The organism is Polaromonas sp. P1_A2 (assembly GCF_056406895.1).
The window spans coordinates 1,336,393-1,390,712 of the sequence record NZ_JBFTZI010000001.1 but is presented as its reverse complement, the minus strand read 5'-3'; the positions used below and the strand labels follow the sequence as shown (position 1 = coordinate 1,390,712).

Sequence of the window (54,320 nt, the reverse complement as noted above, 5' to 3'; positions counted from 1 at the left end):
GCCGTTGCTAGCGAAACTGTTGCCCAGCGAATGCTGGTAGTCACTGTTGACCGAGGGGATCGGCAGCCAAACCTTGGTCACGCCTTGCGGTTTGAGGATGTCCACGCGCGTGGTCACGTCAAAAGTGCGCCAGGCGCCGCTTTGGGGCGCGAATTGGCGGCGGCTGGGGGCGGCAGCCGTCTGGGCAAAGTTGAGGGATGGCAAGGCGGCGGCCATGGCGGCGGCTGCGCCGCTTTTCAGAAAGGCTCGGCGTACGGTGGTCATAAAGGATCTCCGGGTGGGGTGAGGGTGACGTGCACCGCGGCAGGTAAAGATGCTGCGGGATGTCAGGCTGCGATTATCGCCGCTGCCTTGCGGCGGACATGCTCAAGGCTTGAGCAGCCCGTCAATCAGCTTCGCAGCCGCAGGCCCGGTCCAGTCGACTTCGCCCTTGACGCGCAGGCGCGGCCGGCCGGCCGTGTCCATCATCAGGGTTGTCGGGAAGACCTTGACGCCCCAGCCCCGAGCCGCCTTGCCATCCACGTCCAGCAACACCGGTAGCGTCACGCCCGTGGTCTTGGCAAACTGCAGGGCACGCGCGGGCGGCTCCTTGAAGTTGATGGCCAGCACCAGCAGTTTCTCGGGCCCGTAAAAATCAGCCACCTGCTGCAGCGTGGGCATCTCGGCACGGCAGGGTTCGCACCAGCTGGCCCAGAAATTCAGCAGCACGGCCCGGCCGCGCAGGTCGGCGGCTTGCCAGGTCTTGCCGGTGGTGTCGACCAGCGCGAAAGCGGACACCGGGCCGGCCCAGGGGCTGACTTCATACGCAGGGCCGGTCAAGCCCTGCGGCCTCGCCGGAAACACGGCGGCACCGGCGCTGATGGCAAGCGCCTGTTGCAGAAGATGGCGACGAGAAAAGGGCGGAATCGTCATGGGCCTGGCATTGGTAGGATGGGGCTAGGGTAACCGAGCCCAGGGATGCCTGCATCCATGCGGGCGCCTTCAAAAATCAATCACGGGAAGCTTCATGAACATCGATATCCGGGAAGCGCAAGCTGGCGACGCTGCGCTGATCCACAACTTCATCGTCGAACTGGCCATTTATGAAAAAGCGGAGCATGAGGTCATTGCGAGCGCCGCGGACATTGAGCGCAGCCTGTTTGAGCCAGGCACACCCGCCCGCGCCCTGATTTGCGAGATAGACGGCCAGCCCGTGGGTTATGCGGTGTACTTCCTGAGCTACTCCACCTGGCTGGGCCGCAAGGGCATGTACCTGGAGGATTTATACGTATCGCCCCAACACCGGGGCAGCGGCGCCGGCAAGCGGCTGCTCCGCCACCTGGCCCGGCTGGCTTTTGACAGCGGCTGCGGGCGCTTCGAATGGAGTGTGCTGGACTGGAACGAGCCGGCCATCCAGTTTTACCAGTCGCTGGGGGCCAAACCGCAGGCCGAATGGGTGCGCTACCGCATGGCCGGCGACACCCTGAGGCAGTTTGCGCAGGGGACCGAGCCCACAAGCCAGGCCCTGCCAACGCCATAAGCCGCCCGCGCGGGCATGAGGGCGCTGCTCAGCAGTGCCGGCTCTTTGTAAGAGTTCTTTTGTAAGAAATGACAACCTGGGGCGACCAAATGCCACAGGGGGTCAGCGCGCGCTGCAAAAGACAGCACGTCGTTCAATCCGCCTGGCGGCGCGAACCCTATATAGGACAGCATTTGGCCGGCGCCGCTTGCACCCAAAGCGATTCAGTCCTACAAACACTCTTTTCGAACGGCTTTTAAATCTATAACCAAATAACCGTAGCCAAGGCGAATCTTGAACCTACCACTCAACATCTCGGCCCTCTCGCTCCAGCTGCCTCCTGCGTCCCCGCAATTCATTGACCTCTACCGTCCGGACAGCGACGCGCAGGCCATGCATGCAACGGTGCAAGAGCTGACGGAAGCACTGCTGGCCCCGGCGGCCGCCGTGTCGCCCAAATTCTTTTACAACGCGCTGGGCTCCAAGCTCTTCGAGGCCATCACCGGCCTGGACGAGTACTACCCCACGCGCACCGAAGCCGGCATCTTCGAGGCGGCGAGAACGCACATCGCCGCCACGCTGGCCGAGGCGGGCATCCACCAACCCTGCCTGATCGACCTGGGCGCGGGCAACTGTGCCAAGGCCATGGCCTTGATACCGCACCTGCAGCCGCGCCAGTACGTGCCGGTCGACATCTCGGTCGATTTTTTGCGCGATGCGGCGGAGCAGGTGCAAAACAACTTTCCTGCGCTCGACATCGTCGGCCTGGGCATGGATTTTTCGGCCGGGCTGGCCCTGCCGGGCGAAGTCCAGGCGCATGAGCGGGTGTTTTTCTACCCGGGCTCCAGCCTGGGCAATTTCCACCCCGGCCAGGCCTTGCAGTTCCTGGAGCACATCGCCGACCCGGAACAGGGCAAGGCGCGCGGCCTGCTGCTGGGCATAGACCTGGTCAAGGACACGGCGCGCCTGGAGGCCGCTTACGACGACGCGCTGGGCGTGACCGGCGCCTTCAACAAAAACCTGCTGCTCAATATCAACGACTTGCTGGGCTCGGACTTTGACCTGCGGCAATGGCGCCATGTGGCGCTGTTCAATGCCAGGGAGTCGCGCATCGAGATGCACCTGGAAGCCACCAGTGAGCTGACGGTGCGCTGGCCCGGCCATGAGCGCAGCTTCCAGGCCGGCGAGCGCATTCACACCGAATGCTCCTACAAGTACACGGTCCCGGGCATGACGGCCTTGCTGCGGCAGGCCGGCTTCAAGCACATCGAATACTGGACCGATCCCAACAGCTGGTTCGCGGTATTCTGGGCCGCGGTGTAAACAAAGCAGTTCGCCAAAAGAAAAAGGCCGGTTCCCCTCGGGGAAACCGGCCTTTTGTTTTCTGAAGCGCTTTTGAAAGCGGGAGCGCGTCAGGCGCGCTCGCCCACCCAGCCCTGCACCGACTTCAGCGCATCGCCCAACTTGGAGGCATCGGTGCCGCCGGCCATGGCCATGTCGGCCTTGCCGCCGCCCTTGCCGCCGACTTGCTGGGCCACAAAGTTCACCAGTTCGCCGGCCTTGACCTTGCCCACGCTGTCGGCCGTCACGCCCGCGGCGATCTGCACCTTGTCGCCGTCGACCGCGGCCAGCACGATGACGGCTGTCTTGAGCTTGTCCTTGAGCTTGTCCATGGTGTCGCGCAGCGTCTTGGCGTCGGCGCCTTCGAGTTTCGCGGCCAGCACTTTCAGGCCCTTGACGTCCACCGCCTGCGTGAGCAGCTCATCGCCTTGCGAAGAAGCCAGCTTGCCCTTGAGCGCGGCGATCTCTTTTTCCAGCGTCTTGACCTGGTCCAGCACCTGGCCGATGCGGCCCTGCAGTTCCGTCGGGCTGGCCTTGAGCGAGCCGGCCGCGGCCTGCACCGTGGATTCCAGCGACTGCAAATAGGCCAGCGCGTTTTCGCCGGTGACGGCTTCCACGCGCCGCACGCCGGCGGCCACACCGCTTTCGGCGACGATCTTGAACAGGCCTATGTCGCCGGTGCGCGCCACGTGGGTGCCGCCGCAGAGTTCCTTGCTTGAGCCTATGGTCAGCACGCGCACGCGCTCGCCGTATTTCTCGCCGAACAGCATCATGGCGCCGCTTTTTTGCGCGGCCTCCATGTCCATCACGCTGGCGTCGGTCGCCACGTTGGAGAGGATTTCGGCATTGACGCGGGCTTCGATCTCGCGGATCTGCGCGTCGGTCACCGGCGCGCCGTGCGCGAAGTCAAAGCGGGTGCGCTCGGCGTTCACCAGGCTGCCCTTTTGCTGCACATGCTCGCCCAGGACTTCGCGCAGGGCCTTGTGCATCAAGTGGGTGGCGCTGTGGTTGCGCACGGTGGCGGCGCGCACGGCGGTGTTGACTTGCGCCTTCACCGTATCGCCGACCTTGAGTGTGCCCTCTTCCTGCGTGCCGTGGTGGCCGAACACATCGGCGCGGATTTTCTGCGTGTCGTCCACCGCGAAGCCGGCGCCGGCCGCGGTGATGCGGCCCTGGTCGCCGACCTGGCCGCCGCTTTCGGCGTAAAAAGGCGTGGTGTCCAGCACGACCACACCGCTTTGCCCGGCATTGAGGGCCTGCACGGCCACGCCGTCGGCATAAAGCGCCACCACTTTTGCGGGCTCTTCGAGCAGCTCGTAGCCGGTAAAGGTATTGCCGCTGCCGGTGTATTCGAGCGCGCGGTCCATCTTGAACTTGCCGGCGGCGCGCGCCTGGTTCTTTTGCTTGTCCATCGCGGCCTTGAAGCCGGCCTCGTCAACCTCGACGCCGCGCTCGCGGCAGACGTCAGCCGACAAGTCCAGCGGGAAGCCGTAGGTGTCGTGCAGCTTGAAGGCCACCTCGCCCGGCAGCACCTTGGCGCCGCCGGCCAGCGCCGTGTCCAGGATGGTCATGCCGATTTCCAGCGTTTCAAAGAAGCGCTCTTCCTCGGCCTTGAGCACGGCGGTAATGCGGGCTTCGTCGGTCCTGAGCTTGGGATAGGCGTCGCCCATCAGTTTGGCGAGGTCAGCCACCAGCTTGTGGAAGAAAGGCGCCTTCTTGCCCAGCTTGTAGCCATGGCGGATCGCGCGGCGGATGATGCGGCGCTGCACATAACCGCGGCCCTCGTTGGAAGGGTTGACGCCGTCGGACACCAGAAACGCGGTGGCGCGGATGTGGTCGGCGATCACGCGCAGCGACTTGTTGCCCAGGTCCTTCTCGCCGGTTTCGCGGCTAGCGGCCTTGATCAGCGCCTCGAAGATGTCGATCTCGTAATTGCTGTGCACATGCTGCAGGATGGCGGCCAGGCGCTCCAGGCCCATGCCGGTGTCCACGCAGGGCGCGGGCAGCTTGGTGACGCTGCCGTCGGCCGCCATGTCGAACTGCATGAACACGTTGTTCCAGATTTCGATGAAGCGGTCGCCGTCTTCATCGGGACTGCCGGGCGGGCCGCCGGGAATGTGGTCGCCGTGGTCGTAAAAGATTTCGCTGCACGGGCCGCAGGGGCCGGTGTCGGCCATCATCCAGAAGTTGTCGGACTTGTAGCGGCCGCCCTTGTTGTCGCCGATGCGGATCACGCGCTCGGGCGGCAGGCCGATTTCCTTGGTCCAGATGTCGTAAGCCTCATCGTCTTCTTGATACACCGTGGCCATCAGGCGCTCGGGCGGCAGCTTGTAGACCTCGGTCAGCAGCTCCCAGGCCCACTTGAGCGACTCGCGCTTGAAGTAGTCGCCAAAGCTCCAGTTGCCCAGCATCTCGAAGAAGGTGTGGTGGCGCGCGGTGTAGCCCACGTTTTCCAGGTCGTTGTGCTTGCCGCCGGCGCGCAGGCAGGCCTGGACGGACACGGCGCGCACATAGGGACGCTTGTCGGTGCCCAGGAACACATCCTTGAACTGCACCATGCCGGAGTTGGTGAACATCAGCGTCGGGTCGTTGCCCGGCACCAGCGAGCTGGAGGGCACCACGGTGTGCCCCTTGGACGCGAAGAAATCGAGGAAGGTCTTGCGGATGTCGGCGACGGTGAAGGTGGGCTGGCTCATCTTGGATTTTGTGGTCTGGCCAAGGTGGCCGGCCGCCGGCGACCTCAGGTCGTACCCACTGCGTCGAACCCACCTAAGCGCTTGATTTACTTGAACATTCGATTATAGGCGTGGACCCCTTCGGCAGCCCCGGCGCCAGGCCAAGCCCCGCGCAGGGCCGGCGCATCAAGGCGGTGCCCGGCGCACCGCCCCGGCGCCAAGGCGCCAGCCGCACCGCATGGCGGCCCCAAAACCAGGCATCCAGCCCTCCTTTACCGCCAAATCCGCTGGCACGCAAGCTGCTTAATACCCTATAAAGATAATTTAAATATCTTCTTAATATATTTACATCCAAGCCCTTTTTCATCCCCCATCCTCAGGAGCACTCCCTTGAACAACCCCCGCTGGCAAGGCATTTTTCCCGCCGTCACCACCAAATTCCACGCCGACGAAAGCATTGACGCCGAAGGCACGGCCCGGCACATCGACTTCCAGATCCGCAACGGCATCCACGGCCTGGTGACCTGCGGCTCACTGGGCGAGGCCAGCACGCTGTCGCTGGAGGAAAAGCTCCAGGTCGCCAAGATCGCCCTGGACGCCAGCAAAGGCCGCATCCCGGTGCTGGCCAATGTGTCGGAAACCAGCACCCGCGAGGCGCTGCGCTACATCGCCGGCGCCAACCAGCTCGGCGTGGACGGCTTTATGGTCATGCCCTCGGTGATTTACGTGGCCGACGCGCGCGAAGCCATGCTCAATGTGCGCACCATGGCCGAGGCCGCGCGCAAGCCGGTCATGATCTACAACAACCCGGTCGCCTACCGGGTGGACTTGAAGCCCGAGCACATGGCCGAGCTGGCCGACTGCGAATGGCTGGTCGCCATCAAAGAGAGCACCGACAACATCCGCCGCATCACCGACCTGCGCAACACGGTGGGCGAGCGCTACCAGCTCTTCCTGGGCGTGGACGACCTGGCCTACGAAGGCCTGGCGCTGGGCTGCGACGGCCTGCTGGCCGGTGTGGGCTGCGCCTTCCCGCGCGAGACCGTGGCGCTGTACGACCTCATGAAGGCCGGCAAATTCGCCGAGGCGCTCAAGCTCTACCAGTGGATGACGCCCATGCTGCACCTGGACGTCTCCACCAAGCTGGTGCAAAACCTCAAGCTCATCGACGCCCTGGTCGGCGTGGGCACCGAGCACATGCGCCGCCCGCGCCTGCCGCTGGTAGGCGCCGAGCGCGAATTCGTCGAAGCCATCGTCAAAAAAGCCCTGGCCACGCGGCCGGCGCAGTACCAGTCCGCCCCGTAAATTTTTCCAACCCCGCAACCAGCACCGAGGAGACACCCATGACACATCGCAACAGCATCGTTTCATTGATCGGCATCGCAGCCATCGCGCTGGCCTCAGCGGCACAGGCCCAGGAACAGGTCGTGGCCATCGGCCACACCGGCCCGCTTTCGGGGCCGAACGCGTTCGCCGGCAAGGACAACGAAAACGGCGTGCGCCTGGCGGTCGAAGAACTCAATGCCAAAAAAATGGTGGTGGGTGGCAAGACACTCAAGTTCGAACTGCAGTCGGAGGACGACCAGTGCGACGCCAAGGCCGGCGTGGCCGCAGCCCAAAAACTCGTCGACAGCAAAGTGAAGTACATCATGGGCCCCTATTGCTCGGGCGTTGCGATTCCCGCATCACGGGTATACAGCGAAGGTGGCGCCATGATGTCGACCGTGGGCACCAACCCCAAGGTCACCCAGGGCGGCTACAAAAACCTGTTCCGGATCATTGCCAGCGACACACAGATCGGCTCCAGCATGGCGGTGTATGCCGCCAAGGTCCTGAAGGTCAGCAAGGTCGGCGTGATTGACGACCGCACGGCGTTCGGCCAGGGCGTTGCGGAAGAATTCGTCAAGGAAGCCAAAAAGCAGGGCCTCACCGTGGTCGGGCAGGAGTTCACGACCGACAAGGCCGTGGATTTCCTTGCCATCCTGACCAACCTCAAGGCGCAGAAACCGGAAGCCATCTTCTTCGGCGGCTACGCACCGCAGGCCGCGCCCATGGTGCGCCAGATGAAACAGCTGGGCCTGTCCGCCAAGCTGCTGGGCGGCGACACGCTCTGCAGCCCCGAAATGGGCAAGCTCGGCGGCGAAGCGGTTAACGACACGGTTTTTTGCGCGCAAGGCGGCTCCATGCTGGAAAAGGCCGCAGGTGGACCGGCCTTCAAGGCCAAATACAAAAAGCGCTTCAACCTCGATACGGACGCCTACGGCGCTTCCTTCTATGACCAGACGATGCTGATCGGCGAGGCCATGCGCAAGGCCGACTCCATCGACGTGGCCAAGGTCGGCGCCGAAATCTACAAGGGCAGCTACAAGGGCGTCGCCGGCACCTACACCTATGACGACAAGGGCAACATGACGCAGGCGCCCATCACGGTATTCACGTTCAGGAATGCCCAGCCCACGGCGCTGGCGAGCTACTGAACACGGTCCGCACCACCGGGACACGGCCATGACGGGCAATGCCATGAGCGACGCAAGGTCCGACAGCCTGCCTCCTCTCAGCCGCCATCCCTGGGGTGAGGGCCTGTGGCCGGCCGCGCAGATGCGCTGTGCCACGCCCGCCCTCGATCCCACGCCGAATGCCGTCCGGCGGTTTGCCAAAACCGCACAGCCATGAAAACACCAGGCACCGTGACGATCCACGTCAACGGCCGGCCACTGTCGGTCAAGACGGGAACGTCCGTGGCCGCGGCGCTGCGCATCGCCGACGCCGCGTGCATGGGCGTGGCACGCCGCTCCGTGCACGGCGAAGCCCGCGCGCCGTTCTGCGGCATGGGCATCTGCCAGGAATGCCGCGTCGACATCGATGGCCGGCGCCGCCTGGCCTGCCAGACCCTGTGCAGCGACGGCCTGCGCGTGGACACCGGACTTCAAGCGGAAGGACAGAATCCATGAACGCTGCTGGCAAGCCCCCACCCCCTGCACCCCCGTGCGAGCTGCTGATCGTCGGCGCGGGCCCGGCCGGCATGGCGGCCGCGCTGGCCGCCGCGCCCAGCGGCGCCCGCATCACGCTGCTGGACGACAACCCGGTCCTGGGCGGCCAGATCTGGCGCGATGGCCCCGGCGCCCATCTGACGCCGCAGGCGCTGCGCATGCGCGAGGCGCTGGCGCGTTGCGCCAATGTGCGCCTGCTCTGCGGCACGCGCGTGGTCAGCCTGGCTGGCAGCGGCGCGCTGCTGCTGGAAGACGCCAAACAAGGCTGGGTTCAGCCGTATGACAAATTGATCCTGTGCACGGGCGCGCGCGAGCTGCTGCTGCCTTTCCCCGGCTGGACGCTGCCCGGCGTCACGGGCGCCGGCGGTTTGCAGGCCCTGGTCAAGGCCGGCCTGCCGGTGGAGGGTGAACGCATCGTGATCGCCGGCAGCGGCCCGCTGCTGCTGGTGGCCGCCGACACGGCGCGGCGCGCCGGCGCCAAAGTGGTCCGCATCGCCGAGCAGGCCGGCCTGCCGGCCGTCGCGGGTTTTGCGGCGCAGTTGCTGCGCTGGCCCGGCAAGGCGACCCAAGCCCTGGGCCTGGCCAGCGCGCGCTACCGCACCGGCACCCGCGTGGTCTCGGCGCAAGGCGAGGGCCGCGTGCAGTCCGCGCGCCTGCTGCATGCCGGCCACGAAACCCAGATTCCCTGTGATCGCGTGGCTTGCGGTTTCGGCCTGGTGCCCAACACCGAGCTGGGCCAGTTGCTGGGCTGCGCGCTGGCGCCGGCCGGCGGCGGCGCGCAGGCCCTGGCCGTTGACGGCCTGCAGGCGACCAGCGTGGCCGGTGTCTACGCGGCCGGCGAATGCACAGGCGTGGGCGGCAGTGAGCGCGCGCTCGCGCAGGGCCGCATCGCCGGGTTGGCCGCCATCGGGGACAGCGCCGCCGCGCAGCGCCACCACGCGGAACGCGCGCACTGGCAAGCCTTTGCCGGACAGCTGCAGCGGCACTTCGCGCTGGCGCCCTCGCTCAAGACCCTGGCGCGGCCCGAGACCCTGGTCTGCCGCTGCGAAGACGTGACGCAGGCCGCGCTGGCCGGCTGCGGCGGCTGGACGGAAGCCAAGCTGCACACGCGCTGCGGCATGGGCGCCTGCCAGGGCCGCGTCTGCGGCGCGGCGGCGAATTTTTTATTCGGCTGGACGCCGCCCGCGCCCAGGCCGCCGCTGTCGCCCGCGCGCATCGCCACGCTGGCAAGTCCCCACACCCCTGACTGAAAGCACCCACCCACCACCATGCCACAGGACATCATTCTCGAAACACAGGGGCTGACCAAGGAGTTCCGCGGTTTTGTCGCCGTGCGCAACGTCGCCCTGCGCGTGCGGCGCGGCAGCATACACGCGCTGATAGGCCCCAACGGCGCCGGCAAGACCACGGTCTTCAACCTGCTGACCAAGTTCCACACGCCGACCGAAGGAAAAATCCTCTTCAACAGCGCCGACATCACGCAGGAAAAACCCGCGCAGACCGCGCGCCGCGGCATCGTGCGCTCCTTCCAGATCTCGGCCGTGTTCCCGCAGCTCACGGTGCTGGAGAACGTCAAGATCGCGCTGCAGCGCAAGCTGGGAGTGGAATACCACTTCTGGCAGTCGATCGCGGCCATGCGCAAGCTCGACGAGCCGGCCATGGCCCTGCTCGAGCAGGTGGGCCTGGCGCGTTTTGCCGCGCTGCTCGCCGGCGACCTGCCCTACGGCCGCAAGCGCACGCTGGAAATCGCCACCACGCTGGCGCTGGACCCGGAACTGCTGCTGCTCGACGAGCCCACGCAGGGCATGGGCCATGAGGACGTGGACCGCATCAAACAACTGATCAAGCAGGTCTCCGCGCAGCGCACCGTGCTGATGGTGGAGCACAACATGAAGGTGGTGGCCGACATCAGCGACACCATCACCGTGCTGCAGCGCGGCGAGGTGCTGGCCGAGGGCCCTTATGCCGAGGTCTCGGCCAACCCGGCCGTGCGTGAAGCCTATATGGGAGTCGAAGAAGATGCCTGAACCCCTCCACCCCACCGGCGAGGCCATGCTCACCATCCGCGACCTGCACGCCTGGTACGGCGAATCGCATGTGCTGCAGGGCATCAACCTGGACGTCAAGGCCGGCGAATGCATCACCCTGCTGGGCCGCAACGGCGCGGGCCGCACCTCCACGCTGCGCGCCATCCTCGGGCTGGTCGGCAAGCGCACCGGCTCGATACGCGTGGCGGGCAAGGAAACCATCGGCCTGCCGCCGCACCGCATCGCCCGCCTGGGCCTCGGTTACTGCCCCGAGGAGCGCGGGATCTATGCCTCGCTGACCGCCGAGGAAAACCTGTTGCTCTTGCCCAAGGTCGGCGAAGGCGGCATGTCGCTGGAGCAGATCTACGCCATGTTTCCAAACCTCAAAGAGCGCGCCAACAGCCCCGGCACGCGGCTGTCGGGCGGCGAGCAGCAGATGCTCGCGATGGCGCGCATCCTGCGCACCGGCGCCCAGCTGCTGCTGCTCGACGAGATCACCGAAGGCCTGGCGCCCGTGATCGTGCAAAAGCTCGGCCAGGTGATACGCGAACTCAAGGCGCGCGGCTTCACCATCGTGCTGGTGGAGCAGAACTTCCGTTTCGCCAAACACCTGGCGGACCGCCACTACGTGATCGAGCACGGACAGGTCGTCGAAGTCATGGCGCAGCGCGAGGTCGAATCCCGGCAAAGCCGGCTTGACGAACTGCTTGGCATCTGAGTTTTTCACCCCGCCCCTCCCCTTCCCTTTGCTTTTTTCCTTAACCCATGGAGCCCTTTATGCAATTTCGCAAACTCTCCGTCTGCCTGGCGGCCTGCGCGGCCCTTTCGTCTTTCTCCGTCCACGCCCAGGTCAGCGATGACGTCGTGAAGATAGGCGTGCTCAACGACCTCTCGGGCATTTATTCCGACCTGTCCGGCCAGGGCTCGGTCACGGCGGCGCGCATGGCCATCGAGGAGATGGGCGGCAAGGTGCTGGGCAAGCCGGTCGAGCTGGTCTTCGCCGACCACCAGAACAAGCCCGACGTGGCGGCCAACCTGGCGCGCGGCTGGTTCGACCAGGGCAAGGTCGACATGGTGACGGACTTCCCCACCACCTCCACCGCGCTGGCCGTGATGGAAATCGCCCGGCAGAAAAACCGCGTGGTCATGCCCTCCTCGGGCCTGGCCACCGCCATCCTCGGCGAAAAATGCACGCCGCTGACCGCGCAGTGGACCACCAACACCTACGCGCTGGCGGCCGGCACGGCGCGCGCGCTGGTCAAGGAAGGCAAGAAGACCTGGTACTTCGTCACCGCCGACTACACCTTCGGCCATTCGCTCGAAAAAGACGCGACCGAGGTCATCAAGGCCGACGGCGGCAGCGTGGTCGGCAGCTCGCGCCACCCCTTCCCCGGCAACGATTTTTCGTCCTTCCTGCTCAAGGCCCAGGCCTCCAAGGCCGACGTCATCGCGCTGGCTAATGCCGGCAACGACACGGTCAACGCCATCAAGCAGGCCAATGAATACGGCATCACACGCAAGCAGGTGGTCGCGCCGCTGCTGACCTATATCTCCGACGTGCACAGCATAGGCCTGGACAAGGCGCAGGGCATGTATTTGAGCGAAGCCTTTTACTGGGACTACGACGAGCGCTCGCGCGCCTGGTCCCGGAAGTTCTTCGAGATACAAAAACGCATGCCTACCGCCGCCCAGGCCGGCGTCTACTCGGCCACGCTGAACTACCTCAAGGCCGTGCAGGCCGCCGGCACCGACGAGGCCAAGGCCGTCATGGCGCAGCTGCGCAAGATGACCATCGACGACGCGGTGATCCGCAAGGGCAAGCTGCGCGAGGACGGCGCGCTGGTGCACGACATGCTGCTGCTGCAGGTCAAGACGCCGGCCGAGTCCAAGGCGCCGTGGGACTACTACAAGGTCAAGTCCGTGCTCAAGGGCGCCGACGTGTTCCCGCCCATCAACCCCGCCTGCCAGGCCGGCAAGTAACTCCATCCCGCGCGCGGCGGCATGCCAGGGGGCGGCCGCCGCGCCACCGACGAAACACACATCATGTTTGACATCCCGATGCAGTCCCTGCTGGCCCAGTTGCTGGTGGGCCTGATCAACGGCTGCTTCTACGCCATGCTGAGCATGGGCCTGGCGATCATCTTCGGCCTGCTCAACATCATCAACTTCGCGCACGGCGCGCAGTTCATGGTGGCCGCCTTCCTGGCCTGGATGGGTTTTTCGCAGCTGCCGCTGCTGCTGGGCCCGGAGTTCAAGATCAACTTCTGGGCGGCGCTGGTGCTGGCGCCCATCATCGTCGGCGGCCTGGGGGTGCTGCTTGAAAAAACCCTGCTCAAGCGGCTCTACCACCTGGACCACCTTTACGGCCTGCTGCTGACCTTCGGCGTCTCGCTGGTGCTCGAAGGCGTGTTCCGCCACTTCTACGGCATCTCGGGCGCCAGCTATGACCCGCCCGCGCTGCTGCAGGGCGGCGTCGACCTGGGTTTTATGTACCTGCCGCTGTACCGCGGCTTCGTGGTGGTGGCCTCGATACTGATCTGCGGCTGCACCTGGTTCCTGTTCGAGAAAACCCGGCTGGGCGCCCTGCTGCGCGCCGGCACCGAGAACCCCAAGCTGCTGCAGGCCTTCGGCGTCAACATCCCGCTGATGATCACGCTGACCTACGGCTTCGGCGTGGGCCTGGCCGGCATCGCCGGCGTGCTGGCCACACCCATCATGCAGGTCAACCCGCTGATGGGCGCCAACCTGCTCAACATCGTGTTCGCTGTGGTGGTGATAGGCGGGCTGGGCTCCATCCTGGGCGCCGTGGTCAGCGGCCTGGCCCTGGGCCTGCTCGAGGGCCTCACCAAGGTGTTTTACCCCGAGGCCTCCACCGTGGTGGTGTTCGTCATCATGGCGGTGGTGCTGCTCACGCGCCCCGCCGGCCTGTTCGGCAAGGAGCACTGAAGCCATGAAATCCCTGCTCACCCACATCCCCATGCCCGTGCGCATCCTGCTGGCGCTGCTGCTGCCCGCGCTGCTGGTGCCGGCCTTCCCCGAAATCGCCTACCCGGTCTTTATCATGAAGGTGCTGTGCTACGCGCTGTTCGCGCTGGCCTTCAACCTGCTGATCGGTTTCACCGGGCTGGTGTCCTTCGGCCACGCGGCCTTCTTCGGCTGGGCCGGCTACACCACGGGCATCCTGATGATCCGCTTCGGCGCGGCCGGCTTTCCCGTCGAGCTGGCCATCCTGGCGGGCATGGCCGTGGCCACCGCCATAGGCTGGCTGATAGGCACGCTGGCGATACGCCGCACCGGCATCTACTTCGCCATGATCACCCTGGCACTCTCGCAGGTGGCCTACTTCCTGGCGGTGCAAATCCCCTGGACCGGCGGCGAGGACGGCATGCAGGGCATACCGCGCGGCAAGCTGCTGGGCCTGGTCGACCTCTCGGTGGACAACAACATGTACTACTTCACGCTGGCGGTGTTCGTGGCGGCCTTCCTGGCCATACACCGCATCGTGCATTCGCCCTTCGGCCAGGCGCTCAAGGCGCTGCGCGACAACGCGCCGCGCGCCGTCTCGCTGGGCTACGACACCGACCGCTGCAAGCTTTACGCCTTCATGCTGTCGGCCGCGCTGGCCGGGCTGGCCGGCTCGCTCAAGGCGCTGGTGCTGCAGCTGTCGGCGCTCAACGACGTGATGCTGAGCACCTCGACCGAAGTGCTGCTGATGACGCTGCTCGGAGGGCTAGGCACCAGCTGGGGGCCCGTGGTAGGCTCCACACTGGTGGTCAGCCTGCAGAACCACCTCGCCGCCCTGGGCGGCGTGGTAACCGTGCTCATAGGCCTGACCTTCATCGTCTGTGTATCGTTCTTCCGGCGCGGCCTGGTCGGCGAATGGCAGGCCCTGCTGCAACGCCGAGATGCCCAACAACACCATGTCCCTGTCCACGACCGCACCGCCAACAGCCCCTAAACGCCGGGCCGCCGACGTCGCCTATGACGCGATCGAAGCCATGATCGCCACCTTGCAGCTGCAACCCGGCGCGCCCGTGGTCGAGGCCGACCTGGCCCAGCGCACCCAGCTGGGCCGCACCCCGGTGCGCGAGGCGCTGCTGCGCATGGTCTCCATAGGCCTGATCGTGCAGCAGCCCCGGCGCGGCCTGCTGGTCTCCAACATCGACCTGGCCGACCACCTGGACGTGATCCTCACGCGGCGTGTGCTCGAGGGCGTGATCGCCGCGTGTTCGGCGCGCCGCGCCACAGCGGCCCAGCGCAAGGCCATCGTCGGCTGCGCGGCCAAGATGGTCAAGGCCGCCGAGCGCGCCAACCTCGAGGCCTATATGGCGGCCGACCACGAGCTGGACCTAGTCAACCACGAGGCCTGCCGCAACAGCTCGGCCGTCAAGAGCGTGGTGCCGCTGATCGTGCAATGCCGCCGCTTCTGGTACGCCTACCAGCACGAGGGCGAGATCGCCGAAGGCGCGCGCTTTCACATGGAGCTGGCCCAGGGCATCGCCACGGGCGACGAGGCCGCCGCGGTGCTGGGCGCCAACAAGCTCATGGACTATCTTGAGGGCTTTGCCCGCCGCGTCATCGAGATCTGACGGCCCCCGGCCGCCAGGCGGCTACCGGCCGGCTACTGGGCGGCTTGCTGGCCCAGCTCGATGCGCTGGGCCAAAAAGCGCCATATGCGCTCGTCGTCGCTGAAGGCCACGTTAAAGCGCAGCCACCCCGTGGGATGGGGCTCCAGCAGGAACAGCTGCCCCGGCCCGAGCATGATGCCCTCGGGCGTCGCCTCCTTGGACAGCACGGCGCCGTCCGGAAGGTCCGGATGCCGGGCCCACAGGTACATGCCGGCCCCCGGCTCATGGAACAGCTCGAATCCCAGGCTGGTTAGATTCTTTTCGGTCTTGCGATGCGCCAGGGCCAGCTTTTCCCGAAGCGACTTGAGGTGCTTGCGCCAGCGGCCGTCGGTGACCACCCCGAAGGTCAGCCGCTCGGCGATGTCCGAGGACGTCAGCCCGGAAATCATCTTGAGCTGGGCCAGGTCCTCGATCAGGTCGCCCCGCGCCAGCAGGTAGCCCACGCGCAGATTCGGGGAAATGGTTTTGGAAAAGCTGCCGATGTACACCACGCGCCGCAGCTGGTCCAGGCTGGCCAGCGTGGAGCGCGAGGTCGGGTCCATGTCGGCGTAGATATCGTTTTCCACCAGCGTGAAATCATGCGCCTCGGCCAGCTGCAGCAGGCGGTGCAGATGGGCCGCCGAGGCGATCGAGCAGGTCGGGCTCTGCAGGCGGGGCTGCGTGAAAAAGGCCTTGGGCTTGTGCTCGGCCAGCAGCGCCTCCAGCGCGGCGAGGTCGTAGCCTGTGGGGGTGCGCGGCACGCCCACCAGATGGACCCCCAGGAAACGCAGCATGAACATCAGGTTGGGATAACCCGGGTTGTCCACCAGCACGGTGTCACCTGGTTTGAGGAGTTGCCGGGCCACCAGGTCCAGCGCCTGGCTGGAGCCCTGCGTCAGCAGCACCTGGCTCACCTCAACCGGTATCTGGTTTTCCGCCAGGGCCTCCGCGATGACCATGCGCAGCGCCATATGCCCATGGGGCAGGCCGTAACCCTCCAGGGAAGAGCCGTCCACCGACAGCTGCCGCATGCTGCGGCGCAGCGCGTCCCCGAACAGGAAATCGTGGGGCAGCCAGCCGCAGCCGGGTTTCATCGGCAGGTTGCGGTTTTCGAATATCTGCTTGAGGTACCAGCGCGCGTCGAATTTCGGCTGCGGGGGCTGCGCATAGGGCGTGCCCGATGCCCCCTCGTCACCCCGGCGCTTGACGAAAAACCCGGCATTGGCCCGGGAAACAAGCCATCCCTGGGCTACCAGGCGGTCGTAGGCCTCCACCACCGTGAAGACGCTGACGCCATGCATGGCGGCAAAACCGCGGATGGAAGGCAGCTTGACCCCCGGTTTCAACGCCTGCCCGGCAATCATGCCGCGCAGGCCGTCAACGATCTGGCTCACCAGGGGCGTCTGTAGTTCCGGGCGCAGTGTGAGCATCAAAAAACCAAAAAAGGCAGATTGTGCATCGCAATCCTCATGCACCGGGTTGGGGAATCCATGTACAGGATTCTAGACCCGCACAGTGTGCTGGAAAGCACGCAAAGCTGTACATGGACTGGGCTGGCGCCGAATTTTAAAGTCCACCCCGTTCCCTACTTAAACCTTGAAACCACCTTCATCATGCAGCCAAACCAGACTACCACCAACGCCGCCCTGATGGCGCGCCGCCAAGCCGCCGTGACGCGCGGCGTCGGCCAGGCACACGAGATTTTTGCCAGCCGGGCGAAAAACGCCGAACTGTGGGACGTGGAAGGCCGCCGCTACATCGACTTCGCCGGCGGCATCGCCGTGCTCAACACCGGCCACCTGCATCCCGAAGTCATCGCCGCGGTCAAGGCCCAGCTCGACCTCTACACGCACACCTGCTTCCAGGTCGTCGCCTATGAGCCCTATGTCGAACTGGCGGAAAAGCTCAATGCCCTGGCGCCCGGCAACTTCGCCAAAAAAACCTTGCTGCTGAGCACCGGCGCCGAGGCGGTCGAGAACGCGGTCAAGGTGGCGCGGGCCTACACCAAGCGCCCCGGCGTCGTCGCCTTCACCGGCGGCTACCACGGCCGCACCAACATGACATTGGGCATGACCGGCAAGGTGGCGCCTTACAAGCTGGGCTTTGGCCCCTTCCCCGGCGAAGTCTTCCACGCCGAATTCCCCAACGCCCTGCACGGCGTGAGCATCGACCAGGCGCTGCATTCGGTGGAGCAGATCCTCAAGAACGACGTCGAACCCGAGCGCGTGGCGGCCTTCATCATTGAACCGGTGCAGGGCGAAGGCGGTTTTTACGTCGCCCCGCCCGAATTCATCAGCCGCCTGAAGGCGCTGGCCGACCGCTACGGCATCCTGCTGATCGCCGATGAGGTCCAGACCGGCGCGGGACGCACAGGCACCTGGTTCGCCAGCGAACAGTGGCCGGTGGCCCCCGACCTGATCGCCATCGCCAAATCGATGGCCGGCGGTTTCCCCATCTCGGGCCTGGTTGGCCGCGCCGAGGTGATGGATGCCCCCGGCCCCGGCGGCCTGGGTGGCACCTATGCCGGCAGCCCCGTAGGTTGCGCCGCGGCGCTTGCCGTGCTCAAGGCCTTTCAGGAAGAAAAGCTGCTGGATCGCAGCAAAACTCTGGGCGCCCACCTGGTCAAAGGCCTGCGCGCCATCGCCGAAACGGAAAAGTCCATAGGCGACGTGCGCGGGCTGGGCGCCATGATCGCCATAGAGCTCTTCGAAAACGGGGACCTCGCCCGCCCTGACGCGGCACTGACCAAGCGCGTGGTGGCCGAGGCCGCCCGGCGCGGGCTGATATTGCTCTCTTGCGGCACCTACGGTAATGTGATCCGCATTCTCGTTCCCCTCACGGCGCCCGACGCGCTGCTCGACGAAGGCCTGAAAATCCTGGCCGACAGCTTCGCCGCAACGCGTTGATCTCCGTGACCAGCTCAGGAAAAACGATGACTGATCACGATGTCCTCGTACGCTTTGCAGGCGTGCAGAAAACCTATGACGGCGAGCAGCTTGTCGTGCAGCAGCTTGACCTCGACATCCATCGCGGGGAGTTCCTGAGCCTGCTGGGCCCTTCGGGCTCCGGGAAAACCACGACCTTGATGATGCTTGCCGGCTTCGAGTCCCCCACGGCCGGCGAGATTTTCCTGGGCGGCGCGCAGATCACGGGTACCCCGCCGCACAAGCGCAACTTCGGCATGGTGTTCCAGAATTACGCCCTCTTCCCGCACCTCACCGTGGGACAGAACGTGGCCTACCCGCTCACGGTGCGCAAGGTCTCCAAGGCCGACCAGGCAAGCCGCGTGCAGCGCGCGCTCGACATGGTCCGCCTGTCGGGCATGTCCGACCGCCTGCCCGGCCAGCTTTCCGGCGGCCAGCAGCAACGCGTGGCCCTGGCGCGCGCACTGGTGTTCGAGCCCCAGCTCGTGCTGATGGACGAGCCCCTGGGCGCACTCGACAAGCAGCTGCGCGAGCACATGCAGATCGAGCTCAAAGAACTGCACAAGCAGCTGGGCGTGACCTTTGTCTACGTCACCCACGACCAGGGCGAAGCGCTGACCATGAGCGACCGCGTGGCGGTGTTCAACGATGGTGTGATCCAGCAACTGGCCCCTGTGGAGGCGCTGTACGAGACGCCCTCCAACCGTTTTGTCGCCGGCTTCGTCGGTGACAGCACGGTACTCAAGGGCAAAGCCGGCACCGCCGGCATCGAATTGCCGGACGGCCGCGTCCTGGGCGGCATCAACGTCAACCAGGCGCCTGCCGGTGCGCAGGTTGAGGCCTACATCCGGCCCGAGCGCATCGTGCTGCACCGCCAGCCCCTGCCCGCGCTGGCGAACGTGCTCGCCGCGCGCGTCGCGCGGGTCATCTATTTCGGTGACCACCTGCGCCTGCTCTGCGACCTTGGCGAAGGCCAGGCGGAAGCCACGGTGAAGCTGCCCCTGATCGCGCTGGACGGCCTGGCGTCGCCGCAGCCCGGGGAGGCCGTTCACCTGGAATTCCCCGCGGCATTCACGCGGATTTACGGCACCTGACCGCGCCCGCACCACACTTTTTGCCTTTCTTTTTCACGCGTTTCTTTCATCAACCACCGAGGACTCACCCCATGACTACCCTGAAGAAAAACATCATCGCCATCACGGCGGCTTCTTGCCTGGCCCTGCCAGCCCTGGCGCAGCAGCAGATCACCGTCATCAACTTCGGCGGCGCCAACGCCAACGCGCAAAAGAAGGCGTATTACGAGCCTTACGAAAAGACGGGCACCAAAGTCATCGCCGGCGAATACAACGGCGAGCAGGCCAAGATCAAGGCCATGGTCGAGACCAAGAAGGTCACCTGGGACGTGGTCGAGGTCGAGTCGCCCGACGTGCAGCGTGGCTGCGACGAAGGCCTGTTCGAAAAGATCGACTTCAGCAAGATCGGCGCCAAGGCGGACTTCCTTCCCGCCGCCGTGCACGACTGCGGCGTCGGCGTTTTTGTCTGGTCCACCGTCATGGCCTGGAACGCCGACAAGGTCAAGTCCGCCCCCACCAGCTGGGCTGATTTCTGGGACACCAAAAAGATTCCCGGCAAGCGCGGCATGCGCAAGGGCGCACGCTACAACCTGGAGTTCGCACTGATGGCCGACGGCGTCAAGCCGGCCGATGTCTACAAGGTCCTGGCCACCAAGGATGGCGCGGATCGCGCATTCCGCAAGCTGACCGAACTCAAGCCCAGCATCCAGTGGTGGGAAGCCGGCGCCCAGCCCGCGCAATTCCTGGTGGCCGGTGACGTCGCCCTGAGCACGGTCTACAACGGCCGCATCGACGCCGCCAACCGCGAAGGCCGCAACCTGAAGATCTACTGGCCCGGTGGCATTTACGACCTGGACTACTGGGTCATCCCCAAAGGCGCACCGAACAAGGACGCCTCGATGAAATTCATCGCCTTCGCCAGCCAGCCCGCCACGCAAGCCGTGTACGCGCAGAACATCGCCTACGGCCCGGTCAATACCAAGGCTCTGGCCAAGCTGGACAAAAAGGTGCTGGACGACCTGCCGACCTCGCAGGCCAACGCCAAAGAAGCCATCCAGATGAACGTCGGCTTCTGGGCCGACCAGGGCGAAGCGCTGGAAAAACGTTTCGCCGCCTGGGCCACGCAGTAAAACCCGGAGCAAGCCAGCATGACCAGTTCCACCAGCAAAGCAGCCCTGACGGGCGAAGACGCCCGCGCGCTGCGCCAGGCGCTGTCGCGGGCCGAGGCGCGGCGCAAATGGCGCGCCTTCGCCCTGACAGTGCCCCTGCTGGTGTTTCTTCTGCTGACCTTGCTCATTCCTATCGCGGCGCTGCTTCAGCGCGCCGTTGAAAACCCGGAGGTGGCGACAGCGCTGCCCCGGACGGTGAAAAGCCTTGAGGGCTGGAACCCCGAGGCGCCACCGGCCGCCGCAAGCTATGCGGCGCTGGTGCAAGACCTGGGCCACCTTTCAGACAGCTCCGATGCCGGTGCGCTTGCGCGAAGGCTCAACTCTGAAGTGCCCGGCGCTCGCTCCTTGGTCATGGGCGCGTTTCGCGCCTTGCCCATCACAGGTTCAGCCGAGGAAATCCGGGACAGGCTGCTTCAGCTCGATCCGCGCTGGGCAGACCCGCCCTTCTGGCAAGCGATCGCCAAAAACGGTTCCCGCTGGACGCCCGACTACCTGCTGGCATCGGTGGACCTGCGGCGGGGCAGCCAGGGCGATATCGAGCGCATGCCGCCCGAGCTGCGCGCCTTCGGCCCCATCCTGCTTCGCACCTTCCAGATCAGTTTTATCGTCACGCTCTTCTGCCTGGCGCTGGGCTACCCCCTGGCCTGGTGGCTGGCTTCGCTTCCGGCGCGCAAGGCGAACCTGCTGATGATCCTGGTGCTGGTGCCCTTCTGGACTTCCATCCTGGTCCGGGTAGCTGCCTGGATCGTGCTGCTGCAGTCCGAGGGCCTGGTCAATCGCGGGCTGATGGGCATGGGCCTCATAGACAGCCCGCTGCCGCTGCTGTTCAACCGCGCCGGCGTGGTGATCGCCATGGTGCACATCCTGCTGCCCTTCATGATCCTGCCGCTGTACAGCGTGATGAAAAACGTGCCGCCGACCTACGTGCGCGCCGCCGTTTCACTGGGCAGCGCGCCCCTGGCCGCATTCTTTCGCGTCTACGTGCCGCAAACCTACCCGGGCATCAGCGCCGGGGCATTGCTGGTGTTCATCCTGTCCATCGGCTACTACGTGACCCCTGCCCTGCTGGGCGGTGCGGACGACCAGATGCTGAGCTACTACATCGCGCGGTACACCAATGTGCAGGTCAACTGGGGCATGGCCTGCGCGCTGGGCGCGCTGCTGCTGACCGCCACCATGGTTCTTTACGGCGTCTACCGGCGCATCGGCAAGGCCGAGCTCAGCATGGGTTGATGCCTTTTCACGACGCAACCTTCAGCTCCGTCCCGCATCTTTTCGTACCTCTTCGCACCTTTATCCACCATGCCCAAAATCATCACCGGCCCCGCCTTCCCGCGCTATGCCACCACGGCCGACAAAGCCGGCTGGTGGCTGGTGCGCGCGGCTTGCGTGGCCATACTGGCTTTTTTGCTGGCGCCTATCCTGGTCGTGGTGCCGCTGTCGTTTTCCGACAGTTCCTTCCTGGCCTATCCCATCCCGGGCTGGTCCCTGAAGTGGTACCGCAACCTGATGGATTCACCCGAATGGGCCCGCGCCGCGAAAAACAGCTTCATCGTGGCGCCCGCCGCCACGCTGATCGCCACCACGCTCGGCACGATGGCCGCAGTGGGCCTGTCGCGCACGCACTTTCGCTTCAAGAGCCTGCTCATGGGCATCCTCATCGCGCCCATGGTGGTGCCCATTGTGGTGGTGGGGGTGGCAACCTATCTCTACTTCGCGCCGCTCGGCCTGGCCGACAGCTACCTGGGCCTGATCGCCGTGCACGCGGCGCTGGGCACGCCTTTCGTGCTCACCACCGTGCTGGCAACGCTTGCGGGTTTCAACCACAACCTGGTCAGGGCATCACTGAGCCTTGGCGAAACGCCCTTGCGAACCTTCTTCAGGATCACACTGCCGGTCATCGCTCCGGGCGTGATCTCCGGCGCGCTGTTCGCATTTGCCACCTCTTTTGACGAAGTGGTGGTCACGCTGTTCCTGGCCGGCACGGACCAGGCTACCCTGCCCCGCCAGATGTTTAACGGCATCCGGGAAAACATCTCCCCAACGATCGCGGCGGTGGCCACCTTGCTGATCATTTTCACGACCACCCTCCTGTTGCTGCTGGAGTGGCTGCGCGGGCGGCGCCGCTGACCGCACTGCGGCCTCTTCTTCATTAAAGGATAAGCATGCAGCAACACAACACCCGGGCCGAGGTCATCGGCAACCTGCCCGCCGCAGTCGAGCGATATTTCCAACTCATGTACGACTGCGACGTCGCGCAGTTCGACAACGTCTTTCATCCCACGGCGCAACTCCACGGCTTCACGGATGATGCGCTGGTGGTATGGCCCACCTCGGCCTACCGGGAGATTCTGGCGACCCGCATCTCTCCGATGAATTCAGGCGCGCCGCGGGAGCAGGAAATCCTGCTGATCGACGTGGTGTCGAGCCGGCAGGCCATGGTCAAGGTGCGAGTGCGCATCAACCAGAAAGTGTTTGTCGACCACCTGGGCTACCTTCGCACCGATGAGGGCTGGCGCATCACCTCCAAGGCCTTCTACCTGGAGGGCAGCGCACCATGACGCTCCAAGCCACCGCACTCATGCATGTCGACGATGAGCGGGTCGTCGTGACCGAATGGCGCTTTGCGCCGGGCGCCGAGACGGGCCATCACGTCCACACCCGTCCCTACGTGGTGGTACCACTGACGAACGGCACCCTGGGCATAGGCGGGTCAGACGTCACCCTGTGCGCGGGACAAGCGTATGCGCGGCCCGCGGGCGTGGCGCACAACGTCATCAACACAGGCACGAACGAATTCCGGTTTGTGGAAATCGAATTGAAAGGCATGCTCCCATGAAAGCGCATCATCTATCCATGCTTGTTGCAGTCTTCAGCCTGGTGCTGCCGGCACAAGCCCAGACCCCCGCTCAAACGCCGGCGCAAGGACTGACCGTCGCCAACTTCGGCGGGGCCAACGGCAAGGCGCAGGACGCGGCCTTCATCCAGCCTTTCAAGGCGGCCTACAAAACCGAAGCCAGAGGGGTTGAATATCCCGGCGACCTCCCGGCCATTCGCAACATGGTCAAGGAACGCAAGAACGAGTGGGACGTGGCCGAAGTGGAATCCGCCGACCTGAAAGCAGGATGCGATGCCGGCCTGTTCGAACGCATGGACCGCGGCACCATTCCGCACGCCGGCATGCTGCTGCCGGGCACGGTGCAGGAGTGCGGCGTCGGCGCTTTTGTGTGGGCCACCGTCATGGCCTACGAACCGGGCCGCTTCAAGGAAGCGCCACGAAACTGGCAGGACTTCTGGGATGTGAAGCGCTTTCCCGGCAAGCGGGGCCTGCGCAAGGGCGCGCGCTACAACATGGAAATCGCACTGATGGCCGACGGGGTGCATCGCCGCGACGTGTACACCCTGCTGGCCACCGAAGCGGGCGCCAGGCGCGCCCTGGCCAAGCTCGAGCAGCTCAAGCCCCATATCATCTGGTGGGAGTCGGGCTCCCAGCCGCCCCAGCGCCTGGCCTCCGGCGAGACCACAATGTCCACCGCCTTCAACGGCCGAATCGCCGCGGCCAACCGCGAACGCCTCAGCCCGCTGGCCATCTCATGGGCCGACGCCGTGTACGAGCTGGATTACTGGGTCATCATCAAGGGCACGCCCAGGCTGGATCTGGCACGCGCCTTCATCAGCTTCGCCACCTCGGAAGAAGCGCAACTGGCCTTTTCGCGCGAGATTCCCTACGGCCCCACACACTTCAACGCCATCCTGCGTTATGACACCGGCCGCAGCCGCCCGGCTGCCAGCGCACCGGTCACGGACCTGTCCATGGCAGGCAGCGACCTGCCCTCGGCGCCCGGCAACATGCGCCGCTCCCTGGCCTTTGACCCCGCCTTCTGGACACGCTCCGGCGGGGCGGCGCTGGAAAAGCAGTTTGCCCAGAACATGAAATAGCGCCGCACGCCAGGAGGCCTTTGACACTTCTGGCGCTCTTCGAGCGCCCTACGCGCTGAAACCCTTTCCCCGGGTCGCATACACGCCTGCCGCCCGCAGCTTCCACTCGAATGCTGTCAAAATCATCCAATAGCTCCCTCTCTTTTCGCTTCGGCTTTCCGCTCTCCTTCTGCATTCCTCCTTCTTTCCTCCCCCGCTTTAAGGATTCCCGCTCATGGACATGAAAACTTCCCCCATTTCCCTGCTCAAAGACCCCAGCCTCCTCAAGACCGATGCGCTGATCAACGGCCAATGGGTTGCGGGCAAGGGCCGGTTCGACGTGAACGACCCGGCCACCGGGCTGAAGCTGGCCGACGTGGCCAACCTGGGCTCGCAGGACGCGGAAGCCGCCATCGCCGCCGCCAACGCCGCCTGGCCCGCCTGGCGCAGCAAGACCGGCAAGGAGCGCCACGCCATCCTGCTCAAGTGGTTCCAGCTGCTGATGGCCAACCAGGAAGACCTGGGCCGCATCATGACCGCCGAGCAGGGCAAGCCCTTTGCCGAGGCCAAGGGCGAAATCGCCTACGGCGCGAGTTTTGTCGAGTGGTTTGCCGAGGAAGCCAAACGCGTCAACGGCGAAACCCTGCCGCAGTTCGACAACAACCGCCGCCTGATGGTCATCAAGCAGCCTATCGGCGTGTGCGCCGCCATCACGCCCTGGAACTTCCCGCTGGCCATGATCACCCGCAAGGTGGCCCCGGCCCTGGCCGCCGGCTGCCCGGTGGTCATCAAGCCGGCCGAGCTCACGCCGCTGACCGCCCTGGCCGCCGCCGAGCTGGCCGTGCGCGCCGGCATCCCGGCCGGTGTGCTCAATGTGCTCACGGCCGACAGCGCCAACAGCATCGCCGTGGGCAAGGTGTTCTGCGCCAGTGACGTGGTGCGCCACATCAGCTTCACCGGCTCCACCGAAGTCGGCCGCATCCTGATGGCGCAAAGCGCGCCCAGCGTCAAGAAGCTCGCGCTGGAACTGGGCGGCAACGCGCCCTTCATCGTGTTCGACGACGCCGATGTGGACTCCGCCGTCGAAGGCGCCATGGCCAGCAAATACCGCAACGCCGGCCAGACCTGCGTCTGCGCCAACCGCATCTATGTGCAGGACGGCGTGTACGACCAGTTCGTCGAGAAATTCGCTGCCAAGGTCAAGGGCCTCAAGGTCGGCAACGGCTTTGAGGACGGCGTGGTGCAAGGCCCGCTGATCGAGGACGCCGCCGTCGAGAAGGTGCAGCGCCATGTGGACGACGCCCTCGCCAAGGGCGGCAAGCTGCTGGCCGGCGGCCACAAGATCAAGGGCCAGTTCTTCGAGCCGACCGTTATCTCCGAAGCCACCGCCGACATGCTCTGCGCCAGGGAAGAAACTTTCGGCCCCTTCGCGCCGGTGTTCCGCTTCAAGAACGACCAGGAGGCGATTGACGCGGCCAACAACACCGAGTTCGGCCTGGCCAGCTATTTCTACAGCCGCGACATAGGCCGCATCTACCGCGTCGCCGAGGCGCTGGAATACGGCATGGTGGGCATCAACGCGGGTGTGATCGCGACCGAGCACGTACCTTTCGGCGGCGTCAAGCAGTCGGGCCTGGGCCGCGAGGGCTCACGCCACGGCATGGACGAGTACCTCGAGATGAAGTACCTGTGCCTGGGCGACATCCAGCGCTAAACTGGTTCCCCCTACACTCGCCCGCCCACCACGCCCCTATGCGATTGCTGCTTGTTGAAGACGAAGCCGAAATGGCGGCGTGGCTGTTGCGCGCCTTCAAGCAAAGCGGCTATGTGTCCGACCACGCGCCCGACGCCGCCACCGCCGAGTCGCTGCTGGCCGGCAACGACTATGACGCCGTGGTGCTTGACCTGCGCCTGCCCGACAAACACGGGCTGGCACTGCTGGCCGAGCTGCGCAAGGACGGCAACCGCACACCCGTGCTGGTGCTGACCGCCCAAGGCTCGCTGCAGGACAGGGTCAAGGGCCTGAACGTCGGGGCCGACGACTTCCTGAGCAAGCCTTTTGCCATCGAGGAACTCGAGGCCCGCCTCGCCGCGCTGGTGCGGCGCAGCCGCGGCCGTTCCCACGCGCCGCTGCAGTGCGGGTCCCTCTCGTGCCCGCATGACAGCCGCGCCTTCACGCTGGGCGGCACACTGCTGCAGCTCACGCCGCGCGAAAGCGCGGCCCTGGCCGTGCTGCTGGCGCGCAGCGGCACGCCGGTGGAAAAATCGCAGCTCTCGGGCAAGGTCTTCCCGGCCGACAGCAACGCCGGCCCCGATGCCATCGAGCTGGTGCTGCACCGGCTGCGCCGCAAGCTTGAAGGCGGCGACGTGCGCATCGTCACCGTGCGCGGCCTGGGCTACATGCTGGAGGCCATCGCGCCGGAGAGCGCCGCGCATGAAGATACTGCGCACTGACCCCGACCGCTTCGGCATACGCGCGCGCCTGCTCACGCTGCTGCTGCCGGCCATCCTGGGCCTGCTGGCCCTGGACAGCTGGAACGACTACAGCGCCCTCAGAAACCAGGTGCAGGAGGCCTACGACCAGAGCATGCTGGAGGCCGCGCACGCGCTGCAAAGCAGCGTGACACCGGCGCGGGACGGCTCGCTGCGGCTGAACACGCCGGCCGGGGTGCAAGCCATATTCGGCGCGGACTATCCCCTGCAAAAATACCTGCAGGTGAGCCTGGTGCCCCTGCCCCAGGCGCCGGCACAGGCCGGCAACACCAACCCACCTGGACTCACCCTGCTGGGCGGAACAGAGCTGCCGGCGCCGCCGCCCGAACTGTCAACACCCGGGGCCGACGCCCCCGCCGCGGGCTCGCCCGTCTGGTACGACAGCTTCCACGCGGGCCATGCGGTGCGTATGGTGGCGCTGCGCAGCCAGGTGCGGGATGGGCAGGGCCGGCCCTTCAGCCTGCTGGTCCAGGTTGCCGAAAGCACGGTCCCGCGCGACCGCGCGCAGGACGCCACCTTGCGGCAGGAGCTGATACGCGACGCGCGCATGGTGCTGGTGATGGTGCTGCTGGTCTGGCTGGGCGTGACCTGGTCGCTGCAGCCGCTGGAGCGCCTGCGCAAGTCGGTGCTGCAGGGCAAGGGAGACGAGCTCAAGCCGCTGGACACCAGCGGCGTGCCGCATGAGGTGGCGCCGCTGGTCGAGGCCCTGAACCAGCACCTGGCCAGCTACCGCGAGTTGCTCGAGCAGCAGTCGCAGTTCCTGGCCGATGCCTCGCACCAGCTGCGCACACCGCTGGCCATCATGCTGACCCAGGCCGGCGTGGCGCTGCGCGAGAAGGATACCGAGCAGATTCACACCACCTTGCGCGCAATGGTCGCCCAGATCGCGCGCAGCCGGCGCCTGTGCGAGCAGCTGCTCTCGCTGGCCCACGCGAGCGAGAGTGCCCCGCCCGCCGGCACGCCCACCCTGGTCGACCTCAACGCCGTCGCCCGCGAGGTGGTGCTGCAGCACCTGGCGCTGGCCCATGAAAAAAACCTGGACCTGGGCTGGGTGGACGCCCGCGGGGATTCAGCGGACACGGCGGCGGCGGACGATGCGCCGGCGGCCGCGGTCCCGGTGCTGGCGCGGGAGCCCGAGCTGCACGAGGCGCTTTCCAATCTGGTGCACAACGCCATCGCCTACACGCCGCCCGGCGGCCAGATCACCGTGATGGCGGGCAGCCGGGACGGCATGGCGCTGGCCGAGGTTCGCGACAACGGCCCCGGCATTGCCCAGGCGCGCCGCCACCAGGTGTTTGAGCGCTTTCATTCGGCCGGTCCGGGCGCCGGCAAAGGCTCGCGCGGCGCCGGACTGGGCCTGTCCATCGCGCGCGCCTACGCCAGGCGCAACGGCGGCGACATCGAGCTGGCCGACCCGGCCTCCGGTACCGGGCTGCGCGCCGTCCTGCGCCTGCCGCTGGCGCCCTCGCCGCAGCGCTGACAGCCCGCGCCGGGGGCCGCACCAGCGGGTTCCTACCCGTTAGTGATAACACGTATTTTGGCCCCGGCCGCGCAAAACGAAAGCCGATTGGAAGCCTCGCTTCCTAACATCCCCTCCAGCCCGAACGCCCCCAGGCCGCATTTCCCGAGCGGCCCGGGGCCGGGACATCACCCCAAGGAGACACGGATGACACACCCCCCGTTTGCGACAAGGCCCTTCGCGGCCCAGCCATGGAGCGCCCCACGATGAACTTCAACAACCGCAATTTCGTACGGGGCCTGTGCCTCATGGCCATCGCCCTGGTCTTTGGCGGGGTGTCCTTCAACTACACGCTGGGCGAGCTGAGCCGCTCCGGGCCCGGCCTGTTTCCGCTGCTGGTGAGCTCCTTCCTGTTCGTCATCGGCGTGCTCACCGTGGTGCGCTCGCACTTTGTCGACCCCGTGCCGCTGGACTACAGCGTCAAGAACATCGCCATCATCCTGGTGAGCCTGGTCGGCTTCTCGGTGATCTCCCAGTTCGTCAACATGATCCTGGGCATCGTCTTCCTGGTGTTCTGCTCCACGCTGGCCGGCACCTCGTATTCGCTGGTGCGCAACGTCAAGATCTCCATCGGCCTGGTCGCCGTGGCCTTTGCCTTCAAACAATTTCTCGGCCTGAGCCTGCCGCTGTACTGATATGGAAGTCCTTCACAACCTCTCGTTCGGTTTCGAACACGCGCTGACGCTGCAAAACCTGCTGTATTGCGCCCTGGGCTGCACGGTGGGCACGCTGATCGGGCTGCTGCCCGGCCTGGGCCCCCTGTCCACCATCAGCCTGCTGCTGCCGCTGACCTACTCCATCCCCACCGGCGGCGCCCTCATCATGCTGGCCGGCATTTACTACGGCGCGCAATACGGCGACAGCGTGAGCGCCATCACCATGAAGATCCCGCATGCCAGCAGCATCGTGGCCTGCATAGACGGCTACCAGATGACGCTTAAAGGCAAGACCGGCCTGGCGCTGTTCACCGCCGGCGTCTCCAGCTTCATTGGCGGCACGGTCGCCATCGTGGTGCTGTCGACCATGGCGCCCGCGCTGGGCGAGGTCGGTTTCCTGTTCGGGCCGGCCGACTACTGCGCGCTGATGCTGCTGGGTTTCTTCTGCGTGAGTTTTGTCAGCAGCGGCAGCCTGCTCAACGGCCTGGCCATGGCCATGGTCGGCGTGCTGCTGGGCATGGTCGGCACCGACGTCAACAGCGGCGTGGCGCGCTACACCATGAACCTGCCCTTCCTGATGGACGGCATAGGCCTGATCAGCATCGCGCTGGGCTGCTTCGGCATTGCCGAGGTCGTGAAAAACCTCGACAACAAAAACGTGCTCACGCCCTTTAACGGCAAGATCAAGCTCATGCCCACCTGGCCCGAGTTCAAGCGCATCATCCCCAGCGCGCTGCGCGGCAGCGTGATCGGCTCCATCCTGGGCATACTGCCCGGCGGCGGCCCCACCATCGCCCAGTTCGCCGCCTATGCCGCCGACAAGAAGCTCAGCAAGTACAAGCACGAAATCGGCACCGGCTGCATCGAAGGCGTGGCCGGCCAGGCCGCCGCCGACGAGGCCGCCGCGCGCACCAGCTTCATCCCGCTGATGGCCATCGGCATTCCCGAAAACGCCGTCATGGCGCTGATGATGGCGGCCTTTGTGGTCAAGGGCATACAGCCCGGCCCCAACATGATCGCCACCCACCCCGACCTGTTCTGGGGCCTGGTGGCCAGCATGTGGATAGGCAACTGCTTCCTGCTGGTCCTCAACGTGCCCCTGGTGCGCTACTGGCTGTCGGTCTTCAAGATCCCCTACACCGTGCTGTTCCCGGCCATCCTGTTCTTCTGCTGCATAGGCACTTACAGCATCAACAACAGCCTGGACGACATCTACACCACCGCCGTGTTCGGCTTCATCGGCTACCTCTTCCTGCGCCTGGACATGGAGGCCGCGCCGCTGCTGCTGGGCTTTATCCTGGGCCCCATGCTGGAGGAGAACTTCCGCCGCGCCATGCTGCTGAGCCGCGGCAGCTTCAACGTCTTCGTGAACCGCCCCATCAGCGGCACCCTGCTGAGCGTCATCGGCATCCTGGTCGTGTGGCAGACGGTGGTGTTTATCCGCAAGCTGATCAAGTCGCCCGACCACCACATCCACTCGGAAAAGCAGGGCGAACAGGCCCCCACGCCTGTCGCGGCGGCTGCCACCTCCGGGTCGCTGGCTTCCGGCGAATAAGGCCCACCCCAACAACAAGCCCCCGAAACTGCCCTTGCGGCGGTTCCGGGGGCTTGTTTCATGCGGCCGTTGTGTTGAAATAAGCCTCTCTTTGAGGAGACCTTAGAACATGAACCGCAGACTCTTCGTCCAGGCCGGCGCCACGGCGGCCCTCGCCCTCTTCCTGCCGCTCGCCCTCGCCCAGTCCGCAGGCGCCAAACGCCAGGGCATCGTGATCCAGGTCAGCGACAACGACCCGGCCAAATGGAACCTGGCGCTCAACAACGCCAAAAACCTGCAGGACGACGTGGGCGCGGCCAATGTCGAGATCGAGATCGTCGCCTACGGCCCCGGCATAGGCATGCTCAAGCTCGAGTCGCCCACCGGCTCGCGCATCGCCGATGCCGCCAAGGCCGGCGTCAAGATCAGCGCCTGCGAGAACACCATGCGCACCCAGAAGCTCGGCAAGGACGACATGCTGGCCGGCATCAGCTACGTGCCCGCCGGTGTCACGGAGATCATGAAGAAGCAGCACGAAGGCTGGGCTTACCTGCGGCCTTAAGGCCTACGGCCCGCACACAAGCCTCAGGGCTGCTCAGCCCCTTCCAGCCGCGCCGCCTGGACGGGCCGGTGAAAGCGCTGGTTGAGCTTGCCGCGCCAGTGGTTGATCAGGTGGTAGATCAGCTGAAAGCACACGGTGAAGATGACAATGACCAGGGCGATCAGCAGCAGCCTGTCGCCGGCCTTGGGCAGGGTTTCGATGGCGCGCAGCGTGACGGTGGTGGCCTCGACCACACCCACCGCGGCACCGAAGCCCGAGGACAGCACCATGACAAAAAAGGCGCGCACCAGGCCCATCACAAACAGCATGGCCGCGACCGGCGAGCCGCTGCGCAGCTGGCGCATGGCCTCGACCGCGTGGTCGGACACATAGGCCGCCGCATACAGCGTCAGTGAAAGCACCACCGCCAGCCAGGGCGTCATGGCGAGCTGCCGCTGGCCGATGTGAAAGTCCGGCACCACATTGACCAGGAAGAACATCACCACAAAAGTGGGCACGGTCCTCAGCAGCGCGACCAGCCAGGCGGCCGGCGTGGCGGCCAGGCCGTTGTGAAAACGCGCGGCCGCCAGCGGCGCGCCCAGCAGCATGCCGCCCAGCAAGGCGCAGATCGCGATCTGGAAGTTCACCAGCAGGCCGCGCAGGAACTCCGGCAAGAAGTGCGGGAGCAGCTCAAGCATAGGCGCCCCCGCTCAGGGCCAGGCGCGACTGCCAGATGTCGGCCAGGCGGTGCACCACGGCGACCAGCAGCATGTAGAAGACCAGCAAAAAGGTGTAGGTGGTGATGCGCTCGCTCGAGAACGAGGCGACGTCGGTCAGCGCGGCCAGCAGCTCGGGCACACCCATCACCGACGCGGCCGGGCTGCCCCGGGTGGCGTTCACGACAAAGGCCACCATCTGCGCCCTGGCCCGGTAGACCGCGGCGCTCAGCGCGGGCTGGGCCGGCGCGCGCTCCTCGCGCAAGGTGAGCATGGCCTCGGCGACGGCCTGCCCGGCATTGCTGCCGTTGAACAGGCCCAGCACCAGCACGGCCGCGGCCAGCGCCACCAGCGGCGAGGTCGCGCCCATGGCGCCGACCACCGCACCGGCCAGGATCATGAGCAGGATCAGCGGCGTGGATTGCATGGGCCACAGCACGCAGCGCATGGACCAGCGTAGCCAGGGCGTGTGCGAAGTCAGGCCCGCGCCGAAGGCCAGCGCGAAAGCCCAGGTCGCGAAGACGGAGCCCACCACCAGCAGCAGGGAAAACCACACACCTTCCAGCAGGAGGTCCAGCGCCACCCAGGTCTTGAACATGGCCAGGGTGACCCGCGTGCCGGTGGCCTGGTAGATAAAGTGCTCGAGCTGGTCGACCCTGCTTGCGAAGGAGGTGGGCGGCAGCTGGTTATCCAGCGGCGCTTTCACGCAGGCCGGGTCGTTCAGGGCGCTGATCTGCGCGCAGGTGCTGCTGGACCAGAGCTTGCGCTGCTGCGCCAGGAAGGCCGAGTCCACACCGTGTTTCTGGGCCAGGGCCTGCAAGGCGCCCGAGATGTGCAGCTGCTGCATCGACAGCGCCAGCACGTCGGCCAGGCGTTCGCCGCCGTCACGCGCCACGGCCACGCCCCAGGGCAGCGGCGCGAAACCGAACTTGCTGTCATAGGCCGCGGCAAATGCGGGCTGCTGCAGGTAGGACGCAAAAAAACTGTCGTCCTGCGCGACCAGCGAGCAGCCGCCCAGGCGCAGCTCGTCAACCAGGCTGGAGGCTTTGTCAAACAGCTTGAGGCGCGCGCCGTTGACCGACAACTCGGCATTGGTGCTGTTGCCCACCGTCACGCAGACGGTGTTGCCGCGCAGCTTGACCAGGCCGCCGATTTGCAGCTCCTTGCGGCCCAGCACAATGGTTTGCGACTGGTAATAGTGCGGCCGCACAAACAGCGCTTCGCGGTCCCGCTGCAAGGTGTGGCCCATGGTGGCGATGACCAGGTCAACCCGGCCCTCACCGAGCAAGGCCAGGCGATTCGCCGGCGTGACCACCACCAGCACGGGCTCCACACCGAGCGAGCCCGCCAGCTGGTGCGCCAGGTCGATTTCAAACCCCTGCAGCGCGCCGGTCGCATCCTCAAACGCGAACGGCGGGTAGCCGGTGCGCACACCCACCCTCAGGGTTTTGCTGCACAGCACGCGCGCGAGCACGTCCACCGCGTCGTCGCATTTTTTGGCTTTTGATGCGGCGGCCTGTGCCGGCGGTGATTGCGGCGGCCGGCTGTCCTGGCCGGCGGCGCCAAAACTCAGCAGCAGCGCCAGGGCCAGGACCATCGAGCGGCGCAGCAGCACCCCGGCTTGCAGGGCGGGGCTGCCTTGATCCACGCTGCAGATCGCCATCAAGCTTCCTTATGCCTCATCATGCTTCCAGCTTAGTTCAACCAGGTCGAAGTCGACAAACCAGTAGTCGCCGACCCTGTGAATGCCCCGCCCTTCAAAACGCGCCCGCACCTGAGGGCTCAGGCAGGCGAGCTTGTGCGCGGGCAAAGGCGCCGAAGCGCAATAGGCAATACGGGCCCGCAAGCCCAGCGCATCGGCCATGGCCTCGGTCTTGCTGAAATCGAGAAACACGTTGTGCGTCATCACGGCCAGGCCGCCGGGCGCCAGGTGGCGGCCCAGGCCCTGCAAAAACGGGTCCACACTGCGGCGGCCGTCTATGCCGCCCGCGCTCCAGCTCGGCAGGCGGCCGTCGCCTTCGATGTGCTCGGCCGCGAACTGCGGCAGGTTGGTGACCACCAGGTCATAACAGTCGTCCCCGCAGGCCGACCACATATCGCCCTGGACCAGGCTGGCCCTGGCCCGCAGGCCTTCCTGGTCCAGCAGCCCCTGCGCCGCCCGCACAGCAAGGGCTTCGAGTTCAATGCCGACCGCGCTTTGCGCCCCCAGCGCCAGCAGCGTCGCCATCACCACGCCGCTGCCCGGCCCCATCTCCAGCGCCCGGGACGACAGCACGCGCGCCGGGTTCTTGCGCAGGTAAAGCAGCAAGGCGGCGGTGTACTCGCTAGGACTGAATAAGTTATGGTCGTTCAAATGAGCCTTCTTGAATCCCAAAACCGCGGGCATCGCAAGTGATGCGGCCGGCTGGAGGCACGGCTCGAGCGATAGTAACCTATGGATACACCTTTGTGACTACATCCGGGCCGGCCGCCGCCTCGCCAGGCAGGCAGGCGCGCAGTACCATGGTTTGCCGCGCCGCGAGGCATCACCGCACAAACCAAGCACCATGGAAATCGAACTCAAGCTCAGGCTGCCCCCTGAGGCGCTGGCCGCGCTGCGCGCCGACCCGCTGTGGGCAGGCACCCACGCCACGCACAAGCAGCTGGACAATATCTACTTTGACACGCCGCAGCGCGCGCTGGCCAGCGCCGGCATAGGCCTGCGCCTGCGCAGCGACGGCAGGCACTGGTTGCAGACCGCCAAGGGCGGCGGCAGCAGCCGCGCCGGCCTGCACCAGCGCGAGGAAATCGAGTTCGCGGTCGCCGGCCCGGCGCTCGAATGGGGGCCGCTGGCGGGCACGGCTTTTGCGCCCGTGCTGGAGCCCCTCAAGGACCGGTTGCAGCCGCAGTTCCAGACCCGCTTCAAGCGCGAGATTCGCCGAGTCACCGGCCCCGCTGGCGGCGTGATTGAAGTCGCCATCGACCAGGGCGAGATCCTGGCCCGGGAACGCCGCGAGCCGCTGTGCGAGCTGGAGCTGGAACTGCTGGACGGGCCGGTGGACGAACTCTTCGCGCTGGCCCTGCTGCTGGTGGAACGCCACCCGCTGGTGCTGGACAGCCGCAGCAAGGCCGAGCGCGGCGACCGCCTGGCCCAGGGCCGGCCGCCGGCGCCGCCCGCCAAGGCGGCCGCAATGGCTGAGCCGCCGGGCAGGGACGCACGCGCCGCCGCGCGCGCGGCGCTGGAAGCCGCCCTGGCCCACTGGCAGGCCAATGAAGCCGGCTTTATCGCCCAGCCCCAAGGCGGGCACTACGACAGCGAATACTTGCACCAGCTGCGCGTCGCGGTGCGGCGGCTGCGGGTGGCCTGCGGCCCGCTGGCCGATGCAGCCCAATGGCGGCAGGAAACCCTGGCGCCCCTGCAAGACAGCCTGCGCGCCCTGGGCCAGCGCCTGGGCGCGGCGCGCGACTGGGATGTCTTTATGGAAGAAACCTGGCCAGCGCTGGCGGACAGCCTGCACGATGCCGCCCTGCGCCAGAAGCTGCAGGAGGCCGCCGCCCTGCAGCAGGCCACGGCGCACCTGCAGGCCCAGGCCGCCCTGGAAGAACGCGAGACCCAGCGCCTGTTGCTGCAGCTGGGCCGCTGCCTCGCGCAGCCGGACGGCGACGGCGAGCCCGTGCCCTTTGACGCGCTCACGGCACGGCTGGCAAAACTCGCCCACAGGCTGCGGCAGGCCCTGCCCAGGCTGGAACAGCTAAGCCCCACGCGCCTGCACCGCCTGCGCATCACCGCCAAAAAGCTGCGCTACCTCACCGAGTTCATCGCCGCCCGCTACGAACCGCAAGCCACCGAAGCCTGGCTGGACTGGCTCAAGAAAGCGCAAACTGTTTTTGGCCTGCACAACGACCGCGTGACGGCGCGGGCGCATATCGAAACCCTGTGCGCCGGCATGGAGCAGCCCGGCAAGCTGCAGCACAGCCTGCAGGGGGCGCTGCGGGAGCGGGAGCAGCCTGAGCTTGAGTTGCCGGGGTTGCCTGAGCCGTACTGGCGCGCTTGAATGAACGCCAAAACCGGGGTGTAAAATCGCCGCGAGCCCGCCCACGGCGCGGCTCCAGCGCTTAAGTGGTTCGTCAGCAGCCACCCAAACGCGGGTGTAGTTCAATGGTAGAACTCGCCACCCCTCGACAGTGCAGACGTCTGCACGAAAACCTACGCCAAAACCTACGCCGCAAAATACTGTATGCTTTTCCAGTGTTTTGCACCGTTTATCGCATGCGCCGCAAGGGCGAAAAAATGAGCGCGGAGGCCATCAAGGCGACCGCTGCCATTTACCGCGTCACCTACACACGGCATCCGCTGGGCCAGCCCACCCACTGGGCCAAGCTGTACGACGTGGTGACGGGCGAAGAGAAGAACCACCTAGAGGGCGCAAACATCAAGCTGGTCGACATGGGCATCAAGATTGCCGGCTGGGAAGGCTTTGATCCCAAGGTGCAAATCTGGTGGTGCGTGCCGCTGACGCCCGAACAAAACGCCGAGCTGCAGAGCGCCCTGGCCAGGATACGCCCGCATATGCCTGTCAGCAGTTAAGTCAACTAGCCAGCGGAGGCCGCCAATGTCACAATCCAGCACATGAAACCAAGCCACACATCCAAATGGTTAATGCGCGCCAGCGGCGCCATCATGATCATCTGCGCAGGGATCGGTCTTCTCTATATCGCAACCTCACGGGGCGAATGCACCGACCAGGCGGTCAACGGTAAAACCGAACGCGTCTGCGTTCGCAACGCGCAGTTTCGCTAAACAAAAAAAAAGCCCGCCGACCGTGAGGTCGACGGGCTAAGGTGCACACCACGCTGCACCGGAGACAACTGCGGTTGATCTACTCAGGCGGCGGCCGTGCAGGCGTTTGCACAGTCGACGTCGCCGGCGGGTGCCGGCTGTCTTCAATATCCAAGATCTTGTTTACCTGGTCGCTCACGGCGCCGTACTGGGCCCTGCAGGCTGCAATGAAGCGGGCGACGTCTTTGTCGGTCGCGTACCGCTCATCTCCAGCGCCGGCAGTGGCTCCGGCCGCACCCGAAGGTTTGCCGGCAGCGGCTCCGTCGCCGTCGATACGGTTGAGCACGCCGACAGTATCAGCAGCAAGGCACTCACGGCCAGATAAAGAAGCGATTTGTTCACGGGCATCCCCTAATTGGTTTGAAAGTTTGACCAGCTTGCCGGCGTGCTGGCCAGCAGCCTGGTCGCCGAATTTGCGCTGCTGGATGCGGTCACTTTCCTGCAGCGCCTTGGCGGCCAGCTCGCGCTGCGCGTCGACGCCGGCGTGATACTTCACGCCACCGCCGAAGCCCAATACCACCAGCACCAGGCCGATGACCAACTGGGCAGCGAAGCTCATGGGTAAAACACCCGATTGCCAGAGCCTGGCGCCCGTGTGGTCCAGTGCGACCAGTGCACCGTCGCGCTCGGGTGCTCGATGTAGAGACCATGGAAAACCAGTCGGTCCTGATTGGCCATAAGCCAGGCATCAATCTCGCCCTTGGGGTCGTAGCGGTCGACAGCCTGGCCCTCCTTGTGGCTGCTGTTGGGCGCGCCCTGGGTGCAGCTCTGCGGCCGAAAGCCGCCCATCGTCTGGCCACTGACACCGCTACCGGTTGCAGGGTTGTCCGGGAACTCGACGCCGGCGTCGACCATCTCGACTTCGAGGGCAGCACATGCCGCCAGCAGCTTGGTGGCGTTCTGTTCGCGCGCAGGCGTCCAGTCGGCAGAGGCCCGGTGCGGACCGACGTATTGATTCAGGGTGATCATGGTGTTTCCTTCACGCGTGAGCGAATGATGAGAATTGCGAAACCCAGCAGGACACAAACGTCCTGCAGGGACGGCCGCTCAAGGTGCAGCAGCGGCGTCACCAGGGCGCCGGCGGCGCCCATAGCCAGGAACATCCAGGCGATGACCTTGAGCCAGGTGGCCGTGCGCAGGCGCCAGCCGAGGCCACGCACAAATGCGGCGGTGCGCTCCAGCTTGTTAAGCGCCTCTGCAAGCACCAGCAGGCCGCAAACCCAGTGCAGCGCACCTAGCAGCCAGGAGGGAATGAGCCCGAAGACTTCGGCGTATATCATTTTTTAGCCTCCCCGCGGTTAAGCCATTTGTCTATGGCGGCGTTGAGGAACTTTTGCGCGCCGGCGCCGACGACAAAGGAGCAAGCCAGCAAACTACCCAAGCTGATTTCCACCGGCATGAACGCCGGCGAAAGATAGCCCGCCACGGCTGCACTGCCCAGGGCAACACCGACGCGACGGAACGTCGTGCGCAGCAGTTCACGCCAGGTGTCGCCGGTCGACGGCACGGTGTTCAGCAGCGCGATGGCCGCCAGTGAACCGACGAAGCCGGCCAGCAGTATGTCGACGCGCAGGCCGGTCGACACGCCGTAAATTGTGAGCACGGGCACGGCGGCCCCGGCCGCGATCAGCGTGGCCGCGCCGGATGAGAGTGGGTCAGGCATCCAGCCCTCCTAGAATTTGAAAGTAAAGAAGCATGCCGCTGGGTAGAGGCATAAAAAAAGCCCGCATAAAGCGGGCTGTGTGTGAGAGAAGCGGCGTCGAACTACTTGCAGGCCATCCAGGCAATGGCGCTCGGCTTGCCGCTCCATATGCACCCGGGCTCAGGGTCGCCTGACAGCAGCACGAATGTGGCTATGGCAACGATAAACAGGCCAAACGGGGCAATGAGAATCTTCATGCCCCGAGTGTACTTGCAGCCCTTAGAAATTGCCAGACTGGAGCAAACCGGCCGCATTCGAGCCGGCCACAGCGAACTGCGCATAGGTCTTGTTGTTGACCACGCGGTTTGTGCCGGAGTCGTTTTCTATCCTTGCATCAACCACGCCGCCGTGAATCAGAATATCTGTCGTGCCGTTCTGCAGCTTGATCAAGCCCTGAGTAGGGCTGTCGCCGTAGATGTGGCAGCCGGTGAAGGTATAGCCGTAGCCCACGTCATCCGCAAAGATGTTGTAACGCCCGTTGTGGTTGATGTTCGTGCCAGTAAACATGCCGTGGCCATTGTTCCCGCCACCCAACAGCACCACACCGTCGCGGTTCTGGACAATGTTGCCACCGGTAAAGACATTGTTGCCGGCGCCGATCTGGGTGCCCGTGATGTTGCCAACAGCATTGAAGCCCATGATGCCGTTATATTCAGCGCCTGACCCGTTGTCGATCTGCAGGCCACTCTGGCATTCAAAAGCGCCGCAATCCGTGATGCGATTTTGATCAGCCTTGAAGCCCGCAAAGGTGCCGGGAATGATGTGAAAGCCCTGCCCCATGAACAGGCGGGTATCGAGCGCATGGGCGCGGTAGCCGTTGCAGCCATTCAGAACGACGCCCTTTTCACCATTCCACGGGCCCGCGCTGGTGGTGAGCGTGCCCTTGAGAGTGCCGGGACCTATCAACCCGCCAGTGCTCAAGCCAGTGGCCGTGAACATCGGCTTGGTGTCATCGGTGTGGTAGATCACAGCGCCGTTCAAGTTCCAGACCTGGCCCTCTTTCAAGGTAATCGCCGCATTCATCAGGTACGACTTCTGAGAGCAGACCACGTTTTGATATGCCGATGCATAGATGAAAGCCGCGGTGTAGTCTCCGCCTGGCGCGGCAAACCAATCAACGGAAACAGCGCTATTAGTCCGCATTCGCAGCCAGCGCCCGGTGCCGCTGCTCGGAGCGATGACCATTCCAGTGTCATCTGCCGCCGAGCTTGCGGCATCAAAATAGAACTGACCACCGCCACCATCCCCAGGCGCGTAATAGCCAAGGACGTCGACGTGACCGGCGCCGATCAGCGCCTTTAGCGCTGCGATTGTTGGGACATGCATAGCGTTACCTTCCTTGTTTGAACAACTTGCGAGAAAGAGGGAGCCAAGGCCCCACAGAAGAGCGGCGCGCCGCCCCTTCGCTTGCTGGTAACTCGTATGCATTCCGCATGTTACCTAAACCACCAGCAGAGGGAAAGAGAGGCGCAGGGGACGATTACCAGCTGGTGCCGGCGACCACACGCGCCTGGGTCGCAGCAGGCCCAGAGATACCGTCGGCGCTTGGGGCCGACTCGAGGGTGGATACGCCAGGCTGGGTTCGTATACCAATGATCAAAGAATTGATCAGGTTGATAACGACGCCGTTATAAGCAGCGGTGAATACCAGGCCGTATGACGGCTGCTCTTCCCTGGCTGGCGCCTTGATGAAGAGCTGCACCTGGTCCGGCTGCACGCCAAGATCATGAGCGGGCGAATACGCCTGCGAAACTGCGATTGCAAACAATCCCGAGTTGAATCGCCGCAATTTTCGATAGTTGACAACAGACGTCACCACGCCGGCAGCCGTCACGGCATGGCCCATGGCAGTGCGACCAGTAGCAACCGCCGCTGCTCCATTGCCGACATACATTTGCCCCGTGTCGGTGAAATATGTGTGTTGCCCATTGACGATGGAGGCCGCTACGCTCGATTCCTGCGCGATGTAAGGCAGCGTTGAAACAACGCCCGTGAAGTTCGGCGTCGTAGGCGTCGCCTGGTCGCCAAAGAAATAGTTAACTGCGTTATTTGTCAAGGCGGCAAAAAAGCCAGCAGTGTCCGCGCTCACGGTAGCGACGGTATCAACGGCACCATTGGGACCATAGCCGCGCGCGATGGCCAGGCGGCACGGCGTCGCTGTGGCAACAAGGTTGCATGTCAATCCCGCGCCGGCGACGATGGGAGCGGCCACGCCCGAAAGAATCGTCTGCCGCTTGGTAACGCTCACAGGCGCAGCAATGCCGTTCGCAGGATTCAGCAGCACCCACTTGTTAAGCGTCGAATCGTACGTCAGGCAAAGCCAATGCCCTGCCCCTGCAATATCGCCAGCCACGAGCGAAGAATTGCTACCCTTCACGATTGGCAGCGCGGCGATCGCGTCGACAGCGAGCGTCGGGGTGGCGGTGGCGTTTGCCGCTGCGGCACGCAACCATACTTGCATGCCATTGGTCAGAGCCAAAATGTCCGGGTTGTAGTCGGCCGTAATGGCATCTGCCGTGCCGGCAGCAACTGCGATGCGGAATGTTCGGCGCTGCAGCGCCTTCAACAATTGCGACCGGTCGGCACCGTCAAGCGCGATGCCAGCCGCCTCGATAAACGTCGCCAGCTCTTCCTGGACGCCATCAAACCAATCATCCTCAAGGTCTGTTGCCGGCACCCCTCCAATGACCGAGCCATTTGTGAAACCGTCTTTGCCGGCTCCGAATTTATCTATCACCCGCGTGGCTGTACTGATACGTTTCATCTAACTTTCTCCTAGTAAATTTTTAGGCGCCGTAGCCGACGAAAAGCCGGGTATGCGCAGGCTTGTGAACCGCCAGAAGGCATGCAAGGCCAGGGTCGCCCCAGGTGGCCAGCGGGTCGTTGCAGCGGCCGCGCACGGTCATGACACGCACGTCGGTGCCCACGGGAACATTCACGCGCCAGCCGAAGCGCCAGCCGCCTTGATTCAGTGCGGCATTGCACTTGCTGTTGCAGCGCATGGGTCGAAACTCTGTGACGGTCGCGCCGGCGTAGCCCAGAGATTCCAGGAAGGCAATAAAAAAGGCGGCCGACTGGCCGCCTTGGTAGGTCAGGCGCTGCACTACGCGGCGCCTGCGCTCAGCGCTGGACCCCGGCGGGTCGAGGCACTCATCCGGCAGGCCGACGACACGCTCCCAGTCGACCAGCAGCTGCTGCGTGGTGCGTGCGTCTGCCTCGTCAATCAAACCCTGCACCGAGACGTGGGCGAGCGCCAGGGCATTGCCTACAGGCGGATAAACCCGGGCGCTGGTCGAGTCGCCTTCCTCGGGCCAGGCCGGGCCCTTGGGCTCCAGCTGCTGCAGCTGCAGCGTGTAGTCGTCTGCGTCAGCAGCCATCACACCCATGCGATGCTCCCGAACGTCGGCATGTGGCCAACTGCCGGCACGACGTTGGCCACTGGTGCAACCAGGGCGTGATCGGTTTCCCCGGCCGCGATGCTGATGGCCTCATTGATGTGGCTTAGCAGAAAGGTGACGCCAGGCGCAGCCTCGCGCAGATGCAGGTCTCGCAGCTCGACCTCGATGGCTGCCTTCGCAGCCACGGTGAAGACGCCCGAGATCTGATAGGCCACCGGGTCAGCCACGGGCGCCACGACATACACGTCGGCCGTGACTGGCTTGACGCCGTTGATGTAAGCCAGCACCGTTGCAACCTCGCCGGCATCAGGGATGATGCCGCCGACGTCGTTGTCGCGCACAAACCGCACGGTGACGGTGCCGGCACCCAACTCCAGCGGCGCACACCAGGCGCGAGTGACTCCGGCCACCTCCAGCGCCCAGGCCACGTAGTCGGTGGCGCTTCCGCCATCAGGGGGCGTCTTCACCCGGGCGATAAGCCTGGCGCGCAATGCCTCCGGGTCTTCCTGGTCTGCGCCGCCCGACAGCTCGCCCGCAATAGATTGGGTCTGCGCACCAGGTACAGGAGATATCAAAGATAGCGGCTGACCTGCAGGGCGATTGCCCGCCGCGCCGGCGACCAAGGCCTGCACGGGCGCGACGCCGGCAACACTGTCCGCGGTGGTCTCATACTGCGCACCATCAAAGGCCCGCACCACCGTTCCCGAAGGTACGACGACGACGCCAGTGACCACAAATGTCGTGCTTCCCGTTGCGACTGCAGCAGCCTTGCGCGGCACAGTCAGCCACATTGAGGCGATACGCTCCAGCGTGTCAATGTCGCATGTATCCCAAACGATTTGCTTGGCGATCCAATCGGCATAGGCATACAGGCCGTGCAGCGCGCCAGCGAACACCCGGGCATAGACCTCGGCATCGGAACGGCGCAGCAGGCTTTCATCGTCCAGGCGCGAGAGCATGTCCTCGCGCAGGGACTGGACCAGCGCTGTCAATTGCGGGCGGTTAAACATTCAGAAAGCTCCAGGCATTGTTAAAACGAATATCCAGCCGCGTGCTATCGCCACGCACTACCTGGCATCCCAGGGCGATGCGGTCGAGGCCCTGGCGCTCAGCCTCGACGCGCACCTGGCTAGCAACGCCGTCGACTACCAGCCAGGCGAGCGCCTCTTCGGCGTACTCTTTGGCGCGCATGGGCGTCTGCGCGGTAATGGTCGACCTGGCCAGCAACCACAGGCGCGAGCCGATGCGGTCGCCCTGCACCTGCGCGTAGGTATCACCCCACCACCCCATTCGGTCATTGCCCGGCAGCGGGTCGTCTGCCTTGGCGCGGCCCCAAGTAAACAGCGAGATGATTACGGCGCGCGGCAGCGGCTGGCGCAGACCCATGCCCAGCGACGTGGTGACGCCGTCGATCACGACGGTTAGCGGTTGTTCTGGTGTCATGGGTTTGGTCCATTGGTGTTTGCAGCACCAGGCTGCACACCGCCGTGGTTGTGGTCGTCGCCGATGTTTTTGTCGTTGTGCTTGACCGTGCCGCCGGTGATCTTTAGCGGCCCAGCAATGTCCGCGCCGGTGCCGCCGCTGCCGTGCAAGCCAGCCTCATAGGTCAGCAGGCCCTGTACGTTCAGCTTTCCGGTGCACGTCGTCTGCGGGCTGTCGTTCGTGATGTGCGGCGTGTTCGTGATCAGCACCGGCAGGCCACCACCGTCAACCACGATGCCGGCGCGCGTGATGTGCACCTTTTGCCCCTGGTCGTCGAAGATGGCCACTTCGCCCGGTACCAGCGTGGTTAGGCGATAGCGACGGTCTGCCACGATGAGCACTACGCCGTGCGACCGGTCGCCGTCGAAGAATGCGGCCACGGCTTCGGCGCCAGGCTTCGGGCATGAGGTGAAGCCTGCAGGCTCGAAATGCTCAAGCCGGTCCTTGGCTTCGCCGGCGAGCATCTCGACCTGCAGCGTCTGCATCTTGGTGGTCGCCTTGACGCTGGCGACCTTGCCGCGCGCGAGCATATTGGTAATGCGACTGGCCATTCGCCGGAAGAGGGCTTCGCTCATTCCTCCGCCCCTTCCACGCCTAGCCCGCCGCCCTGATAGCGCGCCTTGGCACCCTTGCCGTGCTTGCCCTTTTGCTTTTTTTGCGCGGCCGAGACATAGCCATCGAGCGGGCCGACTTTCAGTTCGGTGCGCATGCCCTGGTCGTCGAGCATGTAGACCACCTCGGCGATCAGCATGTCGAAGTCGAACCCGATAAGCGAGTCGGTGACGTGCACGATTTGGTTTTGCACCCACAAGGCGCCATCAGCCTGGCGCCAGCCGTTGACCACATATACCGTTTCCAACGCCTTGGCGGCACGGTGCGCGCGCTCAAACTTCACGCGGTCCTCGACGGTGCCTTCGTCGGCCTGGCCGGACTGCTTGAGCACCAGGACGCGCCGGCGCGGCACGCGGCTGTCGGTGGCGCTGGCGCTTGAGCTGATAGACGATGTGACGGCGCTGTCGACGTCCTCGCCCTCTTCGGTTTCGTCGGTCTGCTGGCTGGTGACAGACTTCTGACCCTTGCAGATGTACTCGCTGTAAACCTTTTTGAAGTCGAGGCTTGCGTCGCCGCTCTTGATGTTCTGACCCAGAACCAGCGCCGTGGTGGCCTTGCCACCGCTGCCGGCGACGATGAACACAAGCTCACCCAGGGCGTTATCGGTCGCCAGGCAGTGGCGCATGCGCAGCATGCGGTCGATGCTTTCAAACACCGTTTCGCCTTGCTGCACCTGGTGCACCAGCGTGGCGCCGGTGTCGACCTCGGCCACGACCTTGACGCCGTATTCGGCCGCCATGTCGGCCGCGATCTGCTCCAGCTTGGCGCCACGCCATTGGCCACCGGTACCGCCCTTGGCATTGGGCGCGATGGCGCGCGCTGCAGGCGCGGCGCCGGCGCCGGTGCCGTTGATGCCTTGCACACCCAGCTTGACCCATCGGTTTCCGCTGGATGCGCCGCCGCCGGTGCCCTTGGTTCCCTGCACCGGACAGCAGTCGACCAAGTCGGCCGTCTTGCTGCGCGCGCGCACGCCGACCGTCACCGCCTTTTCGTCGTACTTGATCGGCGTTCCATCGATATAGCCGGTGGCGACGCGGTCCGGACCAATGAACAGTTCACAGGCATCGCCGGGCTTGACGCGGCGCGGCACATCGGTGTTTGAGCCTGGCCAGCGGTCGGTGACGGAAATATCGAAGCTGCGCGCCTGGCGTTCGATGCCGGCCTCGATGCGCACACTTTTCCAGCCGCCGTAGTCGCTGCCGTTGACCAGCAGCCGCACGACGTTGCGCGGGTCGTTGCGGGGGTCGATCATCGCGAAAGCACCTGCAGCGGCTGCATGGGCACAAAGCCCGGATGCACCAGGTTGTTCCGGGCTGCCAGCTCGATGGCCCGGCTGGCGTCCTCATACCGGTCGTAGGCATGCACCAGCGCCGGCAGGACGGCCGTGGGCGTGACGACCAGCAGCCGGGCACCATCCGACGCCCGTGCGGTGATATCGACCCACACAGCCCGGCGTGCAGCCTGCAAGGCCGCATAGCTGGCGTCGTCGGCGACCAGGGATTCGAGATCCAAAGCGCGGCACAGGGCATCGCGGACGGAGTGTGCAGCCGTCTGCACGGTCGTGTCGACGTGGCTGCTGATGCCAACCGCCTGGGCGAGCATGGCACGGCGCACCAGGGCATTGATGGCCGAATTGTTCTGCACCGTCTGCCGACGGGCAGGCGTGGCCGTGGCCAGCGGCAGCGGCGCATTGAGCACGCCGCCGGCGCCGCCGTTGCCCGCCAGGCCAACAATGCCCAGGGCCATAGCAGCCAGGGGGTCGGTGGTCGACGTCGATGCGGTGGCCGTGGCGAACGTGGGCCCGCTGGCGGCGCTGCCCAGGGACAGCGACGCGACGATGCCCGACAGGTCAAACCAGTCCATAACCTGCAGACCGAGGGTTTGCGGCAGCGCCATCAAGCTGCGCGCGGCCGTGGCGTAGCCGCCCAGCTGGCCAGCCCAGCCCGCCAGCGGCGCGAAACTGCCACCCAGTGCACTGGTGAAGTTGAAGGCCTTGGCGATATTGAGGCCGGCCAGGTCGCCGACAAATGATGGGAAGCCGGTGACCTTGAAACTGCCAGCAAAGCTGTCGACACCGGCAGCGCACAGGTTGTCGGCCGCCAGCTGACTGAGGCCTGGCGTGCTGTCGGCAGCGGCCGGGTATGCCAGCTCGCCCGCCTCCATGAACGATAGCGAGACAGTCGCCTCGCCGAGGGCTTGGTCGAAGTTGATGCGCAGCAGGTCCTGCAGCGTGACCTGCATGCTGCCATACCACGGATGCACCAGCGTGCCGGGCCCCTCGACCTCGGCCGCCTCCAGCAGCACCTTGGACTGTTCGACGTAGTCCTTGCCCACCAGGAAGGCCTCGACCGTGAAGCCGCGCGCGGCGCGGCCCATATCTTCCGACCAGGGTCTATCCCTCTTGGGGTATTCGTGCTTTTGTACGCGGCGGCCACCCTCGATGCCACCCCCACGGACGTGGAAAGGCACGCCGCGAAAGCTCGCCGGCTGCAGCTGTTGTGAAAGGTCGTCGGCCATTAGAGTGGGCTGTCAAAACTGAGGGATCGATATCCCACATTGGTGTTCATGGCCACCCGGCCGCCGTCCGCTTTTGCTTGCGTGACCATCATGCCGGGCGGTGCGTTTTTGAAGTCGACCTCAACCTTGCCGTTCAGGCTTGCAGCGGCCGGCGCGTTAATGTTGAACGTGCCGGAGCCCAGCGCACCGGGCGCTGCAGCCGGCAGCGGCGAGCGGGCGATCTGCGCGGCGGGCGCGATACCGCCTTGCTGCGGGCCGAACATCCGCGCAACCGCGGCATTGTTGTCAAGCGTTCGTTGCGCATCGGCGCTGCCAAAGAACGCGGCCACGCGCGTGGGGATGCTGCCAATCCAGTCGGCAATGCGCGTGTCTTCCAGCAGGGTGCTGTAGATCACCGACCCGATGGCGTACCCGATGACCGCCGCAGCGGCAAGCAAGCCAGCCGACGCGGCCACCGTCTTGAGCGACCCCGTAAGCGCCGCCCCCACTGACGCCTGGCTGGCTGCGAAGTACCCGAGGGATATTGACGCGCCGGCGGCCTGAGCGGATATCCCGAGCAGGGCCAGACCCAGGCGGCCGAGCGATGCAATAAGGCCCCATGCGGCGGCGATGGTCTGCAGGTTCATGACAACCGCCAGCAAGATAAGCGCGTTCTTGGCCCCGCCCAGGGAGTCGACCAGCCCACCAATGGCATTGAACACGGCGCGTATGTCCTGCACCACCTTCGTCCAATTGATCTCTTTCAAGGCCTTTACCAGGTCCTGCACCATCTTCTTGACTTCGGTTGCGATCAGCTTCTTATTGACAGCGGCCCACTGGATAAAGTCTTCGATCAAGGGACTCAGGACCGGCACCAATTCCTTGGCGATGGTCATCTGGAAACCCTTGGTGACGATGTTCAAGTCTTTCAGCTGGTCGCCGAATTCTTTGGCGCCCTTGAGGTCGTCCTGGCTGATGATGCCTTTGAGGCTCTTGATGCGCGCCAGGCTGCGATTGATGCCGGCACTGCCCTCATTGAGCAGCGGCAGCATCTCGGCAAAGGACTTGCCAAACAGCGCGTTGCCGATGGCGGCCTGCTTGACCGGGTCGCGGTTCTTGACGAACGCGTCGGCCAGCTGGGGCAGCAGCTCGGCCGCGTTGCGCACTTGGCCATTGACGCCGCGCAGCGGTATGCCCAAGGTCTTGAGAAGCGCCTCAAGGTCCTTGTTCTTGCCGCTGCCGGCGTTGCCCAGGTTCTTGTTCAACTTGCCGAGCGAGCCCTCCATCGCGTCGACGGAGACGCCCGCCTGGTCGAAAACATACTTGTACCGCTGCCAATCATCGGTGCTCATGCCAGCCTTGAGCGCACCCTTCTGTGCCGCCTCGCCCAGGTCGGCGAAATCGACAATCGCCTTTTTGATGGCCGTGAAACCGAACCCCGCGCCTATCGCCGTGACCACGCCCAGCGGTATCCCCAGCTTGGACGTGAGCGCGTTAAGGCTGGAGCCCACGTCGCCCAAGTATTTGCGCGCACTCTTGGAGAACGTCGCGACGTTTTTGAGCACGGGCGAGATGCCGTCCACGGCGCTCAAAATTGCCTTGAGTGAGTAACTGTCAGCCATTTGGTTTTAGTCGGGTTGCTGTTGTTTCTGACGTGCGATGCGGATTGCCTGCTTTTCGTACAGGTAGAAGCGAGAGAGGGGAAGGCGCAGGATTTCAGCAGGCGAGCTGCTGAAAAAATGCGTTACGTCGAAGACTGCTCCGACGAACTGTTCGTCGACTCGTCTTCCCCCTTCCCGAAAAAACCCAGTACCGCCGCCTGGCAGAGCTGGAATTCATTCATGCTCAGATGCTTGACGGTAGACAGCGGCACTGCGGCCAGGCGCACCACATACGCGGCGATCACCTTGGGCTGGATCTTGATTCCCGTCTCGCCATCGCCGGCGATGATCAGGAAGGGCGTGCCCAGGTCCATCTGGTCCTCGACGGTCGGCTCGCGCAGCGTGAGCTGCAGCACTTCCTCGCCGTGCGCCTTGACAGGCTTGGCGAGCTTGATGACAACTTCACCGGCGCTCATTCTTGCCACGCTCCGCGCAAGCCGTGGAACTCCAGCTCGACCTCACCCTCTTCGCCCTTGCCCGTGGCCTCATTGGCCAGAAAGGCGTCGGACAGGGTGTAGACCTTGCCGTTGGCAAATTCCGCGGTGACGGTGCCGTCGACCATCGAGCGCAGCTTGCTGATGGGAAAGTCGTTCGTAAAAATCGCCGTCGCCTTCACATAGGGCTGGACGGGCGTTTCTTTGTAGCCGACTGCGCCGGTCGAACTGAGGACGCCCTCGCGCTTTTTGTTGGAGAGCGGCGCCTCCAGGCCGCCCTTGATTTCGAGCTGCTGCCCGTCGATTTTGACGAAGCAGGTACCAGCGGTACGTGGTGCCATGGTGTTTCCTTTCGGGAGTTATGTGGCTGGAATAGAAACCTGAATAAATTACGGTGCAGTTTGTCGTTCAGTACTGCAGGCGGAACTGGTTGAGCACCGCGAAGACGCGCAGCTGGTTGATGTAGTCGGGCGGGAAGAGCACGTCCAGCCGGTTCGGGTCACTGGCCGGGCGCTCGACAATCAGGTTTGCCGCGAACAGCTCGGCGTTCTCGACATAACCTTCGAACTCCATCTTTTCGTACTCGGCAATCATTTCGCCGCGCGCCACCTTCGGCGTGATGATGGCGGCGCCGGCGGCAAAGCGCGTGCCGTCATTCGCCAGGCTGTGGCGCGGGTACTTGCTGGTGATGATGCTGCGCAGCCGGCGCAGCACATAAGCCGAGAGGTGCAGGCTTTCACTATCCAGGTAAGAAACGTCCGGCTGGCCGTAGGCGTTCTTTTGATAGGTCGTGATCGCCCGCTCGACGCGCAGGGCACCGCCCGACACGTAGCTGGTCGCCACACCATGATTCAGCAAGCTGGCGCGCTCATTGAACAGGAAGCGCTTGCCGGCGCGCGGGATGCTGGCGCCGGTGAGGACACCTGTTTGCGTCGGCCGGCCGCAATGCGCGTTGATAAACACAGCATTGCGAGCGGTGTAGAAGGCCGCATACTCATACGCCGGCGTCAGGCAGTCAGCATCGACTGCAGCCATGGTGTGATGCGGGCCGTTGCGCAGGTCGCCGGCCGTAACCAGGGTGCCCAGCGTGCCGCGCAGCGCGGTGTAGGCATGACCATAGATCTGGCGAGCGTACGACCAGCGGCCGGTCGTGTCGTTCATCTCGACGTCTATCGCGTCCATGCTGGTGGTATCGGTATAGCCGTGGAAGATGAAGTCATATTCATCGTCGCCCATCGCACTGATAACCGGCGTGAGAACTGGATTCGAGGTGCCGCCCGCGAGCGTTGCCGCACTGTAGGTGAGCGTGATCCCTGCCGGCAGCGCTTCGCCGCCTGCAGAACCCGCGAAGCAATCTGTTTGGGTAATGTCGTTACCTGTGGGACCCTTCCAGCGGCAGGTATGGGTGATCACGCCCGCGACATTGGCAGACGTGACAGGCAGGTCTGCCGCGGCCGTGATGGCCGCCACGATGCTGGTGGCGACGACCGTGGCGGTATCACCCACCAGCACCGGCGCCAGGATGCGCTGGCCGCCGACGTACAGCGGCACGGTGCCGGCAGCAGTGGCGGTGCCGACCACGGTGGTGGTGCCGGTGGCAGCTGCGCCGGCGCCGTTGTCTGCGACCGCAATGCACCACAGTTCGCCATAGTTGTCATTGGCGCGGTACTTTTCCACCATGCGGGCCAGCATCGAGCCACGCCCAAACAAGGCAATAGCCTGGGCCACAGACGCGACGATGTACGGCACATTGACCGTAGCCGAGCCAGCCGCCAGCTTTTGGCCGATGCCCAGCGCCTTGCGGATGCCGGTTGCCGAGCCGTTGGCCTGGCTGTTGTCCATCTCGGCGTAGAACAGCGGCACGCGCAGCTGCTGGGGAATGTTGATAAACGGGACAGTCATGGTTTTCTCTCCAGAAATAAAAAAGCCCGCTAGATGCGGGCGCGAGGGATGGGCGGCGGGGTACCGGTCGAACTGGGCTTACTTCGCGGGCTTGGCGGCCGGCGACCGTGCAGACGTCTGCACGGTGTCGGTGGCGGCGGGCTTGTCTGCCGCTTCCAGGGCTTCGGCTGCAGCCTTTACCTCGGCTGCTGCTTTGGCGTCCGCCTCGGCCTTGGCGGCGACCAGGGCCTCATGCTCTTCCTGGGTGATTTCGGCGACGTCACCGTCTTCCTTGCGGCGGTGCCAGTAGGTCGACGGCGTGACCCTGCGGCCTTCGGCGACCAAGAGGCCACCACGTTCAACGTCTGGCACGCTGCGGCCGGGAGAGGGTTTCAGATACATGGTGACTCCTATGGGTTAAGGTTTTCTACTCGGACTTCAAATTCAGTTCGGCCGTCGGGGCCTACCCCGTCTGGCTTGATGTTCCTGTCGACAATCGGGTCGATCACATCGAGCTTGACGCGCACTTCGTTCAGCTTGGGCAAGGCCTGCAGGGCACCCTCTTCCCAGCCATCACTGGGGCCGATTTCCATCTGCGCAGAGAACTCGAAGCGGTACCAAAGGCGCGACCTGTCGATGCGCTCCAGGTTGCCGCCCTCATACACCACACCGTTGTAGTCGGGCTCTGGTTGCCAGCCGAGCAGTGCCTTCCAAAGCTCGGCACGTATGTCGTGCAGCGCAGTGCCTGACGCCTGGCCGCGTTCATCGGACTTGTTGTCCAGGGCGACCACGATGGCAAAGCCCTCGACCAGTTCCTGGCGTACGGCGTTCATGGCCTTGGATGCGCCAGGGTTGTCGTCCAGCGGCAGCACAAAGGCACACGGCACCGGCAGCGCGGTCGACTCCGGCACGATGGAGAACTCGACGGCGCCGGCAACCCGGGGCAACTGGCCAGGCGCCCCGACGAAGGACGGGCAATAGGCGCGCAGCTGCTCAATGATCAAATTGAGTTTCATGTCAGCGTGGTTTCAGCGAAGTGCGCAGCGCCGCATAGATAGCCGCTTGTGCGATCACCCGGCGCTGCTCCAGGGCGTCGACCATGTAATTGGAACGCTTGGCAATGTTGATCTTGGTTGAGCCATAGAACAGCACGGCCGGGTAATAAAAGTCCATCAGATCCTTTTTAAAGGGCTCGACTTTGGCCCAAAACCCGCCGCTGCTTACCTTAACCGTCACCGACTTTTGCAGTGCGCCAGTGACTTTGCCCGGCGCCTCGCCGGCGGCCGATACAGCCTTGCGCGCCAGCATGCGGCGGGCGACCTTGCGCACCTCGCCGGCCTGCTGGCGTATCGTTTTCTTGATCGGCTTCTTATCGAAGTCGATGCGCTCCAGTCCTTTGACCGAAGAGAAGACCTTGAAGTCGCGCTCGCTCATGGCGGGATGGTGCCCAGCTGCTCAAGGTCGAGGATGAGGAACTGTCGGCGACCCTTCCAGTCGGTGGCGCGGCGCACACGGTAGCGCATGCCGTCGTGCTCGACGACGTGCTCGCCGGTGACGGTGACTTCGTTCAAGGCCGCGGTGCGCCAGGTGGCCATACGGTGCGTCATGCCTTTTTCAATCTGCGCGGTACCGTAGAAAAGCGCAGTTCCGGCAGGGTCGATGCGGGCCCAGGCGTCTTGCCCGGCATCGACAACCTGGTCGAGTGCAAAGGCGTTGTTCGCGCGGTCCACCCACTTGCGAACCCTGACCAGCTTGTCCAGCTCGCCGATATCCGGCGCATTCATATGGGCAACCTGACGCGATGCGGCCAGAGCAGATTTTCAACCGCATGGTTTTTGTACAACTCAATCTCGGACTGCGCTTGCGGGTTGCGCACCAGGTCAGCAATCATCAGCAGCATGGCCGACTTGACGACGCCCGGGAGATTGGCCACCACATAGCCGCACTTGACAGTAACCACGACCGGCGCCGAGGCCGTCAACGTGAGGGTACGGTCCTGCGCCCCGCCCAAGGTAGGCAACGGCAAGACAGCCACCCCTGCAGCAGTCACCGCCTGCAGCTCAGTCACATCGAAATCAAATTCGTATGAACCCGGCCAGCAATCGAAGGTGTACCGCCGCACCTGCTCACCCACCGGCACACCAAGATAGGACTCTACGAAGTCACGCGCGCCGGCGACCGCATCGTTAATGTCGTCGTCGCGGTCGTTGCTGGTGATCTTGCACTGCAGCTTGGCGCGCGCAAGGGTGATCACCGGAACTGCGGGCGCCGTGATGAGTTTGAAATTCATTGTGTTGTACCTGCTTGGGAAAGCGGACCGTGATCCGCTTTGCCAAGGGCTCGCCGAGGCGAGCCGCGGAATTACAGGATGTTGACCTGTTTCGTGCTGGGCTGGTTTTGCTCCAGCGTCATGGCGTACGCGACCGCCGCCTTGTTGGAATCCGCATGGCCGGCAGCTTCGGCAGCCTTCAAGGCGTCGGCGTCCAGCTCGACCACGTCATTGCATTTGCCGTACTGGCCATCCATCAACAGGCGAACCTTGGTGAGCTTGACACCCTTGCCGGGCTCGGGAGTGGCCACGGGAGCGACATACAGCTTGGCCTTGCCTTCGGCGATAAGCTTGTCGGCAGTGGCGTCGTCGGCCTCAAACTTGCTGCTCTGCGCAATGGCAGGGGAGCCAGCGTAAAGGTAGCCGGCAGCGATAGACGACAAGGCGATAAGAGTCTTGTTCATTGAGAATTCTCCAGAAAAGATTTAAGAAAAGCCCGGGCACGCCGTGCCCGGGTTGTGGTCCGGCCGAAGCCGAATGCACGACGCGCGAATCAGGTAGCCGAGTGCTGATAGACCTTGACGGAATTGACGTCCATCAAGTTGCCGCCGGAGCGGGCCCAGGCCAGGAAACCGATTTGACCCTTGGACACATAGGCGCTGTCATCGAAGCGGAACATGGTGACTTCCATGGCATCGCGGATCAGGTAGTTGTTCAAGTTACCGAATGCGATGGTTTTGGCGTTCGCGGCAGGCACAGCAATGCTGTTGTTGATGTTGACCGGGTAACCGAGCAGCATGTCGGGCGTCTTGGCGCTGGCGCCTTCGTCGTAACTCGGCGTCCAGATCGGGCGGCCGGCCGTGTCCTTCATCTTGCGAAGCAGCTTGCGCATGACCTGCGCGAACATCCAACCGGGCTGGATGCCAGGCGCGGAGCCTTCGCCCGGCTGGCTTTCCAGATAGGCAGCGTCGAGCGAGTCCACCATGTCGACCAGGTCGTCATAGATCACGGTGAGCGTCTGGCCCGTGGTGCCGGTTTTACCCACGCCAGCAGCGGAGAACAGGCCCATGGGCTCATTGGTGCCGGTGCCGGTGGTGTAGTAGCCGTTTTGGCTGCGGCCGATGCGATCACGCATGCGCTTCTGCACCATGGCAACGATGTCGATGCTGCTGTCCTGCAGCAGCTCGATGGGCACGCCGAAGGTCTTGGACCCGAACTTGAAGGTGTTCAGCGCCCGGGTACCGAAGACTGCATCGGCAGCAGCAGCAGCGGCATTCTGCGCAACCAGCTCACCGACTTCGGCCGTGCCGTCGCTGGTCGGGTAACCTAGGTCCGAACCGTTCGCGGTGGTAATCTGGCTTGCGACGCGGCGCATGAAGCCGTAGGCCTTGAGCAGGTCAATCAGCGAACTGGCGACCAGCGGCTGGACGGTGTAGCCACCTTCGGAGCCGGTCGTCGTGCTCATGGTGTTGCGCACCTTGACAGCTTCTTCCTGGCTGAAGTCCTTTGCACTCTTGCGCATGAAGACTTCGAGGCCTTCCTGCAGCGCGGTTTTCTTCTGGCTCGGGTCTTTTTGGACAACGTCCTTGAAGTCCTTGTCGGCCGCCATGTTCAGCAGCCGTTGCGATGCCTCGATCTGGCTTTGGACCCGCTCGGCCTCTTCCATCTTGGCATCAAACTTGGCCTGGTCATCCTTCGACCAGGTCGCCGCACCCTTTTCAGCCAGGATGTGGTTTGCTTCTTTGTTCAGAGCGGAGAGACGCTCCCGGAGTGCTTGCATGCTCATTTGGGTTTCCTTCATGGTTGTTGAGCTAAAAAAAAAGCCACCCGGATGGGTGGCCGTTTCGCTGATGCGAGAGCGTCAGGCGAATTCGAGGACCTTCAG

General features: G+C 64.8%; 60 protein-coding genes (2 of these 60 only partly in view). 29 read left to right on the top strand and 31 right to left on the bottom strand.

Annotation, left to right across the window (positions count from 1 at the left end):
* Nucleotides 1-264, bottom strand: partial view of a transglutaminase-like domain-containing protein gene (locus AC1D09_RS06755; protein WP_477700982.1) — the 5' end (the start) only. The gene continues 858 nt to the left of window position 1, outside the view; 264 of the gene's 1,122 nt are visible here — the first part of the coding sequence; its start codon is at nt 262-264; its stop codon lies off the left edge, out of view.
* A gap of 102 nt (nt 265-366) precedes the next feature.
* Entirely contained in the window at nt 367-912 is a 546-nt protein-coding gene (locus AC1D09_RS06750; RefSeq protein WP_477664678.1) for a TlpA family protein disulfide reductase, read from the bottom strand.
* Between the two features lie 94 nt (nt 913-1,006).
* Here AC1D09_RS06750 and AC1D09_RS06745 point away from each other — a divergent pair, with 94 nt between their 5' ends.
* Both AC1D09_RS06745 and egtD read left to right on the top strand, forming a co-directional pair.
* Entirely contained in the window at nt 1,007-1,519 is a 513-nt protein-coding gene (locus tag AC1D09_RS06745) for an N-acetyltransferase family protein (protein WP_477664679.1), read from the top strand.
* Between the two features lie 273 nt (nt 1,520-1,792).
* Nucleotides 1,793-2,821: an L-histidine N(alpha)-methyltransferase gene (gene egtD, locus AC1D09_RS06740; RefSeq protein WP_477664680.1), complete on the top strand. Its 1,029-nt coding sequence runs from the start codon at nt 1,793-1,795 to the stop codon at nt 2,819-2,821.
* Between the two features lie 89 nt (nt 2,822-2,910).
* On the opposite strand, the gene alaS is transcribed toward egtD, so the two are convergent.
* Complete coding sequence (gene alaS, locus AC1D09_RS06735) at nt 2,911-5,535, bottom strand: alanine--tRNA ligase (RefSeq protein WP_477664681.1); 2,625 nt, start codon at nt 5,533-5,535, stop codon at nt 2,911-2,913.
* 369 nt (nt 5,536-5,904) lie between these two features.
* Between alaS and AC1D09_RS06730 the strand changes: the two genes are divergently transcribed.
* From AC1D09_RS06730 to AC1D09_RS06685, 10 genes are all read left to right on the top strand, one after another.
* Nucleotides 5,905-6,819 (top strand): dihydrodipicolinate synthase family protein, encoded by a 915-nt coding sequence (locus AC1D09_RS06730; RefSeq protein ID WP_477664700.1) that lies wholly within the window; start codon nt 5,905-5,907, stop codon nt 6,817-6,819.
* Between the two features lie 38 nt (nt 6,820-6,857).
* On the top strand, nt 6,858-7,991 hold the full coding sequence (locus AC1D09_RS06725) for a branched-chain amino acid ABC transporter substrate-binding protein (RefSeq protein ID WP_477664701.1): 1,134 nt from the start codon (nt 6,858-6,860) through the stop codon (nt 7,989-7,991).
* 192 nt (nt 7,992-8,183) lie between these two features.
* Complete coding sequence (locus tag AC1D09_RS06720; protein WP_477664702.1) at nt 8,184-8,465, top strand: 2Fe-2S iron-sulfur cluster-binding protein; 282 nt, start codon at nt 8,184-8,186, stop codon at nt 8,463-8,465.
* Entirely contained in the window at nt 8,462-9,754 is a 1,293-nt protein-coding gene (locus AC1D09_RS06715; RefSeq protein ID WP_477664703.1) for an FAD-dependent oxidoreductase, read from the top strand. Before AC1D09_RS06720 ends, AC1D09_RS06715 begins: the two co-directional genes overlap by 4 nt.
* An 18-nt stretch (nt 9,755-9,772) precedes the next feature.
* Entirely contained in the window at nt 9,773-10,531 is a 759-nt protein-coding gene (locus AC1D09_RS06710; RefSeq protein WP_477664704.1) for an ABC transporter ATP-binding protein, read from the top strand.
* Nucleotides 10,524-11,249 carry an ABC transporter ATP-binding protein gene (locus tag AC1D09_RS06705; protein WP_477664705.1) on the top strand — a complete coding sequence of 242 codons (726 nt, stop codon included), beginning with the start codon at nt 10,524-10,526 and terminating at the stop codon, nt 11,247-11,249. The genes AC1D09_RS06710 and AC1D09_RS06705 overlap by 8 nt, the downstream gene beginning before the upstream one ends.
* Before the next feature lie 59 nt (nt 11,250-11,308).
* Nucleotides 11,309-12,511 (top strand): ABC transporter substrate-binding protein, encoded by a 1,203-nt coding sequence (locus AC1D09_RS06700; RefSeq protein ID WP_477664706.1) that lies wholly within the window; start codon nt 11,309-11,311, stop codon nt 12,509-12,511.
* Between the two features lie 63 nt (nt 12,512-12,574).
* The gene (locus tag AC1D09_RS06695; protein WP_477664707.1) at nt 12,575-13,477 is read left to right on the top strand and encodes a branched-chain amino acid ABC transporter permease; all 903 of its coding nucleotides are present in this window, start codon (nt 12,575-12,577) and stop codon (nt 13,475-13,477) included.
* A 4-nt stretch (nt 13,478-13,481) separates the two neighbouring features.
* Nucleotides 13,482-14,489 (top strand): branched-chain amino acid ABC transporter permease, encoded by a 1,008-nt coding sequence (locus tag AC1D09_RS06690; protein WP_477664708.1) that lies wholly within the window; start codon nt 13,482-13,484, stop codon nt 14,487-14,489.
* The gene (locus tag AC1D09_RS06685; protein ID WP_477664709.1) at nt 14,452-15,120 is read left to right on the top strand and encodes a GntR family transcriptional regulator; all 669 of its coding nucleotides are present in this window, start codon (nt 14,452-14,454) and stop codon (nt 15,118-15,120) included. The genes AC1D09_RS06690 and AC1D09_RS06685 overlap by 38 nt, the downstream gene beginning before the upstream one ends.
* Nucleotides 15,121-15,152: 32 nt before the next feature.
* On the opposite strand, the gene AC1D09_RS06680 is transcribed toward AC1D09_RS06685, so the two are convergent.
* Nucleotides 15,153-16,568, bottom strand: a complete 1,416-nt coding sequence (locus tag AC1D09_RS06680; RefSeq protein WP_477664710.1) for an aminotransferase-like domain-containing protein — start codon at nt 16,566-16,568, stop codon at nt 15,153-15,155.
* 183 nt (nt 16,569-16,751) lie between these two features.
* Here AC1D09_RS06680 and gabT point away from each other — a divergent pair, with 183 nt between their 5' ends.
* From gabT to AC1D09_RS06610, 14 genes are all read left to right on the top strand, one after another.
* Nucleotides 16,752-18,044, top strand: coding sequence for a 4-aminobutyrate--2-oxoglutarate transaminase (gabT, locus tag AC1D09_RS06675; RefSeq protein WP_477664711.1), 1,293 nt, complete (start codon nt 16,752-16,754; stop codon nt 18,042-18,044).
* A 26-nt stretch (nt 18,045-18,070) separates the two neighbouring features.
* Nucleotides 18,071-19,156 carry an ABC transporter ATP-binding protein gene (locus AC1D09_RS06670; protein ID WP_477664712.1) on the top strand — a complete coding sequence of 362 codons (1,086 nt, stop codon included), beginning with the start codon at nt 18,071-18,073 and terminating at the stop codon, nt 19,154-19,156.
* A 71-nt stretch (nt 19,157-19,227) separates the two neighbouring features.
* Entirely contained in the window at nt 19,228-20,265 is a 1,038-nt protein-coding gene (locus AC1D09_RS06665) for an ABC transporter substrate-binding protein (RefSeq protein ID WP_477664713.1), read from the top strand.
* 18 nt (nt 20,266-20,283) lie between these two features.
* The gene (locus AC1D09_RS06660; protein ID WP_477664714.1) at nt 20,284-21,537 is read left to right on the top strand and encodes an ABC transporter permease; all 1,254 of its coding nucleotides are present in this window, start codon (nt 20,284-20,286) and stop codon (nt 21,535-21,537) included.
* A gap of 69 nt (nt 21,538-21,606) precedes the next feature.
* On the top strand, nt 21,607-22,434 hold the full coding sequence (locus AC1D09_RS06655; protein WP_477664715.1) for an ABC transporter permease: 828 nt from the start codon (nt 21,607-21,609) through the stop codon (nt 22,432-22,434).
* A 35-nt stretch (nt 22,435-22,469) separates the two neighbouring features.
* Nucleotides 22,470-22,865, top strand: coding sequence for a nuclear transport factor 2 family protein (locus tag AC1D09_RS06650; protein WP_477664716.1), 396 nt, complete (start codon nt 22,470-22,472; stop codon nt 22,863-22,865).
* The gene (locus tag AC1D09_RS06645) at nt 22,862-23,143 is read left to right on the top strand and encodes a cupin domain-containing protein (RefSeq protein WP_477664717.1); all 282 of its coding nucleotides are present in this window, start codon (nt 22,862-22,864) and stop codon (nt 23,141-23,143) included. Before AC1D09_RS06650 ends, AC1D09_RS06645 begins: the two co-directional genes overlap by 4 nt.
* 17 nt (nt 23,144-23,160) lie before the next feature.
* Nucleotides 23,161-24,243 carry an ABC transporter substrate-binding protein gene (locus tag AC1D09_RS06640; RefSeq protein WP_477700981.1) on the top strand — a complete coding sequence of 361 codons (1,083 nt, stop codon included), beginning with the start codon at nt 23,161-23,163 and terminating at the stop codon, nt 24,241-24,243.
* A gap of 214 nt (nt 24,244-24,457) precedes the next feature.
* The gene (locus AC1D09_RS06635; RefSeq protein ID WP_477700980.1) at nt 24,458-25,936 is read left to right on the top strand and encodes an NAD-dependent succinate-semialdehyde dehydrogenase; all 1,479 of its coding nucleotides are present in this window, start codon (nt 24,458-24,460) and stop codon (nt 25,934-25,936) included.
* A gap of 38 nt (nt 25,937-25,974) precedes the next feature.
* Nucleotides 25,975-26,676: a response regulator gene (locus AC1D09_RS06630; protein ID WP_477663419.1), complete on the top strand. Its 702-nt coding sequence runs from the start codon at nt 25,975-25,977 to the stop codon at nt 26,674-26,676.
* Entirely contained in the window at nt 26,657-28,195 is a 1,539-nt protein-coding gene (locus AC1D09_RS06625; RefSeq protein WP_477663418.1) for a sensor histidine kinase, read from the top strand. The genes AC1D09_RS06630 and AC1D09_RS06625 overlap by 20 nt, the downstream gene beginning before the upstream one ends.
* A 245-nt stretch (nt 28,196-28,440) precedes the next feature.
* Nucleotides 28,441-28,869, top strand: a complete 429-nt coding sequence (locus AC1D09_RS06620) for a tripartite tricarboxylate transporter TctB family protein (protein WP_477663417.1) — start codon at nt 28,441-28,443, stop codon at nt 28,867-28,869.
* 1 nt (nt 28,870) lies between these two features.
* The gene (locus tag AC1D09_RS06615; RefSeq protein ID WP_477663416.1) at nt 28,871-30,445 is read left to right on the top strand and encodes a tripartite tricarboxylate transporter permease; all 1,575 of its coding nucleotides are present in this window, start codon (nt 28,871-28,873) and stop codon (nt 30,443-30,445) included.
* Nucleotides 30,446-30,554: 109 nt separating this feature from the next.
* On the top strand, nt 30,555-30,986 hold the full coding sequence (locus AC1D09_RS06610) for a DsrE family protein (RefSeq protein WP_477663415.1): 432 nt from the start codon (nt 30,555-30,557) through the stop codon (nt 30,984-30,986).
* A 23-nt stretch (nt 30,987-31,009) separates the two neighbouring features.
* Here AC1D09_RS06610 and AC1D09_RS06605 read toward each other — a convergent pair whose 3' ends face one another.
* The 3 genes from AC1D09_RS06605 to AC1D09_RS06595 are packed head-to-tail and all read right to left on the bottom strand — an operon-like array spanning nt 31,010 to nt 34,034.
* A complete protein-coding gene (locus AC1D09_RS06605; RefSeq protein ID WP_477663414.1) occupies nt 31,010-31,663 on the bottom strand; it encodes an ABC transporter permease subunit in 654 nt (217 codons plus the stop codon).
* Nucleotides 31,656-33,344 (bottom strand): transporter substrate-binding domain-containing protein, encoded by a 1,689-nt coding sequence (locus AC1D09_RS06600; RefSeq protein ID WP_477663413.1) that lies wholly within the window; start codon nt 33,342-33,344, stop codon nt 31,656-31,658. The genes AC1D09_RS06605 and AC1D09_RS06600 overlap by 8 nt, the downstream gene beginning before the upstream one ends.
* A 9-nt stretch (nt 33,345-33,353) precedes the next feature.
* Nucleotides 33,354-34,034 (bottom strand): methyltransferase, encoded by a 681-nt coding sequence (locus tag AC1D09_RS06595; protein ID WP_477663412.1) that lies wholly within the window; start codon nt 34,032-34,034, stop codon nt 33,354-33,356.
* Between the two features lie 193 nt (nt 34,035-34,227).
* Here AC1D09_RS06595 and AC1D09_RS06590 point away from each other — a divergent pair, with 193 nt between their 5' ends.
* The 3 genes from AC1D09_RS06590 to AC1D09_RS06580 all read left to right on the top strand — a co-directional run bounded on the left by AC1D09_RS06590 (nt 34,228) and on the right by AC1D09_RS06580 (nt 36,461).
* Nucleotides 34,228-35,715 carry a CYTH and CHAD domain-containing protein gene (locus tag AC1D09_RS06590; RefSeq protein WP_477663411.1) on the top strand — a complete coding sequence of 496 codons (1,488 nt, stop codon included), beginning with the start codon at nt 34,228-34,230 and terminating at the stop codon, nt 35,713-35,715.
* Between the two features lie 236 nt (nt 35,716-35,951).
* Entirely contained in the window at nt 35,952-36,248 is a 297-nt protein-coding gene (locus AC1D09_RS06585) for a hypothetical protein (protein ID WP_477663410.1), read from the top strand.
* Nucleotides 36,249-36,290: 42 nt separating this feature from the next.
* Entirely contained in the window at nt 36,291-36,461 is a 171-nt protein-coding gene (locus AC1D09_RS06580; RefSeq protein ID WP_477663409.1) for a hypothetical protein, read from the top strand.
* 79 nt (nt 36,462-36,540) lie between these two features.
* Here the strand turns inward: AC1D09_RS06580 and AC1D09_RS06575 are convergent, their stop codons facing one another.
* The 24 genes from AC1D09_RS06575 to AC1D09_RS06460 all read right to left on the bottom strand — a co-directional run.
* Nucleotides 36,541-37,059 carry a hypothetical protein gene (locus AC1D09_RS06575; RefSeq protein ID WP_477663408.1) on the bottom strand — a complete coding sequence of 173 codons (519 nt, stop codon included), beginning with the start codon at nt 37,057-37,059 and terminating at the stop codon, nt 36,541-36,543.
* A complete protein-coding gene (locus AC1D09_RS06570; protein ID WP_477663407.1) occupies nt 37,056-37,469 on the bottom strand; it encodes a hypothetical protein in 414 nt (137 codons plus the stop codon). Before AC1D09_RS06570 ends, AC1D09_RS06575 begins: the two co-directional genes overlap by 4 nt.
* The gene (locus AC1D09_RS06565; RefSeq protein WP_477663406.1) at nt 37,466-37,780 is read right to left on the bottom strand and encodes a hypothetical protein; all 315 of its coding nucleotides are present in this window, start codon (nt 37,778-37,780) and stop codon (nt 37,466-37,468) included. The genes AC1D09_RS06570 and AC1D09_RS06565 overlap by 4 nt, the downstream gene beginning before the upstream one ends.
* A complete protein-coding gene (locus tag AC1D09_RS06560) occupies nt 37,777-38,163 on the bottom strand; it encodes a hypothetical protein (protein ID WP_477663405.1) in 387 nt (128 codons plus the stop codon). The genes AC1D09_RS06565 and AC1D09_RS06560 overlap by 4 nt, the downstream gene beginning before the upstream one ends.
* A gap of 258 nt (nt 38,164-38,421) precedes the next feature.
* Nucleotides 38,422-39,528, bottom strand: coding sequence for a hypothetical protein (locus AC1D09_RS06555; protein WP_477663404.1), 1,107 nt, complete (start codon nt 39,526-39,528; stop codon nt 38,422-38,424).
* Nucleotides 39,529-39,682: 154 nt separating this feature from the next.
* Entirely contained in the window at nt 39,683-40,966 is a 1,284-nt protein-coding gene (locus AC1D09_RS06550) for a hypothetical protein (protein ID WP_477663403.1), read from the bottom strand.
* Nucleotides 40,967-40,988: 22 nt separating this feature from the next.
* Nucleotides 40,989-41,579 (bottom strand): YmfQ family protein, encoded by a 591-nt coding sequence (locus AC1D09_RS06545; RefSeq protein WP_477663402.1) that lies wholly within the window; start codon nt 41,577-41,579, stop codon nt 40,989-40,991.
* Entirely contained in the window at nt 41,579-42,610 is a 1,032-nt protein-coding gene (locus AC1D09_RS06540) for a baseplate J/gp47 family protein (protein WP_477663401.1), read from the bottom strand. Before AC1D09_RS06540 ends, AC1D09_RS06545 begins: the two co-directional genes overlap by 1 nt.
* On the bottom strand, nt 42,603-43,043 hold the full coding sequence (locus AC1D09_RS06535; RefSeq protein WP_477663400.1) for a phage GP46 family protein: 441 nt from the start codon (nt 43,041-43,043) through the stop codon (nt 42,603-42,605). The genes AC1D09_RS06540 and AC1D09_RS06535 overlap by 8 nt, the downstream gene beginning before the upstream one ends.
* Nucleotides 43,040-43,657, bottom strand: coding sequence for a phage baseplate assembly protein V (locus AC1D09_RS06530; protein WP_477663399.1), 618 nt, complete (start codon nt 43,655-43,657; stop codon nt 43,040-43,042). Before AC1D09_RS06530 ends, AC1D09_RS06535 begins: the two co-directional genes overlap by 4 nt.
* Nucleotides 43,654-44,946 (bottom strand): phage baseplate assembly protein, encoded by a 1,293-nt coding sequence (locus AC1D09_RS06525; RefSeq protein WP_477663398.1) that lies wholly within the window; start codon nt 44,944-44,946, stop codon nt 43,654-43,656. Before AC1D09_RS06525 ends, AC1D09_RS06530 begins: the two co-directional genes overlap by 4 nt.
* Complete coding sequence (locus tag AC1D09_RS06520) at nt 44,943-46,211, bottom strand: DNA circularization protein (protein ID WP_477663397.1); 1,269 nt, start codon at nt 46,209-46,211, stop codon at nt 44,943-44,945. The genes AC1D09_RS06525 and AC1D09_RS06520 overlap by 4 nt, the downstream gene beginning before the upstream one ends.
* On the bottom strand, nt 46,211-47,812 hold the full coding sequence (locus AC1D09_RS06515; protein ID WP_477663396.1) for a hypothetical protein: 1,602 nt from the start codon (nt 47,810-47,812) through the stop codon (nt 46,211-46,213). The genes AC1D09_RS06520 and AC1D09_RS06515 overlap by 1 nt, the downstream gene beginning before the upstream one ends.
* A 122-nt stretch (nt 47,813-47,934) precedes the next feature.
* On the bottom strand, nt 47,935-48,267 hold the full coding sequence (locus AC1D09_RS06510) for a phage tail assembly protein (protein ID WP_477663395.1): 333 nt from the start codon (nt 48,265-48,267) through the stop codon (nt 47,935-47,937).
* Nucleotides 48,264-48,626 (bottom strand): phage tail tube protein, encoded by a 363-nt coding sequence (locus tag AC1D09_RS06505; protein WP_477663394.1) that lies wholly within the window; start codon nt 48,624-48,626, stop codon nt 48,264-48,266. The genes AC1D09_RS06510 and AC1D09_RS06505 overlap by 4 nt, the downstream gene beginning before the upstream one ends.
* A gap of 67 nt (nt 48,627-48,693) precedes the next feature.
* Nucleotides 48,694-50,187 (bottom strand): phage tail sheath subtilisin-like domain-containing protein, encoded by a 1,494-nt coding sequence (locus tag AC1D09_RS06500; RefSeq protein WP_477663393.1) that lies wholly within the window; start codon nt 50,185-50,187, stop codon nt 48,694-48,696.
* Nucleotides 50,188-50,265: 78 nt separating this feature from the next.
* A complete protein-coding gene (locus AC1D09_RS06495; RefSeq protein ID WP_477663392.1) occupies nt 50,266-50,568 on the bottom strand; it encodes a DUF2635 domain-containing protein in 303 nt (100 codons plus the stop codon).
* Between the two features lie 8 nt (nt 50,569-50,576).
* Nucleotides 50,577-51,182 (bottom strand): phage tail terminator protein, encoded by a 606-nt coding sequence (locus AC1D09_RS06490; protein ID WP_477663391.1) that lies wholly within the window; start codon nt 51,180-51,182, stop codon nt 50,577-50,579.
* Between the two features lies 1 nt (nt 51,183).
* On the bottom strand, nt 51,184-51,600 hold the full coding sequence (locus AC1D09_RS06485) for a hypothetical protein (RefSeq protein ID WP_477663390.1): 417 nt from the start codon (nt 51,598-51,600) through the stop codon (nt 51,184-51,186).
* Entirely contained in the window at nt 51,597-51,950 is a 354-nt protein-coding gene (locus AC1D09_RS06480) for a phage head completion protein (protein WP_477663389.1), read from the bottom strand. The genes AC1D09_RS06485 and AC1D09_RS06480 overlap by 4 nt, the downstream gene beginning before the upstream one ends.
* Nucleotides 51,947-52,456, bottom strand: coding sequence for a head-tail connector protein (locus AC1D09_RS06475; RefSeq protein WP_477663388.1), 510 nt, complete (start codon nt 52,454-52,456; stop codon nt 51,947-51,949). Before AC1D09_RS06475 ends, AC1D09_RS06480 begins: the two co-directional genes overlap by 4 nt.
* 71 nt (nt 52,457-52,527) lie before the next feature.
* On the bottom strand, nt 52,528-52,899 hold the full coding sequence (locus tag AC1D09_RS06470; protein ID WP_477663387.1) for a hypothetical protein: 372 nt from the start codon (nt 52,897-52,899) through the stop codon (nt 52,528-52,530).
* A gap of 89 nt (nt 52,900-52,988) precedes the next feature.
* Nucleotides 52,989-54,221, bottom strand: a complete 1,233-nt coding sequence (locus AC1D09_RS06465) for a phage major capsid protein (RefSeq protein ID WP_477663386.1) — start codon at nt 54,219-54,221, stop codon at nt 52,989-52,991.
* Between the two features lie 75 nt (nt 54,222-54,296).
* A protein-coding gene (locus tag AC1D09_RS06460) for a head maturation protease, ClpP-related (RefSeq protein WP_477663385.1) crosses the window boundary here: on the bottom strand, nt 54,297-54,320 show its final stretch. It continues 717 nt past the right edge of the window; only the last 24 of its 741 coding nucleotides appear in the window; its start codon lies beyond the right edge, outside the window; it ends in the stop codon at nt 54,297-54,299.

Coding starts and splice junctions, on each gene's coding strand:
- AC1D09_RS06750 (WP_477664678.1), bottom strand. CDS start 912: ATGACGATTCCGCCCTTTTCTCGTCGCCATCTTCTGCAACAGGCGCTT.
- AC1D09_RS06745 (WP_477664679.1), top strand. CDS start 1,007: ATGAACATCGATATCCGGGAAGCGCAAGCTGGCGACGCTGCGCTGATC.
- alaS (WP_477664681.1), bottom strand. CDS start 5,535: ATGAGCCAGCCCACCTTCACCGTCGCCGACATCCGCAAGACCTTCCTC.
- AC1D09_RS06725 (WP_477664701.1), top strand. CDS start 6,858: ATGACACATCGCAACAGCATCGTTTCATTGATCGGCATCGCAGCCATC.
- AC1D09_RS06720 (WP_477664702.1), top strand. CDS start 8,184: ATGAAAACACCAGGCACCGTGACGATCCACGTCAACGGCCGGCCACTG.
- AC1D09_RS06715 (WP_477664703.1), top strand. CDS start 8,462: ATGAACGCTGCTGGCAAGCCCCCACCCCCTGCACCCCCGTGCGAGCTG.
- AC1D09_RS06710 (WP_477664704.1), top strand. CDS start 9,773: ATGCCACAGGACATCATTCTCGAAACACAGGGGCTGACCAAGGAGTTC.
- AC1D09_RS06705 (WP_477664705.1), top strand. CDS start 10,524: ATGCCTGAACCCCTCCACCCCACCGGCGAGGCCATGCTCACCATCCGC.
- AC1D09_RS06700 (WP_477664706.1), top strand. CDS start 11,309: ATGCAATTTCGCAAACTCTCCGTCTGCCTGGCGGCCTGCGCGGCCCTT.
- AC1D09_RS06695 (WP_477664707.1), top strand. CDS start 12,575: ATGTTTGACATCCCGATGCAGTCCCTGCTGGCCCAGTTGCTGGTGGGC.
- AC1D09_RS06690 (WP_477664708.1), top strand. CDS start 13,482: ATGAAATCCCTGCTCACCCACATCCCCATGCCCGTGCGCATCCTGCTG.
- AC1D09_RS06685 (WP_477664709.1), top strand. CDS start 14,452: ATGTCCCTGTCCACGACCGCACCGCCAACAGCCCCTAAACGCCGGGCC.
- AC1D09_RS06680 (WP_477664710.1), bottom strand. CDS start 16,568: ATGCTCACACTGCGCCCGGAACTACAGACGCCCCTGGTGAGCCAGATC.
- gabT (WP_477664711.1), top strand. CDS start 16,752: ATGCAGCCAAACCAGACTACCACCAACGCCGCCCTGATGGCGCGCCGC.
- AC1D09_RS06670 (WP_477664712.1), top strand. CDS start 18,071: ATGACTGATCACGATGTCCTCGTACGCTTTGCAGGCGTGCAGAAAACC.
- AC1D09_RS06665 (WP_477664713.1), top strand. CDS start 19,228: ATGACTACCCTGAAGAAAAACATCATCGCCATCACGGCGGCTTCTTGC.
- AC1D09_RS06660 (WP_477664714.1), top strand. CDS start 20,284: ATGACCAGTTCCACCAGCAAAGCAGCCCTGACGGGCGAAGACGCCCGC.
- AC1D09_RS06655 (WP_477664715.1), top strand. CDS start 21,607: ATGCCCAAAATCATCACCGGCCCCGCCTTCCCGCGCTATGCCACCACG.
- AC1D09_RS06650 (WP_477664716.1), top strand. CDS start 22,470: ATGCAGCAACACAACACCCGGGCCGAGGTCATCGGCAACCTGCCCGCC.
- AC1D09_RS06645 (WP_477664717.1), top strand. CDS start 22,862: ATGACGCTCCAAGCCACCGCACTCATGCATGTCGACGATGAGCGGGTC.
- AC1D09_RS06640 (WP_477700981.1), top strand. CDS start 23,161: ATGCTTGTTGCAGTCTTCAGCCTGGTGCTGCCGGCACAAGCCCAGACC.
- AC1D09_RS06635 (WP_477700980.1), top strand. CDS start 24,458: ATGGACATGAAAACTTCCCCCATTTCCCTGCTCAAAGACCCCAGCCTC.
- AC1D09_RS06630 (WP_477663419.1), top strand. CDS start 25,975: ATGCGATTGCTGCTTGTTGAAGACGAAGCCGAAATGGCGGCGTGGCTG.
- AC1D09_RS06625 (WP_477663418.1), top strand. CDS start 26,657: ATGAAGATACTGCGCACTGACCCCGACCGCTTCGGCATACGCGCGCGC.
- AC1D09_RS06620 (WP_477663417.1), top strand. CDS start 28,441: ATGAACTTCAACAACCGCAATTTCGTACGGGGCCTGTGCCTCATGGCC.
- AC1D09_RS06615 (WP_477663416.1), top strand. CDS start 28,871: ATGGAAGTCCTTCACAACCTCTCGTTCGGTTTCGAACACGCGCTGACG.
- AC1D09_RS06610 (WP_477663415.1), top strand. CDS start 30,555: ATGAACCGCAGACTCTTCGTCCAGGCCGGCGCCACGGCGGCCCTCGCC.
- AC1D09_RS06605 (WP_477663414.1), bottom strand. CDS start 31,663: ATGCTTGAGCTGCTCCCGCACTTCTTGCCGGAGTTCCTGCGCGGCCTG.
- AC1D09_RS06600 (WP_477663413.1), bottom strand. CDS start 33,344: ATGGCGATCTGCAGCGTGGATCAAGGCAGCCCCGCCCTGCAAGCCGGG.
- AC1D09_RS06590 (WP_477663411.1), top strand. CDS start 34,228: ATGGAAATCGAACTCAAGCTCAGGCTGCCCCCTGAGGCGCTGGCCGCG.
- AC1D09_RS06585 (WP_477663410.1), top strand. CDS start 35,952: ATGAGCGCGGAGGCCATCAAGGCGACCGCTGCCATTTACCGCGTCACC.
- AC1D09_RS06580 (WP_477663409.1), top strand. CDS start 36,291: ATGAAACCAAGCCACACATCCAAATGGTTAATGCGCGCCAGCGGCGCC.
- AC1D09_RS06575 (WP_477663408.1), bottom strand. CDS start 37,059: ATGAGCTTCGCTGCCCAGTTGGTCATCGGCCTGGTGCTGGTGGTATTG.
- AC1D09_RS06570 (WP_477663407.1), bottom strand. CDS start 37,469: ATGATCACCCTGAATCAATACGTCGGTCCGCACCGGGCCTCTGCCGAC.
- AC1D09_RS06565 (WP_477663406.1), bottom strand. CDS start 37,780: ATGATATACGCCGAAGTCTTCGGGCTCATTCCCTCCTGGCTGCTAGGT.
- AC1D09_RS06560 (WP_477663405.1), bottom strand. CDS start 38,163: ATGCCTGACCCACTCTCATCCGGCGCGGCCACGCTGATCGCGGCCGGG.
- AC1D09_RS06555 (WP_477663404.1), bottom strand. CDS start 39,528: ATGCATGTCCCAACAATCGCAGCGCTAAAGGCGCTGATCGGCGCCGGT.
- AC1D09_RS06550 (WP_477663403.1), bottom strand. CDS start 40,966: ATGAAACGTATCAGTACAGCCACGCGGGTGATAGATAAATTCGGAGCC.
- AC1D09_RS06545 (WP_477663402.1), bottom strand. CDS start 41,579: ATGGCTGCTGACGCAGACGACTACACGCTGCAGCTGCAGCAGCTGGAG.
- AC1D09_RS06540 (WP_477663401.1), bottom strand. CDS start 42,610: ATGTTTAACCGCCCGCAATTGACAGCGCTGGTCCAGTCCCTGCGCGAG.
- AC1D09_RS06535 (WP_477663400.1), bottom strand. CDS start 43,043: ATGACACCAGAACAACCGCTAACCGTCGTGATCGACGGCGTCACCACG.
- AC1D09_RS06530 (WP_477663399.1), bottom strand. CDS start 43,657: ATGAGCGAAGCCCTCTTCCGGCGAATGGCCAGTCGCATTACCAATATG.
- AC1D09_RS06525 (WP_477663398.1), bottom strand. CDS start 44,946: ATGATCGACCCCCGCAACGACCCGCGCAACGTCGTGCGGCTGCTGGTC.
- AC1D09_RS06520 (WP_477663397.1), bottom strand. CDS start 46,211: ATGGCCGACGACCTTTCACAACAGCTGCAGCCGGCGAGCTTTCGCGGC.
- AC1D09_RS06515 (WP_477663396.1), bottom strand. CDS start 47,812: ATGGCTGACAGTTACTCACTCAAGGCAATTTTGAGCGCCGTGGACGGC.
- AC1D09_RS06510 (WP_477663395.1), bottom strand. CDS start 48,267: ATGAGCGCCGGTGAAGTTGTCATCAAGCTCGCCAAGCCTGTCAAGGCG.
- AC1D09_RS06505 (WP_477663394.1), bottom strand. CDS start 48,626: ATGGCACCACGTACCGCTGGTACCTGCTTCGTCAAAATCGACGGGCAG.
- AC1D09_RS06500 (WP_477663393.1), bottom strand. CDS start 50,187: ATGACTGTCCCGTTTATCAACATTCCCCAGCAGCTGCGCGTGCCGCTG.
- AC1D09_RS06495 (WP_477663392.1), bottom strand. CDS start 50,568: ATGTATCTGAAACCCTCTCCCGGCCGCAGCGTGCCAGACGTTGAACGT.
- AC1D09_RS06490 (WP_477663391.1), bottom strand. CDS start 51,182: ATGAAACTCAATTTGATCATTGAGCAGCTGCGCGCCTATTGCCCGTCC.
- AC1D09_RS06485 (WP_477663390.1), bottom strand. CDS start 51,600: ATGAGCGAGCGCGACTTCAAGGTCTTCTCTTCGGTCAAAGGACTGGAG.
- AC1D09_RS06480 (WP_477663389.1), bottom strand. CDS start 51,950: ATGAATGCGCCGGATATCGGCGAGCTGGACAAGCTGGTCAGGGTTCGC.
- AC1D09_RS06475 (WP_477663388.1), bottom strand. CDS start 52,456: ATGAATTTCAAACTCATCACGGCGCCCGCAGTTCCGGTGATCACCCTT.
- AC1D09_RS06470 (WP_477663387.1), bottom strand. CDS start 52,899: ATGAACAAGACTCTTATCGCCTTGTCGTCTATCGCTGCCGGCTACCTT.
- AC1D09_RS06465 (WP_477663386.1), bottom strand. CDS start 54,221: ATGAGCATGCAAGCACTCCGGGAGCGTCTCTCCGCTCTGAACAAAGAA.